Below are 54,430 nucleotides of genomic sequence, written 5' to 3'. Positions count from 1 at the left end.
GTACGCTCTTCCAACACTCCGCTCGCTCTCCAAGGCATGCCTGACTTCTACACGCCTCCGCTCGACCTCGCGAAAGTGTTACCTATCTCCCCGGTCTAATCTGTTACCCATCTGCCCGGTCTGTACCCTTGCTTAAGGGCATGGCTTCAGCCATGCCGTACTAAAGCCTAAAAGAGGCGCGGCTTTAGCCGCTGAGGTCAAGATTAGAGCATATCAACCATAAGTCTCTTGGTACGTTGAACGACGAATGGCTGAAGGCTCGCACGATAGCTCAGCAGCAAAGGCAGATCTGTCAACACACGCGAATCTTGCCCTCAGCGGCTAAAGCCGGCCTGCTTTCGGATGCCGATACGGGACGGCTGAAGCCGTCCCCTTAAGCAATACATTCGCGCTATGCGCGAACGGGGAGCGTCTGCCTGGCTTCACAGGCTGCGGAAATACTCAGTTCCTTCAGCGGATGCCGAAATTCCCTACACCAGACTCTTGATTAGCGACCGTGCAATACTAGCGCTCTTATGAATCGTTCCTTATTTGTTGCCATACTATTCGTACTTACCTGTGCTACATCGGTACAGACCGCGTCCGCACAGGTCACCACCTCGCGGGAGCGCATTCTCTTCTACACCCATGACTGGCATGGCGAGCGCTTCTCCGATGGCCGGCCGAAGCTGCCTGATGCACTGCTCTCCCGTGCGCTCGACGTGACCATCGAAGATGTGTGGGACTTCCTGCGGGAGCACGGCTACAAGAACCAGTTCGAAGGCGGCTGGCAGTCGCTTCACGCCGACAAGCCCTTTGCCGGACGTGCGCTCACCGCGCAGTACATGCCATCGCGGCCCGACATGGTTGCTGCCATCAAGGCTGAAGGCAAAGCTGAGGGGCGAGTCGGCGATACCAATAGCTGGCCCATCAAACAACTCGAACAGGGCGATGTGTATGTCGCCGATGGCTTTGGCAAGATCGTGGAAGGCACGCTGATCGGCTCCAACCTCGGCAGCGGCATCGCTGCCCACACCCACGGTGGATTCGTCTTCGATGCGGGCATCCGTGACCAGGAGGAGAATCGCGAGATTGCTGGACTCAATGGCGTCTACCGAGGCTACGATCCCTCCGCCTGGGCGCAGATGACGCTTACCGCGATCAATGCGCCCGTGCGCATCGGCAGAGCCGTGGTGCTTCCCGGAGACCTGGTGCTGGCGCGCGCCGACGGCGTTGTCTTTGTTCCCGCGCAGCTTGCAGAGGAGGCCATCAGTAGCGCCGAGTTCACCAAGCTCAAAGACGAGTTCAACTTCGAGCAGAATGCGAAAGGCTCCAACGGCGGCCAGTTTGAAGGTGGCTGGACTGCAGCGAAGTACCAGGCCTTCCGCACCTGGGTGAAGGATCATCCCGAAAAGTTGAAGATGTCACAGGAGGAGTTCCAGAAGCTCCTCGCGGCGGCGGGACACGATTAAGGTTTGGTCAAGCAATAAAAGCGCTGAAGGCGCGTTCCATACCAGCCTGGGCGTAGCCCCAGGTAGACGGCACCAAGAAGAGGAGAGGGCTGAAGGCCCGTTCTATAGTCCTGCGATGAAGAGCATTCGCAGGTCCTTCACTAATCACCCCAGCGAACAAGTTCGCCGGGGACCCCGAACGTTCAGGACGACAAGGTCTTTGGGTGGTCCGACAATTCCACTCTCACTAAACGTTAGGAATATGGAGCGGCCTTCAGCCCTTAGTGCCTCAATGTTTCCCGAAACCTGGCCTTGCCCCAGGCTGGTATGGAACGCGCCTTCAGCGCTTATTCCGCCAGGCTGTCCACTTCGCCCCAAAACGTGTCTCTTCAATCTACCTACCGCTGCGGCTCTGTTTGCGGAGCCGCATCTTTATTCTCATGCTTCTTCGAATGATGGAACGGCTTCGCTACGGCTCTTCCTGTACCTTTCGTGATCTTGCCTGTTCCCTTCACCGTGCCTACGCCAACATCCTTACCAGCTTCGCCGGCCCCCTTGCCTACATTCTCGGCTGCACCGATCGGATGCAGCGTCACCAGATCTCCGGCGCCTTTGCCAACGCCCTCGGCGGCATGGCCCGCGCCTTTGCCTGCACCTTTGCCGATATTGCCGCTGCCACTGCCAACATCACCACCGGCGCTTCGTGGATGGGGCTGAGGAGTCTGTGACTGTGATGGCGGAGCCTGCGGAGTCTGCGACGAAGAAGAGTTCTGCGCCATGACAGCAAGCCCGAAAACCAGCGGCGCCACAGACAGGAATATGACAGGGATTCTCATAGCAAACCTCCTCCCGGCATTGGATGCAGAGTCGTGTGAACCCGGCTATGCCTCAGGCCAAAAGCATCGAACGCCGGCGGCAAGCATCAGATTTCATGGGAGATCAACTACTCTGCATGAAAAAGCTCGGCTTCCTCTCTTTCGGCCACTGGACACCATCCCCGCAGTCAGGAACGCAGTCAGCTGCCGATGCGCTGCTGCAATCCATTGACTTGGCCATCGAGGCCGAGCGCCTGGGAATAGACGGAGCCTACTTCCGCGTGCATCACTTCGCGCGGCAGCTGGCATCGCCGTTCCCGCTGCTTGCGGCGATCGGCGCGAAGACGAGCAAGATTGAGATCGGCACGGCCGTGATCGACATGCGGTATGAGAACCCTCACTACATGGCAGAAGATGCCTGTGCTGCCGATCTGATCTCCGGCGGACGCCTGCAGTTGGGCCTTAGCCGTGGATCGCCCGAACAGGCCATCGACGGCTGGCGCTACTTTGGTTATCAACCAGCCGAGGGCGAGAGCGACAAAGATATGGGTCGGCGGCACACCAAAGCCTTTCTCGAGGTGCTCAGCGGCAAGGGCTTCGCGCAGCCTAACCCGCGTCCCATGTTTTCCAATCCACCGGGACTGCTGCGCCTTGAGCCATTTTCCAAGGGCCTGCGCGACCGCATCTGGTGGGGATCCGCCTCGAACACAACGGCCGTCTGGGCCGCGAAGCTTGGCATGAATTTGCAGACCTCCACCCTCAAGTTCGATGAGACCGGTGAGCCGCTCCACATCCAACAGGCCGCGCAGATTCGCGCCTTCCGCGAGGCATGGAAAGAAGCAGGCCACACCCGTATACCGCGCGTCTCTGTCAGCCGCAGCATCTTCGCGCTGGTCAGTGACCGTGACCGCGCCTTCTTCGGGTACGGTCGCGAGGAAGAAGACACGGTCGGCTTTATTGATGCAAGTACACGAGCCATCTTCGGCCGCAGCTACGCCGCCGAGCCCGATGTCCTGGTCGAACAACTCAGGAAGGATGAGGCAATCGCAGAGGCCGATACATTGCTACTCACCGTCCCCAACCAACTGGGCGTTGCCTATAACGCACATGTATTGGAAACGATTTTGAAGACCGTCGCACCGGCACTCGGTTGGCGGTAGGATGTTTCATCACATTTGAGATACCCATGGACCGGGTGCCACGGACTGGGTGCCCCATATCTGGCGGCTTTACCGCAAGATGTGGGATGGGGGCGTCGCATACTTCCTGCAAACCCACATCTCGGCTACGCCGAGATATGGGGCACCCTCTTCCACCCCTCTAGACAACCGGAGATAACTCATCCCGCAGGATCTGCCTCTTCCAGAAGCGAGGCAAGAGTTCCAGCGCACGAACGCGCTGCTGCGTCTCCAGGTCCGCCTCTTCAACCAGACTGTATCGCCAGATATCGGCAACACTGATCCGTTCCGGCGCCCTGCTCACAACCGTGATCTCATCCCCTGCCGTCAGCGTTCCTTCCTGCACAACCGAGGCATACCATCCGGGGCGATTCTGATGAACAAACAACGCGACCATATCCGGCCGCTGAAACTTGATCTGCAGCTTGTAACAGGGACTTCTCGGCTGTAGCACCTGCAGCAATGCACTTCCAATTTGAATCACGTCACCGACACAAAGCTCGGCTTCTGAAAAGCCTTCGGAAGTAATGTTCTCTCCAAAAGCTCCAGGAGTAAGCGGCCCTGTCCTCAGCAGTTCTTCCCAATCGGCATAGTGCTCTCGGGGATAGAAGTAGACAGCTTTCTGAGGACCACCATGAACCGTCAGGTCCGCCTGCTTATCGCCATCCAGTCCCAGGCGGCGGGCAGTCACAACTCCGGATACCGGCTCCTTAAAGATGCCGGTAGTCACAACTTTCCCGAAGAATTCAACGTCACGTACCTTGCCGACATTGACCGAGTACACCTTGCCCACACCTGGCACCTGAACACATCCTTTCGATCTAGCCCATAGATGCAGAAGCCCTACCCCACACCTATAGAAAAAATGCTCTATCGAAAGGATTAGATGTTCCAGCGCGTCACCAGCATCGGGAAAATCCGCTTTTCATCTCTCAGTACTAACAATCCAGGTAGAATCGGGTGCCCCACATCTGGCGATGATACCGCCAGATATGGGGCACCCATTCGTCAACCTACTTAACGTGTGCGGTCAACGGACGAATCTTGATGTTACGGAAGTAAACGACGTCGCCATGATCCTGCAGCAGGATGTGTCCGTCGGAAGCATCGCCGAATCCTTTGAAGTCTTTGAACTTGCTCTGCGCCAGCGCTTCGCGGAACGTCGCTGAGGTACGGTCATACTCCAACACCTTCACACCGTTGAGCCAGTGTTCGCCGTGATTGCCGCGCACTACGATGCGAGCCGTATTCCACTCACCGATGGGGCGTGTCGGCTTGTTCTCTGCCGCGGGAAGAATGTCATAGAGCGATGCCGTCTTGCGGTCGCCGTTGCGGCCCAGCTTGGCATCGGGATGTACATCGTCATCCAGAAGCTGATACTCGAAGCCGATGACGGAGTGTGCCGCTTCATTCACCTTGTCGTTGACGAAGTACTTCACGCCGCTGTTGGCGCCACGCGTCAGCTTGAAGTCGACGGTCAGCTCGAAGTCGCCGAAGATATCGTCCGAGACAACATCGCCCTGGTGAGACTCCGAGGAGCGCAGTTGCAGCACACCGTCCTTGATCTCTGCACCCTCTACCGGCACATTTGCGCCCTTAGCGCTGTGCCATCCATGCATCGAGGTACCGTCCCACAACAGGCGCCAGCCGGCGGCCTTTTCCTTGGGAGACAAGGTGTTGTTCTGCGCGTAGACGGCAGGTACGAGAAGAAGCAACAGGACACGGGCGGCAAATGACAGTTTCATAGGAAATCAATGGTACACGCACGCTACGATCCCTATGCAAGTGCTCGACGGTCGGGTGGCCGGGGAAACATCTGCCATCTTATGTAGTCACAGAACATCAGGCTCCCAGCAAACAGATAAAGATGCCGTACGTTCAGGCAAAGAATGGGATTTTTACTGGGTGGGAATAAAGCCGTGCTACAGTGCACTACAAAAGCTAAAAAATTGTCTTCACTTTTCCAGCAAGGGCTGGGGGGTTCTGCATAGCTGACATGTCGCTCTTTCCGTATCGCTGTCCCCAATGCTTGTCATCCCACGCAGTGCGTGAATCACACCCGCGACTCTTTGACCTGCTTCCGCGTTTTCTGCTGCTGCGTCCCTATCGTTGCGAAAGCTGCCAAAGACGTTTTTACGCGTGGAAAAAGTAGTCGCTAGCGATATTCGCAACAAGCAAGAATCTGGGTGCAATGATCTGAGTGCCCCATATCTCGGCGTAGCCGAGATGTGGGTTTGCAGGATGCTGAATGACCTGTAGTGTCGTGGTACCCACTCCCATATCTGGCGATAACATCGTCAGATATGGGGCACCCGCTTAGTTCCTCAGCTCCGCCATGTTGGGCACATCTTCATCCGCAAAAACGATTCTGTTCCTCCCTTCATCTTTCGCACGATAAAGCGCGTCGTCGGCACGATCGATCAGCCGCTGCGCGGTGCTGCGTCCCAGCTCATACCAGCTCACTCCGATGGAGCAGGTGATATTGAGGTAGTGTCCGTCGCAGCCGATCGGCTCAGCACAAAGGGCCGCGTGCAGTTCGGGCAGGCGTGTGCTTGCGGTCGAGCGTGTCAGCCCGGGAAGCAGCATCATCATCTCTTCGCCGCCATAGCGGCCCACAACGTCATACAGCCGTGCAAGCGCACTCAGGCGCCGCGCGTATTCGCGTAGCACACAGTCGCCTGCCGAGTGCCCCCAGGTATCGTTCACTCGCTTGAAGTGATCGATATCCAACAGGACCAGAGCAAAAGTAGTGCCTTCGCGCCGTGCCCGTTCGACCTCCTGCTCCAGGTGCTCCATAATTGCTCCGCGATTGAGGAGACCGGTCAGCGAATCGTGTGTCGCCTGAATCTGCAGCTCCTGCCGTGCCTTGAGCAACTCGCGTTTCTCCTGCTCCAGCTCGCGCGTACGTTCCTGCACAATCGCTTCCAGATGGCGCTGCCGGCGGACGAAGAAACGCACACTCCAACGCCAGACCAGCAGGCATAGCAACAACGGCGACAGGATATAGACCGCCCACATCGTCCGCGTCTGCCACCATGGCGGAAGAATGCGGAACTCAACCGATGCCGTGTCAGACTTGCGTCCGGTTCCTTCGTCGACCGCAACCACCTCAAGGCGATACTCACCCGCAGGCAGTGCCGGATAACGCAGGTCATGCAGCGGCGTATCCTGCCACTCCTCTTCCAGCCCCACCATGCGATAGCGGAAAGTGATGGAGCTCTCGCGCTGAAAGTCGGTGGAGACAAGATGCGCGGTCAAGGAATCGCGGCGCCACGGAACTTCTCCATCAGCGAACAGAGTCAGCAGCTTCTCACCAATCTTCACCTCAGTGATTTGCGCCGTAAGCTGCTCCTGCGTGAACAGACGTTCCGGATGCACAAAGTGCGTCATGCCTCCACTGGTGCCGATCCAGATGGTGCCGTCCTTATCTTCATAAAAGCTATTGCTGTTGATGTCGTTCCAAACCAGCCCGTCTTCTACACCGCAGTGGCTCCATCGGCTGCCATTGAAGAGGTAGAGGCCTTCTCCCGTCCCCGCCCAGACCCAGCCGCGGCTGTCTGTCTTTACCAGGAAGACTTTGGCGTCGCCGCTGGCCCACGGTATCGCCTCCAACAACTCTGCCTTATTGCCCCGCACGCGAAGATGCACCAGGTTCGGCTCGTTACCGGAGATCCAGAAGGTGCCGTCCTGGCCGATGCTGAGCTGTGCGGAGAGCGTGGGATGGTATGCGGCCGGAAGCTCGATCTTTTTCCACGTCTCGCCGGTAAAACGAAACAAACCGCTGCCGGCAATGAACCAGAGGGCATTGCGCTTGTCTTCCACACCGACATAGACCTGACCTGACGGAGCGTCTTTGCCGGTGATCATCTGGACACTACGCGAAGGATCATCGGGCTCCACAACGTAAAGCCCGTTCAGCGTGGAGATCCACATACGTCCCGAAGTGTCGCTAAGAATCTGAAAGACGCCGGTTAACTGAGCCACCTTGTGGCCCTCGCCAGTCGCCGGATCGTAGTCAAAGACACTGCCATCATCGCTTCCTGTCCAGAAGTGTCCGTCGGCGGCCATCGCGATCGATTGCACACGGTGAAGCGGAATTCTGCTGGAGGCCGCTCGCTGTCTGATCGAACGGCTGCCCGCCTCGATCATCTCCAGACCGCTCTCGGTCGCAACCCACATGCGGTCGCTGCGATCGCGCGCAAAGTTCCACACGATGTCCGATCGCAGGCCGTTCATCGTTGTCCAGTTCACGGTGTTGTCATAGCCAAGCCACCGCCCCAGGCCTTTGCCGTTCCAGCCCACCCACACGGAACCCTGCCGATCAACGAACAGCGTATCGATCATGCGCACGGGAAGATCCGCACCGCCCTGAAACACATTCCAGTTGCCGCCTTCCAGACGCGCCAGGCCTTCGCCAAGGTTGATGAGAATGCGTCCCTGCTTATCCTCGACGATCGCGGTTCCACGCGCGGCAAGCGCTCCGCTCGGCAGACTCAGGCCGGCAGGCACAAATGCTTTCGCATCGCGATCGAGCCGGTAAAGCGATGTCTCGCTTCTTACCCATAGCCGGTGCTTGCTGTCGGCAAATGCCACACGCCACCGTTCGGATGGCAGGTTCTCCTCGGGTCCATAGATGTGTAGTCCCGCCGCAGGAGTGTAAGAACAGATCTCCAGCCCGCACCCCACCCAGAGGTGATCGTCCTGGCCGGCAACAAATGTAATGTCCTTCAACTGTGGGTGTTCGCGGACGAGCTCATGGGAAAATCCCGGCGCAATGATCCACCCGGTCGAGCCTTGCTCCGCAACATAAAGCCTTTGCCGGCTGACGAAGTAAAGCCGTCCATGCTCGCTCGCCAGCGCAGCCAACGTCGCGTGCAGATCGAAGTCAAAGCCGCCCGGCGGTTCGGGAATCGCATGCACGCCGGTATGGTCCATCACGTAGAGCCCACGCAGTGTCGAGAACCAGACGCGGCCCTCATGATCACGAGCTGCACCGGTAACGTACTGCTCGTCCGATGCGTTGAATGCAATGCGTTTGAAATCGGCGCCGTCATACCGGTAGACGCCGCCCTCAGTGCAGACGATGAGAGTCCCCTCGGCATCCTGCACGATATAGCGAACGCTTAAACTCTTCAGCCCCTCAGAGAGTCCGTAGGTGCGAAACGCAAAATGCTGCGCCGCCGCCAGCGTGGCCAACACACCAAAGAGGCATACGCACAGCACAGCGAGGATAGGTTTTCGCGTCATCCCGGAGCTCTTAAACGGCATATCGGCAGCAACCGGGAAAGATTGAAATGAGGCGTAGAAGTTGACTAAGACTAAATCGGTCCTATATTAATTAGACTGCATTAGTCCTATATCGGTTTTCGTGTGTGGGCCGGTCTGGATCTGAATAGAACTAGAAAGGTAAGTCCATGCATCTACACCGGTTTCTGACCAGGGCGTACCCCTGCGTCCTGTTGCTTCTTTGCTCCGCCGCGATCGCGGAAGACAAGACAAACCGTACAGTGGCCGACATTGTGGGGGATGAGTATCCACCGGTCGCCTGCACGCAGACGCCTGATAGCCCGGTCCGCATTCTTTCGGGTATCGTTACCGATCCCTCCGGAGCCGGCGTTGCCCGTGCACAACTCATCCTGACCTGCGATGGTTTCCGGGTCACTGCCACGACGGACTCCACCGGCGCCTACTCCCTCACCGCACCTGCCGGCAGCTATCGGTTGCTGATTGAGGCCGCCACCTTCGGTGCTGCCATGCAGGACGTCACCCTGACCGATGCAGCCATGGTCCTGAATCCTGTGCTGCACCTCAGCCAGGTGAATAGTGTCGTCACGGTCACGGGAGACAACGAGTATTCGGTCTCCGTCGCCAGCGGCGGCACCAAATCCGAGCTTCCGCTCAGCGAAGTGCCACAGGCCATCACTGTCATCAATCGCGATCTGATGAATGCGCAGAATGTCGTCAAGCTGGATGACGCGCTCAGGAACGTCGCTGGTGTCATGGCCGGCGGCTACTACGACGGCTGGGACTACTACCGTATCCGCGGCTTCGATGCCTCATTCAACACCTACATCGATGGGCTGCGCGGCGGGAACGGCATGTCGGAAGAGACCTGGGGGCTGGAGTCCGTCGAAGTACTGAAGGGACCTTCCTCCGCACTCTATGGGCAGAGCGTGCTCGGCGGTCTGGTCAACATCGTTACGCGCAAGCCAATCCCCGATCGCTTTGCGCACGTGCAGCTCACCGCCGGCTCCTTCAACTTCCTCGATCCTGCCATCGATGTAGGTGGATCGCTGAACTCATCACGCACCGTCTATGGACGGCTGGCGGCGCTGTATCACTCTGCCAATACCTTCGTCGACTACACCTATCGCCATCGCTACTACCTTGCTCCATCGCTAACGTGGCGTCCTACGGCAGCGACCTCGCTCACGCTGATTGGCCGCGTACAGCGTGATAACGGCCGCCAGGGCATGCCGCTGCCGGCGGTCGGAACCGTGCTTCCCAATCCCAACGGTCTGCTTCCCATCAACGTCTATAACGGTGAGCTGGATGCACACGCCAACCAGTTGGCACAGGCCAATCAGCAGATCGGCTATCAGTTCCGCCACACCTTCAGCGATCACCTGCTGCTGCGGCAGAACTCCCGCTTCGCCTGGTATCAGCAGCACTGGAACCGTATTTACTATCCATCGTTCCTCGGCGCCGATCAGCGGACGCTCTATCGCTATCCGCTGGACTGGGACGGTCCCTGGCAGACACACGATGTCGATACCAACATGGAAGTCAAAGGCAGCTTCTGGGGCATGGAGCACAGCGCTCTGCTCGGTGTGGACTTCTACCGCAACCCGGCGAACTCACGTGGCTGGTCGATCAACTTCAGCGACCTGTCACAGTACGAACCGCTGGATCTCTACGCTCCCAGGTATGGTGCGAATCCCTATCGTGCACTGCAGCTTTACACCAGCAGCAACACGGTCACGCAGTACACCGGTATCTATCTGCAAGACCACATCCGTCTGCCGCGGCATGTCACTATCACCGGCGGCGGACGCGTGGACTTCGCGAAGAACGAGTCCAAGGGATCGCCGAACCAGAACTCCACCGGCCTGACGCCACGACTCGGCGTTACGTGGCAATTCATTCCGTCGACCTCCATCTACGGCAGCTTCAGCAAGAGCTTCATGCCGCAGTCGGGTATGGTCTATGACGGCAGCACCAGTGGCCGCTTCATCGCTCCGGAGCGAGGACAACAATGGGAGGGCGGAGCGAAGTCTACCTTTTTCGGTGGCCGTCTGCTCACCACGCTGGCCATCTTCCAGCTCAACCGCAATAACGTTGCTACGAGTGATCCCGCGCACGCGAATTTCTATCTCGTCACCGGCCAGCAGCGCAGCCGCGGTGTCGAGCTGGAGGCAACCGTGCATCCGCTTGCCGGATGGAATGTCACCTCTGCCTACTCCTATATCAACGCCGAGGTCACGCATGACACGACCTTGCCTGCAGGCACTCCAACGCTGAACGCTCCGAAGCACCTGTTCAACATCTGGACGACCTACGAGATTTCACGTGGCAAGATTCGCGGATTGACCTTCGGCGCAGGCGGCCGCCACTTCACCAACCAGTCTGGTGATCTGGCCAACACCTTCCAACTACCCGGCTATGGTCTGGTCGACGCTTCCGTGAGCTATCGCCGCGGCCCCGCGATGTGGCAGATCAACGCCAACAATATCGGCAACAAACATTACTACAGCGGTTCGTACAACGATCTCTATGTGAAACCGGGCGAACCCCGCGTAATTCGCGGAACGGTGTCATGGAACTTCTAAGAAAGGCCGGTGTCTCCCATCCATCGCGTATCGGGGGGACCAGCGATGGGTGGGACATTCGAGCGGAGCTCGATCTGGGTGGTGGGAGCCGTGGGCTTCAGCCCATGGTCTATCGGCTCTAAAGCCCGAGGTCTTATGTCGCACTAATCAGCGGGCTGAAGCCCGCTGCTCCCACCCATATCGTTAGCCCTCACAGGGCTAACGATATGAACACCTGAGCGAAGTACGAACCGTCTCACAAAAACTCCTCAGCAATGATCGCTACGCTTCTTCACCATCCACGAAAGCTCTGGCTGCGCCGGGCACTCTTTCAGGTCCATCTCTGGCTGGGAGTCCTGCTCTCGCTTTACGTCATCGTCATCGGTCTAAGCGGAGCCACGCTGGTTTTTCAGGATGAGATTCGCCAGGCCAGTATGCGTCGCGTCTCCTTCGATAAGGACCACATCGCGCCTGTCAGCACTGTCATCAGGGCCGCGCAGCGATCTTTCCCCGCATGGCGGCTGACCTTTATCTCACCACCGCAGCCGCAGAATCCGCGCTGGACGCTCTACTTTGAAGACGCCCAAAAGAAAGACCACACCATCTTCGCGGATGCAGCCACGGGAGCACCCTATCAAAATCAGCGCAAGCTCTTCATCGACTATGTACTGGACCTGCACGTCAACCTGTTGATGGGCGAGACCGGATTCATCGTGAACTGCTCGGCCGGCATTGGCCTGTTGATCCTTGCCATCACCGGAGCCGTTCTGTGGTGGCCTGGCATCAAGTTGTGGACACGCGGTCTCTTCGTCTCGCTGCGCCGCGGATGGAAACGCATTAACTACGACACCCACAATGCCATCGGTATCTGGACTCTATTGATTGTGAGCTGGTGGGGCATTACCGCCGTCTATTTTCTTTTCCCTCTGCAGGTCGCCGCTGTGGTCAACGCAGTCTCTCCGCTGATCGGAATGAAGCAGCCGCAGGCTCCCGAACCTTCAACGGGCACATCGATTGCGGAGATAGAAGAGATCATCGCCCACCAACGGGAGGTCTCTCCTGGATACCTGACCGGCATCAGCCTGCCGGAGAAACCCGGCGGCAACATCACGCTCTATATCGATCGCCGCAGCCCCGGCGACTTCAGTCTGCGCGACGTCGATACGTTCGACGGCCATACTGGCCAGGTCCTTACCGTGTGGCATTATGGCGAGAACAAATCCCTTGGCGACTGGTTCCTGTGGCTGATGTATCCACTGCACTTCGGCACGCTGTGGGGTCTGCCGGTAAAGATTCTGTGGTGCCTGCTTGGGCTGTGCTTGCCGGTACTGAGCGTGACTGGCCTGTTAATGTACTGGAACCGTTATCTGCGGACACGCTGGCGGGCGTGATTTATTTCCTAGCAGAGGAATCTAGGCAATGGCCTTCTCGTACCGCCTGACAGGCAGGATTTGCTTCACAGCTTCGAGCAGGCACTCTGGTTCGGGTAAAGAATCAAACTGATTCGATCCCGATGCCCTCGGCGGCTGCAGGTGCGAGTAAATGAGCAGAAATTTTAGTTTGCGATTCAGACGACCACACTGCTCGATCACCCGATCAATCTCGTACTGGCTGACTGTGTGACAAAAGATGATGAGTTCCAATGACAGAATGAACTGATCATTGAAAGGCTCAATCCCGCAACCGGTCACCGCGCGATACCCTGCTCGTCGAAGCACAGCAGTCCTGCTGCTCAAAAGAAGTTCATCATATCCAAGGGACAGAATGGTTACAGGTAATCCGGGCTGCATGGTTACACCATCGAAGCGAAAATACTCTCCTATCCAATGCGGGTAACCGGCGAGAGAACCATTGACAGTAAAGACAGCAAGGACGTTCAAAGCTTCCGAAAGTCGAATGGTAGGTTCCCCTCTCCGGTGCAAGCAACTGGGAGAATCCCTAGCCTCCGGAAAAATTTCCTCTTTCCAAATTGTTCGTCAAATAGCCATTGGCACAGGCTACGCAGTATGATCATGATGTTAAGAACGCGCTGCGTGAAACACCCGCGCGCTGGTTATCGAGAGCCACCTTCGCCAGTCGCCGGCGCTCGCGGAGTTCTCCTGTTGCGATCCGATGACAGCGCAGACAAAGTGTGCGGATATTGTCCAGGTCGCATTCGCCACCACCCTCACTGACCGGCAGGATATGGTCGGCATCCCAAAGGCTCTTACGAGAGCGGGTACGCAACCCCCAGTGCTGCAAGAGTTCCTGGCGGCGGCCTCCGCGCGAATACCGAAGAGTCCGGGCGGCAGCAACAGTATCGACAGAGCACTCGGCACAGATCCCTTCGTCTCTCAGGAAGACCTGCTCCCGCAGATAACCAGGCTGCGATCGCAACTTCCACTCGTGTACACAGAATTCAGAACAGAACGTGAAGCGGCCGCGAGGAACCTCTAAGCTGCACCAGCGGCATAGCCCGCGACCGTTCGCTCCCTTGGGCACCGATTTTCGGTCTACCCAACCTCCAGTCATGATGCGTGCGGTACTCATCTCCAATTTCATTCTCGCGCAACAGGGCTGGAACCTCATACGAGAGAAACACGGCGGAATTATGAATGACATCGGTGTCAGAATCTGTCTGCTCCAACAATGCCTTGACTGCAGATCATCACGACGAGGCCACAGAACTGGGTGCCCCATTCATCGCCAATCACCCCAACAAACGAAGTTCGTCGGGGACCACAATACGCGAGGAGTGGGAGATTCGGCGTCCCGGCGACCTTCGTTCGTTGAGGTGAACCATTCGAGCTATGCTCGAACCAAGCTAGCTTCGATTTTCTCCAGCACTGTGGATCTCGGCGCTCAGGCGTCACTATTCACATTCCGTGTGGCTACTAAGCTCAATCGCCCTAGCCCTTCCCAAAGTTCTTCCATAGAATCGCCGCCAGAATTACCAGCACCGAAAGCAGACGAAGCAGAAAGAGGCCCGCACTTCCTTCGTTGGGGTGCGCATAGCCGAGAACAAGAGACTGTGTAAGCGCCTGGATCAAGAAAAATACCGTGAATGCCAGGAAGAGCAGGTCCCGCGTGTTCTTCCAGAAACGAAGAAAGAAGAGCGCCGCCACTAGCGAGGCGGCGACAACGAAGCCGAGCAGGAAGGTATCGAGCGTGGGATGTAGCAGCGGACTTAAAGGTGTCATTTGCTCTCCCAGATCAGTCCGTAAAGAAGCAGCATCATTGATAGCGCCGATGATCCAAGCCGCCATGTATAGAGATCCACTTCCCTCAGGACAATGAGATCCAGAGCGACCAGCAGGTTTGACAGCGTCAGGCCGAAGAAGCAGAGTGCGCTCCACAGCAAAAGGCGCCGCTGTACCGCGAAGTAGGCGCGCAGCAACAGCACCGCGCATAGCAGCATGGTCAGGCAGGTGAGGATATACAGAGCCGCGTTCACGTCTCGAGGTCCTTTCTAAATCGGAATGCGCGCGCGAATTCGCGGACAGGAGACGACTCTTTCGAATGGATCATGTTTGAGACCCTCACCAGATCCTTGCGATAGATCGAATCGACATCCTGCATGAGGGCATCCTGCTCGCTGTTGCGAGCGAAGTAGCAGAACCTGGGCTGAGGCCCTTCCACCTCTCGTATAACCTGCAGTCGCATCAGGTTGTTCAGGATCTCATGCGCCCGCTCAGGAGTTACATAAAGGCGGCAGGCTAGTTCCGCGAGACTCCAGGACACGGGTCGGCTGTTCCACAGGAGAATCAAAGCCTCCAGGTGGGGCACGCTGTCAATATTTTCGGCGATGAACTGCAGCGCTTCCATTCAACTCATACGGCGGTCAATGTGCACCTTATCATTTTTCAGGAGCCGTGTGCAGAAGCGGTCCCAGCACGTTGGAGTACTTATAGTTCTCGCGCCGGTCCGCATCGATCGTCCAATACATCGCGCCCAGCAGATCCGGATAACCTGCCGGATGTACGAGCTTGTAGGTCGCATCCGCCGGCTTCTTTCCAGTGAGCAGATACGTGACTCCTGCGCTCATCGTGGTGGGCTCTTCATATCCGGTCAGGAAGCCCACGGCTACTTTGTCTGCCGGAATCGGAGGAAACATGAGATTCGGGTTCCCGGCGACCGCAAAGCCATGCAGCACCAGCTCCGTCATCATGGCGTGATAGTCCGTCGTTGCGGCCTGGTAGATCTCACCATCAAGGCCCTGCAGAGGAGGCGTGTTGTAGTCCTGCACATCGACGAACGACAGGATGTCGCGTAGCCCATAAGCCAGCGGCAGATAGCTGCCGAACTGTCCGCCATAGACAACGGCTGCGGCGGGAATCTGTGTGCCCTCAGGCACCAGGCTGATCATGAACCCCGAGCCAAACTTATCGTGCAGCTGCCGCAGACCTTCAATCAGATGCACGATGGAAGGCGTAGTGGGATGGCGGAAGTCGCGGTCGTTGGCATCGATATCCAGCGATGGGGTCTCGAAGTCGATGTCCACACCATCAAAGCCATACTGGGAGACGACCTTCGAAACCGAATCCACAAAGGTGGTTACGCTCTCGGGCTTGTCCATCGAGAAGAACTGGCCGCCGCCACCCAGCGAGATCATCACCTTCTTGCCCTTTGACTTCATCTGGGCGATATCGGCCTGTAACTGTTCCGGCGTGTAGCCGTTCGGGGGCGTGAACCGCAGCGTGCCCTCCGGGGCGGAGTGGTCCGGCACGGCGAATGCCTCAATGATGATGTCCCACTGTGGTGCGACATCAGTCAGCTTGAAATCGCGCGAGCCATTCCAGTAGCCGATCAGCCGGTGTGCGCCGGGATGATCGTTGGAGATTGCGGCAGTGGTCGGTACGCTGCCGCTGGTGGAGTTATCCGGGCGCCGCGCACCGCATGGCTTCGCCGGAGCCGACAGTGCATTCTTGTCAGGGAAGCTGTAAGTTCCACTCCCGCCCGTGTACCAGGGAAAAAGCGCCACATTGCTCAGATGGTATTGCCTCGCGGCGAAGGGTTCAGCATACGGAAAGTTGTTCTTGTGGTTGGTATCCGTAGGCTGCAGCAGGAAGTAAGCTGAGCCGATACCGCGTCCTCCGCAGGAGCCGGTCGCCATAGCCCAGCCGGTCTGCAGAACATTGCCGGTCGGTTTGTTGCCCTGTGTCAGGGGATCATGCAGCGGGTCGTTGAAGAACTCCGCAAGCTGCTGCGTCAGCGGCTGGATATCGCGCTCGCGCACAATGGCAGGCGTCCTGGCAAAATACGATCCCAGCACGAAGGAGGTTCCGGTTATCTTATCGATCCCATGTGTTCCGGTCGCGCAGCAGATGGTGTCGTCCGCCTCTGCAAAGAAGGTCACGTTGTGCGTCACGGCCAGCACCAGGCCATCCTGTTTTGGAAGCTGCTTGAAGAGCTCGTGCTGTACATATTGCATGTCGACGACGGCGACCTTCCCACCATCTTTCTTGGAAGAAAGTAGATAGCCATGCCCAGCGGGAATCTCGATCGAGATGGCCTTTACAACCGGCTTCTCCAGCAACGTATGTCCGGCAGCCGTGCTTCCGATGGTGCTCCGTAGCAGGGCATCGGTGTATTGGGTGTTACCGCCCACGGGAAAGGCAAAGCTCTGAAAGATGGGTGATGCTGTGATCGCGGGGACATCCGCGGTGGCGTCCAGCATACGCGGCGGTAGACCGGGCCGGCTGTTGGGGAAGCTCAGCTTCAGTGGTACCAGTGTGACAGGAATGCGTGTGGTTGTTGCCTTCGCCGGATCGCTGCCGGCAAGGGTAAAGGTCTGGCTACCTGTGGTGTACTGAAATACCGGAACCGTTCCCTGCGCTTGCGCAATCGCAGAAAAAACACCAAGCAACGACAGACACATCCACTTCGCTCGCATACGGGGCAACCTCATCAGGTCGAAATCGCAACCCTGCAAGTATGCAACATCGGGGAAAAGGGCTTCATAGGACAATTTGCGTAGTTTTGGTCAGAAGCCACTTATAGAATTACCCAGCCGGTTCGGGAGAGATAGTCGAGCCGCTTTCCAGGAGAGCTCTTGTATCGGATATCCGCGATCGGTGGAAATTGGTAGGGAGAATCAAGCGCTGAAGGCGCGTTCTATACCAGCCTGGGGCAACGCCCCAGGTATCGGTCCCCACAAGAAGTTAAAGGGCTGAAGGCCCGCCCTATATAAAGGTCTTCAATCCGACCGTATCGTTTCGATAGAGCATTTGCCCTGTAGGTGCAGCGCGGGATTCCGCATCTATGGGCGTTTTCCGCAATGAAAACGCCGCTGCACTCCTCTTCCGGGATACCCAGCAACAGGGAAAATACTCTAGGCATACAACGCTTTCGCGAACCATTTTTGTTTGTGACGATTGGGGATTATAGATCGGGCCTTCAGCCCTCTTACCATTTCCCCATCTCCGTACCTGGGGCGTTGCCCCAGGCTGGTATAGGTCGCGCCTTTCCACCCCAATGAACAAGTTCATTGGGGACCCCGGCCTTCAGCGCTCAACACATCTTTCTGGCTCAATAAGGAATGGGTTTAAGCCCGGGCCTTTTCCCGATGGATAGGATAAGGCCCAGGGCTAAAGCCCATTTCTATATTGAGCCAATAGACCGTGGCCTGAAGGCCACGGCTCCCACCAGATTCGAGCTACGCTCGAATAGTTCGCCGTAGACCCGAATATCCCGCTTACGCTTCGCTCAAATGAGATTCCCTGTAATTAGTCCGCACGAAGAACCGTGGAAGGATCAACGCTGCCCGCACGTCCCGCGGGCAGGCCACTGGCCACCAGTGCAACGATGGTCACCCCAGCGATCGCGAGCAGATAGCTGGCGATGTCCAGGGCTTTGACTCCATACAGCGAGCTCTCGATTCCCTTGGAGGCAGCAATCGCAGCCGGAATCCCCAGAGCAACGCCGGCCACCGTAAGCAGCAGGCTTCCGCGCAGGACCATCCACACGATCTGTCTGCGTTGTGCGCCGAGGGCCATCCGCACTCCGATCTCCGCATTGCGTCTGCTTACGCGATACGAGAGTGTCCCGTAAAGACCGGTCGCAATCAACACGACGGCAAGCACACCGAAGCATCCCGCGAGCCGGGCGAACATGATCTGTTGCGAGATGGATTGCCGGAAAACTTCGCTCTCCACCATGGGTTCGAGCAGCGGCATATCCGGATCAATCTGCTGTACGAACCTGCGTACCGTGGGAAGCATCGCCATCGGGTCACCCTGTACGCGCATCTCGACATTGAGCTCGTTCTCACGGTCGCCCTGCATGAACACGGTCCAATTCATGGGCCTGGCCTCTTCGGTGATGCCGGTATATTTGTGGTCTTTCACCACGCCGACGATCAGTCTTGGATGAAATCCCTTTGAGTTCGACAAGACATGGCCGACCGCATTCACGGTGCCGAGATACTTCTTCGCAAAGGTCTCGTTCACGATGACGACTTGGGGAGCAGTGGCAGAATCGGCATCGGAGAAGTCTCTGCCCTGCAGTACAGGTACTCCCATGGCGCGGAAGTAATCACTCCCAACGGTGTTATGTCTGTAGTTCGCCTTTTCCGGCTCAACCCCATTCGGTGTATGGCCGTCAACGCGGACGCCGCCGTCGTTGTTGGACCAACCCGACCCTGGACGATTGCCAGCAAAGGAGATGGCTTCGACTCCAGGTATCGTCCGCAGTCTCTGCTGCAGGTTGACGAAGAAGGCGATGCTCTCCTCTTTCGATTGAATGTGCTGCGGATGAATCCCGAAGACGAGCACCCCTTCCGGCTTCTGACCAAGGGGAATATTCATCAGGTTGCGGAGTGTTCCCAGCAACAGCGCTGCTCCTACCAGCAGCACGACACACATCGCGACCTGCATGATGATCACGATATTGCCCGTGCGCACGTTGCGAGTGGTGATCTGCGAGGCTGTCGCGGAGCTGCGCAGTGCTGTCTCCGGTCCGGAGGAGACGGCGGCGCGCAGAGGCGCAATGCCGAAGACCAGCGCCAGGACGAGCAGGACAGCAAACGTAAACCAGAGCACGACCGCGTCCGGTTGAAGGTTGGAGTCGATGCGTGCCCAGGCGCCGAGCGCGTGTGTTGCTCCCAGAGCGAAGACCCAGGCTGCGATTCCGCCCAGCACGACGAGCAGGAAGCTTTCGGTCAGCAGTTGCCGCGCAATCTCTTTGCGGCCCGCACCGATGGCCAGGCGAATACTGAACTCCCGTTGGCGATTGGCATTGCGCGCCATCAACAGCATCACGATGTTGCACATGGCAATTAGCAGGACAAGGCCGACCATCGCCATCAATGTCTTGAGAGAGCGCGCAAAGGAATCGTCTTGTCCATCGAACTGCTTCGCCGGAAGGAACGAGAGCTGCGGAATTCTTTCTCCAGCGCGTTTCTCCGCGATGCCAAGGTAAGCCGCCTGTTGGAAGATACCCTGCGCCTTCGCCAGCGCCTGCTCCTGCGTGACCGACTCCGGGATTCGCGCCATCAGGCGCATGCACCAGAAGATAGGGATTGTGAGATAGGTGCCTTCATTCGCCGGACTACCCCATGCGTTAAACTCCGGATCGCTCTGCAGGGGAATCCAGAAGTCCAGAGGAATACGGCCTTCTGTCCCTTCAAAGCCTTTCGCCGCAACGCCCACAATGGTGAAGGGTTTTGATTTGATGAAGAGCGTTTTTCCAAGCACGTCCCGGCTGTGCGCATAGTGTGACGCCCAGAATTTCTCGCTGATGACAGTGACCGGCGCATGGCCGTCTTCATCCTTCTGGAGGAATCCGCGGCCCAGTTCGACACCGACACCTAAGCCGCTGAAGTAGTTCCCACTCACCATGTCGCCGGCCGCTTCCTCGGGAACGGTCCCAACGCGCACCGGCGCCTTGCCGCTCGAGGACATGGGGATATAGCCGATGACCTCCTGCAGGCCGCTGTGCTCGCGGAGTTCGCGATAGGTGGCATAAGAGAAGGAGGTAGCCTCGTCGCCGGTGTTATGCGCTCCTGTCGGGAAGCTGGTGGTGTGCACGTAAACAACCCGGGAGGCATCGTGCACCGGCAACATCTTCATCAGGACGGCATGCATCACGCTGAAGACGGCCGTATTCGCTCCTACACCCAGCGCCAGAGTCAAGACGCAGACGAGCGTAAACACGGGCGTCTTGATAAGCTGACGCACGCCATATCGAAGATCACGCGCAACGTTGGAAAAGAACATGGTTGTTCTCGCTTCCTTTCTCTTCTGTGTCAACAGGGTCACGTTCCCGAACTGCCTCCGCGCTGCCTGCTTTGCCTCAGCCGCACTCATGCCCTGGTTCTCATAGCGCTCAGATAACATCTCAAGATGTGCTTCAACTTCGTTCTTGAAGGCAGCATCATCGGACGAGCGCAGGAAGAGCGCTTTGAGCTTTGCGAGGAAGACGAGCACGCGGTCCATCATGGCTCGACCTTCGCCTCAAGCGCGAGCACGCGGCCGATAACGCCGGAGATCCTCTCCCAGTTCTCCGTCTCGATGGCGAGTTGCTTGAGTCCTCGCTTGGTGATCCGATAGAAGCGGGCGCGCCGGTTGTTTTCCGAGACGCCCCATTCGCTTGCGATCCAGCTCTTCTGCTGCAGACGGAGCAAAGAGGTGTAGACCGTTCCTTCGTTGAGCGTGAGGACGTCTTCGCTGAGTTGCTCGATACGCCGCGCAATGCCGAAGCCATGCAGCGGACCCAGGGCGTGCAGCGTCTTGAGGATCATGAGATCCAGGGTTCCCTGAAGAACTTCTGATTTGTCGGCGGCCATCTTCCAGTGCTCCTTTGGATACGCCAAAGGAATACCACGACTCCTGTGCAATGTCCACAGGAGAAACGGAAATTCCGGATTATCGTGTTATCAAACCTGCTTTGCCAGGGGTTCTGCTAACATGCCTGCCATGAACAAAGTAGCGCCTTTCCTGTGGTTCAATGACAACGCCGAAGAAGCAGCAGCGTTTTACCTGGGTGTCTTCCCCCACGCACGCAAAATCGATGAGCTGCGCTCGAAAGGGACGGGCCCCTGGCCTGAGGGGAAGACGGCCACCATTACGATCGAGCTCGAAGGGCAGGAGATGGTCTTTCTGAACGGCGGCCCCTCACAGCAGCTCACACCGGCGATCTCGTTCTTCGTCCGCTGTGAGACCCAGGCGGAGATCGACACCTACTGGGATAAGTTGCTGGAAGGCGGAGGGAAGACCATGGCCTGCGGCTGGCTGACAGACCGCTTCGGTCTATGCTGGCAGATTGTTCCGAGCCATATAGGCGAGTTGATCAACCATCCCAAGGGCATGGAGGCAATGATGGGGATGATCAAGCTGGATATCTCTGCGTTGGAAGCCGCTGCACGGGGCAACTGACTGGCATGAAGGCTCTGAAGATTGTGCTGGTCGTGGTCGGAGTAATTTTCGTAGCGCTGGTTTATCCCATGGTGATCTTTGTACGGGAGGAACCGGCGCTCTCCATGATGCTGTCTCTCTACGTCACTCTTGGGATCTTCCTTCTGATCGCGGCTCGTAATCCTTCCGCACATCGCAGTTTGATCGCGTTCACGGCCTGGTCAAGTCTGGCCCATGCCGCGCTGATGGGGACGCAGGCCATGCGCCACATGGTGGCGCGTGGTGAACTGATCGGCGTCGCTGTTCTTATCCTGATAGGTGTGGCGCTTCTCGCGCTTGCTCCCCGCGAACAAGCTGCTGGCTCGTAAACAACTGCGCGACCGTTTTTGTCATATCCTCCCCCACTGGGTGGGGCACCCGGTCAGGGAGGATGTAGGCAGGTGTTCACTATCGGACACTGATTTCGATACTGGACACGCCGGGAATTGATTCGTACTCACAGGTATCGGCAAACAGGCTCCTTTCCGGATTGAATGGATGGCCTCTTCCTTGCTTGTCGCTTTCTGGAAAGTCTGATTCGGTTTCAAATGGAGAGCGTGATGATCAACCTGGTTGCGGATGTCCGTCATGGAATGCGGAGACTCAGGAGTTCGCCCGGATTTACGACGACAGCCCTGCTGACTCTGGCGCTGGGCATCGGTGCCACAACGGCGATCTTCACGCTGGCCTATCAGGTCATTCTTAAAGCAATGCCCGTGCAGCATCCGGAGCAGCTGTATAAGGTCGGGAAGGAGATCGAATGCTGCATCGGCGGGGGAGATCAAAAACACTGGAGCATCTTCTCCTACGACATCTATCGGACGATGCGCGAGCGAGTCGGCAGCATGGCCGAAATGACAGCCATGCAGGCGGGGTCCGCCAAAGTGAGTGCGCATCGCCAGCGCGACACGGACGCCCAACCGCTCGACATCCGGCATGTGGCAGGCAACTACTTCGAGGTGCTTGGAGTAACTCCCTATGCCGGAAGGTTGCTGACCGCGGACGATGACCGCGAGGACGCTCCCATTGCCGCCGTCATCAGCTATGCGATCTGGAAGTCGAAGTTCCATGGCGATCCGGGCATCGTCGGAGACACGGTGATCATGACCGGACATCCGGTCACCATCGTCGGCATTGCGCAGAAGGACTTTCTCGGCGAGCGGAATATGAGCGACCCGCCGGGAGTCTGGATTCCGATGGCGCAGGAACCCATCTTCAATCCCACCCGGAAGCTCTACAAAGCACCGAAGGGCCAATGGCTGCATATCATGCTGCGCATTCCCGAGAAGAGGAACGTAGCCATCGTCGAGAGCGCCGTTCGCGCCGGGTTGACCGCATGGCTGATGTCCAATCCGGATGTCCGGTCGGGTCACACGGTCGCGGAGATTGCGCGAGAGACGACAGAACTCGCTCCAGCCTCCGACGGCATCAACGAACTGCGCGACAGCTATGAGAGCAGCCTGCTGATGCTGCAGTTGACCGCGGCCTTCGTGCTGCTGATCGCCTGTGCGAATCTTGCCAATCTGATACTGGTTCGCGGCGTGGCCCGCAGGCAGGAGCTGAGCGTCCGCGCCGCCCTGGGCGCCTCGCGGGTGCGCCTGGTGCGGGAGATGCTGATCGAGGCCATGCTGCTTGCGCTGATGGGCGGAGTGATGGGAATCGGCGTGGCCTATCTGGGCGTGAAGGGAATGCTGGCGCTGGCAATGCGCGGTGTGTCCATCGTGCCGCTCTCTCCGCTGCCTTCGTGGCCGGTGCTCGCATTCTCCATCATTGCTTCGGCGATGACCGGCATCCTGTTTGGCGTCGCTCCTGCCTTCATCGCCTCCAACGCGGATCCTGCGGATGCACTTCGCGCGGCCAATCGTGCCACTGGCAACTCTGGCGGGTTGCAGCGCGCGCTCGTCATCCTGCAAACGGCGCTTTCGGTGGCGCTGCTCAGTATCGCGGGCCTGTTCCTCCGCAGTCTGCAGCGCCTTGAACATCAGGATCTTCGTTTCGAGACGACAGGCCGCCTGATTGCTTTCATCGATCTCCCGGCCGCCGGATACACCTATCCGCAGCTCGAAGGACTCTATCGCCACCTCGAACAAAGCTTCGCGGCGGTTCCAACGCTGCATGATATGGCCTATGCGACCTATGGTCCGATGACATTCATGGGATGGGCGACGGGGGTAAATGTCGCCGGGCCGCATCCTGAGCGAGAGGTGACCGCCCGCTATACCCTGGTGAGTCCTCGTTTCTTCACGGCGATAGGCACCCCGCTGTTGCAGGGCAGAGCATTCACGGAACATGACAACGCCGGCAGCCGACATGTGGCGATCGTGAACCGCGAGTTCGTTCACCGGGTGCTGCAGGATGCTCCGGCGCTCGGCATGCACTTCGGTCCCGGCGTGGATATGACCCAGGAATACGAGATCGTGGGTGTGGTCGACGACGCCAAGTATGGAGATCCGTCGAAGAGCCCCGACCCCATGTATTTCATCCCGATGTCGCAGACTACGACCTTCAATAACGAACCGTACTCCGCCGTCATCATTGACCAATCGAATAAAGCGGCAGAGTTCAAACATTTCGCAGGCAACATCATCGTCCGCTACAACGGCGATCCTGCGGCTGCCGCGGCGGCCATGCGTCATGCCATCGAAGAGGTCGATCCCGGGATTCCGATCCCCCGCATTACGACCTATCAGGATCAGCTCAGCAACTCCTTTACGCAGAGGCAACTGGTCGTCCGGCTGACGGCCATCTTCGGCGGACTGGCGCTGCTGCTTGCGTCTATTGGTCTCTACGGAGTCACCGCCTATGCCGTCGCGCGCAGAGTCCCGGAGATCGGTCTCCGCATCGCTCTCGGCGCGGACCGGGGCCAGGTGATGGGGATGATCCTGCGCGGAGCTCTGCTGCAAACCGCAGCCGGTCTCCTGCTGGGAGCTCCGCTTGCATTGCTGAGTGGATATTATCTGCAATCCCAGCTCTATCAGGTAAGTGGGTACGACCCGGCGATCTTCCTGCTCGCATCCGCGGCTCTGATCCTGAGTGCGCTTGTCGCCAGTGTGATTCCGGCAAGGATGGCATCGAAGGTCGATCCGATACGAGCGCTTCGTACAGAGTGATTCCAGCTGTTACTTCTTCGTGTCGCCGCCAATCGCGATGACTACATACTTGGCAGGTACATCGCCAACATTCTTAATTCTGTGAATGGTCCCCAGGGCGACGTACACCAAACCGCCTGGGCCTACCCGCTCCTCTTTGCCATCATGTTCGAATGCCACGGTGCCTTCCTGCACGACGATAAGCTCGGAATGTCCGATTCTGTGAAGCTCCACTGGCGGTGTCCCCACCGGCTGCATGGACTCATGCACAGCGATCGTTTCTCCTGTAGCCAGGGTTCCCGTGAAGGCGTCTCGGCTTTCAGTGCCATTGGCAGTCTTCCTTACCGTCATCTGGTCGTACGGAAAGATACCGGAGCTCGCCAGCGGGTTCTGTGCCGCCGCAGGAGGTGATGCTGCAGAAGCTGCCATTTGCGCATTCACGATCCCACATCCAAACAACAGTACTGCTACGCCACAGATAATCTTCGCCATAGGTCACCGCTTCCAGAGCGGGGACTCAGAATACTTTTACTGTTGGGTGAGCCGCAAGTCTGCAGGCGGTTAGTGTGTATCGACAAATTCCATTGACAGAGCATGGCTGAAGCTGATGGGAGAAGCGGGCTTCAGCCCGCTGATAAAAGTGTAAAAGTAAATGGGCTTTTAGCCGTGGCCTTAAAGCCACGGCTCCCACCCGATTCAAGCTTCGCTCGAATACCTTTGTCTCGGCGATACGTCATTACCTTCACTCACGACAGTGATCCGGCTTTGTACCGAATCACTGCCGTGGCGCGGAATTTATGCGTTTTGGAGTTCTGGCTGGAGCGCGGAGCGCTCGTCGGCGCTTGGGCCCCAGCTCGAAGGGACGGGAACGTCGAGCAGGCGCAGGTAGACGCAGAACTGGCCGCGGTGCTGGTACCAGTGGTTGAGCATGATATTGCGCAGGAAGGCGACGCGGGGCATGGCGGCGATCTCTTTGTCGCCGTCAACGATGCGCCAGGTCGCATTCATCGTCGCATCATCGAAGCTCGGCAGGACCTCGCGCACAGTAGCGATGCTCTGATCGAAGGTGTCGAGGATCTCCTGCCGGCTTGCGGGTTGATGGAACTGGAAGCCCGGCGGCGGGATCTGGTCCTTTGCTGCGCCCTGGACAACTCCTCCGGGCACGAAGGCAAGGTGATAGGCCAGTTGGCCCGCGGTCATCGATTTGTCGTGGGGCTTCCAGGTGAGCTTGTCTTCTGGGAGGCGCTCGAGAAACTTCCGCGTGACTGGAGCCTGCGATTCAAACTCTGCGAGTAGGGATTCTGCCATCAACATGGTGTTTTCCTTTCCGGTCTGCATCGATACGGTAATTGAGATCGAGATGAGCGCTGCTGCTATTTGCGTGCGGCAGCCTCGGCCAGTTTGCGAATACCTTCATGCATGCCGGCCCAGCCCTTATCCATCCCTGCCTTCACTTCATCGGGAATGAAGCCCAGTGCGCTGTGCCGAAAGGCGATCAGGGTTCCTCCGTTGACCTCGCTCAAACGATACTGCACGTTTGAGACCATGGGGAACGATGCGAACAAGGGGCCGGAAAACTCAAGCAGGGAAGGCCGCTTGATCGCCTGCACGTTGGCCCAGAAGTGTCCGTTGTTGTTGCCCAGATCACGGTACCAGCGTCCGCCCGGCCACGGTTCGATCTTCATGTTGAGAGACTTGCCGTCGGGGGTTTCGTTGCCGGGGCCTAATTGCTCCAGCAGCGCTGCAAAAGTGACATCGATGGGAGCCTCGACGTGAATCTCCTGATTGATGGTGACGGTCAGGCTTTCGAGAGACTGTTCAGTGGGCATCATAATCTCTATTTCTCCTTAGATTTCGACAAATCCAATTGCGGTGAGCCCTGGCGAGCCATAGCTTCGGCGCGTGCCTTCACGCGTGTCAACTGGTGCTGCCAGTAGCGCTCGAAGGTTGCGGCCCACGCGTGCAGCGGCCGTATTGCTTCGGCGTTGGTGCGGTACAGCTTTTGGCGGCCCTGGCAACGCATCCGGACCAGTCCGACATCTTTCAGCACGCGCAGATGCTTTGAGACCGACGGCTGTTCCAGACCGAGCGCCTCCGCAATCTCGCCCACCGGCCGTTCGATTCCAGCGAGATAACTCAAAATCTCGCGCCGGCGAGGTTCAGCGACTGCGTTGAATGCGTCTGAAGTGGTGCTCGCTCTTGCCATGAGGAGAACGGTATATTCCCATATAGGAATATGTCAAATGGGGTGAGAATGTTTGGGTATGCCTAGCCCACCCTCGGGGTGAATCGACATATCGGAGATAGTCCATGCACCAGGTGCCCCATTCACGCGAAGCGTGAGTGGGTAATTCGAGCGAAGCTCGAACTGGTGGGAGCCGTGGGCTTTCAGCCCACGGTTTAATGGCTCAATATGGAAATGGGCTTTAGCCCTGGGCCTTTTCCTGATGGCCAAAGAAGGCCCAGGGCCAAAGCCCATTTACTTTCACGTCTTTATCAGCGGGCTGAAGCCCGCTGAACACCCCATCCAGCAAAGCTGGTTGGGGACCCCGCTGCTCCCACCAGTTTCAGCCGCAGTCTGGACTATCCCAGAAATCAAAATCTATCGATTCTCCCCGGTGTCGCAATGGGGCACCCGGGTAAAGAAAGCAATACGCATACGACCAATCTCCGACGAATCACGTCAGACTTGTCACTCTCAGCCTGGGCAAGCTTTCCATCAAGATCATTTCAAGGATCGCAACGGAAGTAACAAAGGGAGACACACAGATGAGCACAGCAGGGAAAACGCAGACAACCGGCAGCGGGGAAACAGAGCTGCGCGGGATGAAGACACCTCCAACCGTGTCGCAGCAGGAATGGGAGGCTGCCTGGCGGCAGCTTCTGGTGAAGGAAAAAGAATTTACCCGCTCGCGGGATGCGCTGGCCGCTGAGCGCCGGCGGATGCCGTGGATGCCTGTCGAGAAGACATACACCTTTGAAGGCCCGCAAGGTAAGGTGAGCCTGCTCGATCTCTTCGAGGGCCGCAGACAGTTGATCGTCTATCGCGCCTTCTACGAAGCAGGAGTCTTCGGCTGGCCCGAGCATGCCTGCCGCGGCTGCTCGCTGGGCGCCGATCAGGTTGGTCATCTGGCACATCTCAATGCACGCGATACGACGCTCGTCTACGCTTCGCGGGCGCCGCAGGAAGATATTGCCCGCCTGAAGAAGCGCATGGAATGGGAGATGCCCTGGTACACCATCACCGACAGCTTCGATAAGGACTTCGGTGTAGATGAATGGCACGGCCACAACGTCTTCATCCGCGACGGCGAGAAGATCTTCCGCACCTACTACATCAACAATCGTGGCGATGAGGCCATGGGAACGGTATGGAGCTACCTCGACATCACACCTCTTGGCCGGCAGGAGGTGTGGGAGGATTCACCCGAAGGCTATCCGCAGACTCCGCCGTATAAGTGGTGGAACTGGCATGACACCTACGCTGCCGAAGCCGCGCCGAACGAGAAGTGGGTTCAGGTATCGGAAGCAGGCGAAGCAGCCTTCCGTAGGCGAGCGCGGAGATGAAGCAGGAACAGGGTGAGTAGATAGTTTCGAGCGTAGCTCGAACCGGGTGGGAGCCCCGGGCTTTTAGCCCGCGGTTTATCAACGTGAAAAAGAAGCGGGCTTTAAGCCCTGGGCTTTTCCTGATTCAGAGAGCAGACCAGGGCGAAAGCCCATTTTCTTTAACGCTTTATCAGCGGGCTGAAGCCAGGCTGAAGCCCGCTGCTCTCACCCAAACAGGCAAGGCTCGCCAGTCTTTATCCCTAACTCCGTCAGGGGCAGCCAGGCAGCCGATCATAAATAGCCGTATCTTTAGATTGATCATGTCCGGACTGTGGAATCAGACCCGTGTCTCCAGCTTGCTGGGAATTGAGTATCCAATCATCCAGGGACCACTTGGCGGCTTCTCGTCGCAACGGCTCGCCGCCGGTGTCTCGAACTTCGGCGGGCTTGGTTCTTTCGGCGCGCATGCCATGGAGCCTGAGGCGATCACCGATGTCATTGCGGAGATCCGCTCTCTGACCTCGAAGCCCTTTGCGATGAACCTCTGGGTTTCGCGGGAGGACGAAGGCGCATGGACCTCCGGTGAAGCCGAGTTCCAGCGGGCGGCTTCGGCGATTGTGCCTCATATCGAACGGCTTGGCGGAGATGCGCCTGTCTTTACTCTGTACAAGCCGATACGGTTTGAAGACCAGATGCGCGCCGTGCTGGATGCGAAGGTTCCAGCCTTCTCGTTTATCTTTGGCATTCCGCCCAGGGAGATGCTCGACGAAGCACGGCGCCAGAAGATCGTGATCATGGGCACGGCGACCACGGTGGATGAGGCCATCGCCCAGGAACAGGCAGGCGTGGACGTGGTGATTGCCTCCGGTTTTGAAGCAGGAGGACATCGTGGCTCGTTCCTGCGTTCCTCAGAGGATTCGCTAACCGGCACTATCTCGCTGGTGCCGCAGACGGTCGATGCGATAAGCATCCCCGTCGTCGCCGCCGGAGGCATCGCCGATGCACGCGGCATTGCGGCCGCCTTCGCTCTTGGTGCGGAGGGCGTGCAGATGGGAACAGTGTTTCTGACCTGTGAGGAGTCCGGTGCGCATCCGGTGCATCGCGAAGCGATCCGCAGTGGAAGAGCCGCGCGTACGGGATTGACCAGGGGATTTACCGGAAGGCTCGCACGCGGCATCCAGAACGACCTGATGCAGCAGATGAATCGTCCCGGAACGGAGATACTGCCGTACCCGCTGCAACGAAGCCTGATGCGCAACCTCGCAATCCCTGCACAGAAGGCCGGCAACGCGGAGCTGCTGGCTCTATGGGCGGGCCAGAGTGCGAATCTCGCACGGTGTTCCGATGTGCACGAACTGTTACAGGCGCTAGTGGATGGGGCTGCGGTGAGATTGAATCGGTAAACGAAGTTTTCGTACAGAGTCGAAGATGTGTTGAGCGCTGAAGGCGCGACCTATACCAGCCTAGGGCAACGCCCTAGGTTTCAGGCGCCCACAACATGTTAAAGGGCTGAAGGCCCGCTCTATATTAAGAGCCTTCAAGCCGACCGTATCGTTTCGATAGGCACATTTTCCATGTAGGTGTCGTGTAGGTTTCCGCATCTATGGGCGTTTTCCGCAATGAAAGTGCTGCTGCACTCCTCTTCCGGGATACCCAGTAAAGGGGAAATGCTCTAGGCGAACAACGGTTTCACGAACCGTTTCGTGTGTGACGATTGGGGATTATAGATCGGGCCTTCAGCCCTCTTACCGTTTCCCTATCTCTGCACCTGGGGCGTTGCCCCAGGCTGGTATACAACGCGCCTTCAGCGCTCAATACATCTTCTTGCTGAAAGCCTATTTCTATGCTGAGCCGATAGACCGTGGCTGAAAGCCCACACCTTTACCCATCCGGCAAAGCTGGCCGGGACCCCGCTGCTCCCACCCGGTTCAGCCATACCAAGTTCGCCTGGGACCCGAATATCCCACCTGGACTGGCTTATGATGTTGTCCGGTTTGAATGCGTGGTGAAACGAACGGCTGAGCTTGAAGTTCGTTAGAAGGACAATGCCATGAATAACAATACTGTCGTTCCAATAGTGGTTTTCGGATTCCTGTTCCTGGTCTGGATCGTCAAATCGATCAACATTCTGCCAGAGTATGAACGTGGGGTCGTGTTTCGGCTTGGCCGTGTGAGGAAAAATGCGAGGGGTCCAGGTATCGTTCTTATTCTTTGGCCGATCGACAGGATCGTCAGGGTATCGCTCCGTGTTGTGACATGGGTGGTTCCGCCCCAGGATGTGATCACAAAAGATAATGTCTCTTTGAAGGTAAATGCAGTCGTCTACTTCAGAGTGGTCGCAGCGGTTCAGGCCATCATAGAAGTCGAGAACTTCCGGTTTGCCGTGGAGCAGGCCGCGCAGACGGGCCTGCGGTCGGTGCTTGGCGAAGTAGAGTTGGACGATCTGCTATCGCAACGCGAGACGCTTAACACAAAGCTCCAAACCATCCTGGACGAACATACCGAGCCGTGGGGCGTGAAGGTAACGCGCGTCAATGTAAAGCAGGTAGATCTTCCGCAGGAGATGCAGCGAGCCATCGCCGCTCAGGCAGAGGCAGAGCGTGAGAGAAGAGCAAAGATCATTGCGGCCGAAGGTGAGTTTCAAGCATCCACCAAACTGGCTGAAGCAGCCGCCATTTTGAGCCGTGAGCCCAGCGCCATCACGCTCCGTTATTTGCGGACGCTGGTCGAGATCGGAGTTGAAAAGAACACCACCGTCGTCTTTCCGCTTCCACTTGACCTTCTGGGTGGTCTGATCGCAAAAGCGGGTATCGTCGATCCGCTGCAAGGGCAGCCCACTGCCTCGAGTCCGGGGGCTCGGTGATGAGCTTGAGAAAACACGAGCGGTCGCTATTCAATTCGCAATGCTCTGATCGGATCAAGCCGTGAAGCCCTCCATGCGGGAACAGTGCAGGCGGCCACCGCGACCAGTAAAAGTACGATCGCAACCAGACCAAAAACAACTGGATCGAGGGGATGGGTTCCGTAAAGCTGCGACTGGATTTTGCGTGTCACAGCGGCGCTGATGCAGAGTCCAAGCGCCAGGCCGACCAGTGCCGGTCGCAAACCGTCGGTCAGGATCAGCCGAAGCACCTGTTCCCGCCGCGCACCCAAGGCAATGCGGATGCCGATCTCGCTTGTCCGCTGGGCGACGAGGTAAGAGAGCACTCCAAATAATCCAATCGAGGCAAGCAGAAGTGAGAGCGCGGCGAATGCTCCCAGCAGGCTGGTCTCAAAGCTGGAATTGGCGATGGATCGGCCGAGTACCTCCTGCATGGTCAGGACATTCGATACGGGAAGGTCTGGATCAACAGAGGCGATGGCCTTCTGGATGGGAATGGAAAGCGGCGCCGGATCGGTGGTGGATCGTACGACAAGCGCTGTCTCCGCAGTGATGCCGGGTGCTCCGGAAAGGATGGGGAACCACATCATGCTCTGGACGGACTCATTCAGCCGATGGCGGGTATCGCCGACGATGCCGACGATCTCCAGCTTTTCAGCCGAGGGGCTGCGCCAGCTTACAGCCAGATGTTTTCCCAGAGGGTCTTCATTGGGGAAGAACTCATGCGCGAGTTTCTGGTTGATGATGACGAAACTGCTGTTGTTGAGCCGTTCGGCCGAAGTGAAGAAGCGGCCTGCGAGCAGCGGAATCTGCAGCGCCTGAAAATAGCCCGGATCGGCTGTGCGGAAGAGGGCAGAATCATGCTTCTCGGGGGGCTGCGGCGGATGCTCGGGAATGGTGAAGGTCATCTCGCCGTACGGCCCCTCACCTGGGACTGCATTCGTCATTCCGGCCGCGGCCACACCGGGCAGGTTGCGGACACGGTCGAGAAGCTGTTGCTGGAATGAAACCACCTGATCCGGCTTGGAATAAGTTTGCCCTCGTAGAAAGTAACGCATAGTGAGGACGTTGCGGGTGGTGCAGCCGAGATCGACGGCGCCAAGCTGAAGGAAGCTTTTGAACAGCAGTCCGGCGCAGATCAGCAGAACGACGGTGATTCCGAACTCAACCGTCATGAGTCCTTTGCGCAACGAAGCTTTGGATGCGGAGCTGCCGGCTGTTCTGGCGCTGTCCTGCAGTGCGGTGGAGACATTGGCATCCGTGAACAGCAGGGCCGGCAGAATTCCTGACACCGCTCCTGCGAAAGCAGTCACTCCAAGGGCGAAGGCGAGGACGATCGCATCGATATGAATCGCTTCCGCACGTGGCAGATTGAGCCAGTAGGTCGTCAGCCAGCGGACAGCTTCATGCGCGAGCACGATGCCGAGGATGCCGCCTGCGGTGCAGATCAGGATGCACTCCGTAATCTGCTGGCAGATCAGGCGGATGCGGCTTCCACCCAGTGCCGATCGCACCGCCATCTCTCTACGGCGCGCGACTGCCCGCGCAACCAGCAGGTTCGACAGATTCAAGCAGGCGATGAGCAGAAGACAGCTTACGGCGGCCATCAGGAGATAGAGCGGAGCCTTGGTGTCCCCGACAACGTCGTCGATCAGTGGCTGTGAGACGACCTCGGAGCTGACCGGACCCGTGCCCGAGAAACGTGTGAAGATGCCCTTTTGGATTGCCTGCACTTCCTGAACCGCCTGCGATGAGGAATAGCCAGGCTTGAGCCGTGCAAGAACGTGAGCGCTATGGCTGTAGTGGCTATGCTGGATGACGCTTGGAGTTCCCTTGTGATAGGGAATCCACAACTGGACCTTCGGATCGGGAAAGCTGAAGCTCTGCGGAAGTACACCGATGACGGTATAGGAGAACGTATTAAGCCGGATGGTCTTTCCAAGGATCGAGGGGTCCGCATTGAAGCGGCGTTTGAAGAGATTCCACGAAAGGACAACAGTAAGGCCTCCCTGGTCGGTATCGTCCGCGGCGACGAACAGCCGTCCTACCGCTGGTTGCACACCAAGAGTGGTGAACAGGTTCCAGGAGCATGTCATTGCGGGAAGGAACTCCGGAAGCTCGTTGCGATCCCCCGAAATGTTGTAGCCACTCCATCGCCAGATCGCCATCTGCTGAAAGCCATGGGATGCGCTCTGCCAGTCGTAGAAATCTCCGGCGGCCACACTGTCTGTCTTGCCCGAGTGAGAGCGCTCATCCAGGGCAACCAGTTGGTTCGGATTGGAAAACGGCAGAGGATTGAGCAGAACGTGGCGCACCACGGTAAACAGCGCCACATTGGCCCCGATACCCAGAGCCATGACGAGGACAGCAATCGTTGTAAATCCAGGAGTCCGTTTTAGCGTTCTGGCTGCATATGTCAGATCGCGCCAGAGATGGTCGATTGCAGCCACAGTGTTCTGCTGCCAAAGCTTTTCGCGAATGCGCTGGGAATTGCCGAATTTGATATGAGCCCGGCGCCGTGCCTCGTCCGGAGGCATTCCCTGGGCGACGTTCTCTTCCGTTTCGGCTTCGACATAGGCGCGAATCTCCTGCTGCAACTCGGAGTCGGAACGTTTGCGACGGAAAAAGCGACGCCAGCTCATCCGGACACCTCCATGAATTATGGACCAGTGGTCTCCACTCGGACTTCTATGGGAGAAAATAGTACACCACTCGAACTTCTATGGGAAGAGTGGAACCTCGAGCGTTGCCTGGCTTCCTATAGACGGCACCCTTTTGTCGTTTAGTCGTTACGTCCCCGGCCAGCGTGCTGGCTAGGGTGAAGAGTAGCGGAGAAATCTTCCTTGCTTCTTCATCATTTTCTTTACCCGGGTGCCCCACCCTCGGGGTCCCCAACGAACTTTCGTTGGGGTGAACGTTCGCAACGCTAGGGTGGGCAAGGAAGCCACAAAAAGCAAAAACGGTCTCGCTCTGCGGCAAATCCAGCGACAAGTTCGCCGGAGACCCCAGCCTTCAGCGCTTGAACCGTGACTACGGCGCCGAACCGGTGGTCCATTCGCATAGCAATTTGTTTCAACACGGGGTGGTGGGCCGCGTTGAAGAGATTGTATCGTTCGAGGTGAAGAGAAAAAGGGAAATGATGATGAGCGAAGCGATACGAAATCCGAAGGAAAACTCTGCGACCTATCGCGTGCTGGGAGGGGCGAGTCTTTGCCACCTGCTCAACGACATGTTGCAGTCACTCTTTGTCGCGGCGTATCCGATCTTCAAGGGGAACTTCCATCTGTCGTTCGGGCAGATCGGCGCGCTGACACTGGTCTTCCAGATCACGGCGTCGCTGTTGCAGCCGCTAGTGGGACTTTACACGGATCGCAGGCCGCAGCCATATTCGCTGCCCGTTGGCATGACCATCTCCATGAGCGGTCTGCTGGTTCTTGCCTTCGCACAGAACTATGGAATGCTGCTGGTTGGCGGCGCGCTGCTGGGCGTTGGCTCGTCGATCTTTCATCCGGAGTCGTCTCGTCTTGCGCGCCTTGCATCAGGCGGAGCGCATGGCATGGCGCAATCTGTCTTTCAGGTAGGAGGGAACTTCGGTTCCTCGCTTGGACCGCTGCTGATTGCCTTCGTCGTCCTTCCTCGAGGTCAGAAGAGCCTGGCGTGGTTTACGCTGGCAGCCGTCTTTGGCATTGTGCTGCTGACAGGGCTTGGACACTGGTACAAGCAGCATGGCCATGCGATTCAAAAGAAACAGGCGGTGAAACACACGTTGCATCTGAGCAGGAAGCGGATCGGCGGAGCGCTGGCGGTGCTGATTCTGCTGACGCTGTCGAAATACTTTTATCTTGCCAGCATCACCAGTTACTACGTCTTCTACCTGATGCAGCACTTCCACACCGGCGAACGCGATGCTCAGCTCTACCTGTTCCTGTTTCTCGCTGCGGTGGCGGCGGGCACGGTGATCGGCGGTCCGGTAGGTGACCGCATCGGGCGTAAAAAGGTGATCTGGATCTCGATCCTGGGAGTGCTGCCGCTCACGCTGTTATTACCCTATGTCGCTCTACCGATCACGGTTGCTCTGAGTGTCGTGATTGGACTGGTGATCGCCTCAGCGTTCTCAGCGATTCTTGTCTATGCGCAGGAGCTTCTGCCCGGCCGTGTCGGGATGGTGTCGGGCTTGTTCTTCGGGCTTGCGTTCGGACTGGGTGGATTAGGGGCGGCTGTTCTTGGAGCTCTTGCGGACCACACCAGCATCGAGTTCGTGTACAAGGTCTGTTCAGTGTTGCCGGCCCTTGGCTTGCTTACCGGATTTCTGCCGGATATCCATAAGCCGGACGCGGGAGAGGAAGCAGAGACGATGCCGACAGTGGAAGTGTTGGCGCCGCTGGGGTCGGAGGAATAGTTGGGTGGGAGCGACTGAGCGCTGAAGGCGCGTTCTATACCAGCCTGGGGCAACGCCCCAGGTTTCGGGCCATTGAACGAGGAAGGGCTGAAGGCCCGCTCCATAATTCTTCAGTGTTTGTTGCCCTGAACGTCATAGGGAGAGAAGCAGATTTCTCCGCTTCCTACGGTCGATCCACCCCATCGAGCAAGCTGGTCGGGGACCCGGTCGCTGCGAAATGACAAAAAAGCGATTCGAGCTTTGCTCGAACCTCCCATGTCCCTTTGGGGACATGGTGCACCCCGGTGCATGGGCTACTGCAACTGAAACTCGAAAACTGTAATGGTGCTCATGCCGGCTTGCTCGCCTCCGGTGAAGTGAGGACGGTAACGCCAGCGCTGCGCCGCACCGAGTGCAGCATCCCGCAGGAGCGGTGGTCCGCTGACAACACGTACGGAAGCGACATTGCCATTACGGTCGACATTGGTTTCTACCTTCACGTCGCCCTGCACATGCGCATCGGAAGCAGCCTGAGGGTAAGCCGGTGTGGGGCTGTAGAGAACATTGGACGCATTCACCCCCAGCGAGATGGCCCGAACGCTGCCGTGAGGTGCTGGTGGAGCAGCGACGGGAGCAGGCTTCGACGCAGTGGTCGTGGGCGTGCTGGGCGCCGGCATGTTTGCGGGAGGCGATGCTTCAGCCAGCTCTGCTTTCTCTTCCGGTGTGCGGCGCAAAAGCTGAGGAACCGCCCGGCCTCGGTCGGTGTTACTGAGATCCGGCTCAGAAGGTGAGGCAACCCGCGCTGTTGGGGGAGCCTTGGGAACCGAGGTCGTCGCGGGAGCCGGAGTTGGCGCGGTCTGAGGGGCAGATGCAGGAGGAATTTTCGGTGCCGGACCTGACGGAGGTGCTGTGACACGGTCCGGCGTCGGAGACGCTGAAGGATTGCCGGAGCTCGGAGACCTGCGGGCGCCTCGCATCTGGGACGTGCCGCGGGAAGTGCGAGGGTTTTGTTCCGCCGTTGCAGGTGGAGCAGGTGTGGTGACCTCGGGTTCGGGCGCTGGTTCGACGCGCGCCGGAGGCGGGGTGTCGTGGTTCGTAACCGGGGTAGGGCTTTCTGCCGGAGCGGTAACCGCCGGTGTATCCGGCGAGGCGGTATCATTCAGAGCTTTGAAGTTGAGATTGTGGAACGCAATCCTCGCGGCCAAAGCTGCGGCCAGAAAAAATACGGTGAGCCAGATCAGGCGTTTCCGCGTGCCCGAACCTTCCTCTTCTTCGTCTTTCAGGGGAGAGAACTCTTCATGAAAAAGACGTGCGTGCGGATAATGCGGCCCATCATCGTCGTAGACCGGCCGTGGCTTAACAGGCTGGGATTCAATGGGCCCCGACTCCTCGACAGCCTGCGGCTCGACAGTCTGTGACTCGACAGCCTGCGGCTCGGCCGGCGGTGACTGTACCTGCCGTGGCTCAACCTGCTGCGATCGTACGGACCGTGACCGGGCAGGGCGAGGCTGAGGCCCGGCCGGCTGTGACTGTGCCGGTTGTGGCTGAACCGGTCGTTGCCGGCTTGGTCGTTGCCGGCTTGACCGTTCCTGGACGAGTCGTTCCTCCGTTGGGACCAGTCGTACATTGACCGGCCGTGATTCGACAGCCTGCTGCGGGGCCGGTTCTGGCTCGGCAGGTTGGGGATGGGCCGATTGTGTCTGAACCTGAGGTGGCGGGGCGACGGGCGGAGCCGGAGGGTTGGCGGGTGGGTTCTTTTGCCGGGCTGTTCCATCGAGCGATTCGCGCGCTTCCATCACGAAGCGAAGCAGAGCGTGAGCATCGTCTCCCTCTGCTTCGGCCGCATACCGGCCTCCAGCGGCTGCAACGGCCAGTACGCCAAGCAGGTCAGCATAGCTGATGTTTCGATTCCCGCTGCGAATGACAACCCAGATGTACGAGGTCAGATCACGATGAAACGCACGGTCTCGCTGCAACCGTTTCACGATGGCATGCAAAGATTCGGGCGCTCCGGGGAGACAACCAGCTTTCTGGAGGAAGTCTTGCAACTCGGCGATCTCATTCGCATAACGAGTCTTCACCTCTTCGAGCTGTAGCGGCTGCAACACGCTTAAAACACACTCCCATCTACCTGCGCATAGACCTGGGGAAGATCTGGCACCGATTCATGTTTAGAGACACATAAAACCCGCTCGTGTTGTTTGGTGGCTGGTGAAACTTGAGAAGATTCGTTTGTGCTTCCATATCAATAAGTTGGCACTTTCTATGCGGTCGATTCGGAGACGTGACTGTGTTCGCAATGAGACGAATGACAGCGTGCCCCGGTATCGTATGCCCCTACGCAAATAGACCGGGCGCCTGCTGTTTTCGGGCGCTGGACTGTGAAGGGGAGGCTGGAAGGCTGTGCTCGGCAACGCCGCGTTTTTCACGGTCTATCACCCATTCATGGCCTGGCCGATGGTCTTCAGTCTGTAACGCCTTTCCGGGATACTCAGCAACAATGAAATGCTCTAGCAGTGAATCTGTAGTTCTGAGGCCGTATCGGCAAACTTGGGAGCCCATATTCGCGTCGCAATGGATTGGATGTCTAGATTCTCCGAGGAACTTGGTTCGCTGGAGTGAACTATTCGAGCGAAGCTCGAACCGGCGGGCGCGGTGGTTCAGCCCACCGTTATTAGCTCTAGAAAGCAGCCGGCTGAAGCCCGCTGATCCCACCGGTTCTTTCCCATTGATGTCCGAATTCCGCGAGTATTTCGGCCAACGACAAGCGACACTCAAAGCATGATTGTCCCCGATAAAGCGGTCGCTTACAGGGCACTGCAGAGTCATGACGCGCGGTTCGACGGTCAGATCTTTGTGGGCGTCAAATCCACTGGAATTTACTGCCGGCCCGTCTGCCCGGCGCGTACTCCAAAATTCGAGAACTGCACGTTCTATGGCTCAGCCGCGGCGGCGCAGGAGGCAGGCTACCGTCCCTGTCTGCGTTGCCGTCCTGAGACAGCGCCTCAGCTTGCATCCTGGAAAGGAACCAGCAGCACCGTTTCGCGCGCCTTAGCCCTGATTGAAGAGGGGGCGTTGGATGGTGAAACCCAGACGGTTGCCACTCTGGCCGAGAGGCTTGGTGTAGGAGAGCGGCAGTTGCGCCGGCTGTTTCTGCAACATCTCGGAGCGTCGCCCATTGCCGTCGCGCAGACCCGCCGTGTGTTGTTTGCGAAGCAGCTGATTCACGATACGGACCTACCGATGACGGAGGTGGCATTGGCTTCCGGCTTCAACAGTCTGCGGCGGTTCAACGAGGTCTTCCAGAATCTCTTTCACCGTCCCCCCAGCGCGCTGCGCCGCAGATCGAGTGTCATCGCAACAGACGCCGGTACGATGCTTCGGCTGCGCTACCGGCCTCCTTACGATTGGGAAGCGATGCTGCATTTTCTCGAAGCACGCGCGATCGCTGGTGTAGAAGTGGTCGCCAATCGCGTCTATCACCGTGTTATCGAACTTGATGGTGAGTTGGGTGCGATTGCGGTAAGGCATCTGCCGAAGCGCGAGAGCCTGTGCGTCACGATTCAATTTCCCAACGTAAAAGCACTGCCCGCGATTGTGCATCGGGTGCGCAGGCAGTTCGATCTGAATGTCGATATCGCCACCATCAATGAGCATCTTTCTCGCGATGTGCAGCTTGCGCCGTTTGTTGCCCGCCGGCCGGGTCTTCGAGCGCCGGGAGGATGGGATGGATTTGAGCTTGCGATCAGGGCAGTCCTTGGGCAGCAGGTGAGTGTCGCCGCAGCAAGGCGTCTCGCCGGGAAACTGGTCGAGCTGCACGGCAGGGCTCTGCCATCCGGCGCCGGTATGCATCCGGCGCTTACCCATGCCTTTCCTTCCGCAAAGCACCTCGCTAAGGCGCCATCGCTTGGTCTCGGCATGCCGGCAGCCCGGCTTGAGACATTGCGATCGGTCACGCGCGCTGCTGCGAAATCGCCTGAGATCTTTCAATCCGCACGTTCGATAGACCAGGCCATCGCATCGCTGAAGACTATTCCGGGAATTGGTGAGTGGACGGCCCAGTACATCGCTCTCCGGGCTCTGCGGGAAGTAGATGCTTTTCCATCGTCGGACGTCGGTCTGCTGCGTGGAGCGGAAGAGGTGACGGGCGATGTGCTGACGGCGAAACAACTCCATACCAGGGCCGAGACGTGGAGACCCTGGAGGGCCTATGCCGCACAACATCTCTGGGCAGCGGATGGAGATTCGAAATGAAAGGAACGGTAATGAACCTCGCTTATAAATTTGTTACGAGCCCCGTCGGGGCGCTGAAGCTGGTTGCGAGTGATAAGGGACTGGCAGCGATTCTGTGGGAGAACGATAGCCCGCGACGTGTTCCTCTCTCAGGACTAGTTGAGAACGACAGCCATCCCGTTCTGTTGAAGGCCGAGCGCCAGCTTGACGAGTACTTCGCCGGCTCACGCCGCGCCTTCGATCTGCCGTTGGATATGCGAGGAACCACATTTCAGAAAGATGTGTGGGAGGCGTTGCTCGCGATCCCCTATGGAGAGACACGAAGCTACGGACAACTGGCGAAGCAGCTCGGGCGGCCTTCCGCAAGCCGCGCCGTTGGGGCAGCGAATGGGCGTAATCCAATCTCCATCGTTGTGCCCTGCCATCGTGTGATCGGCTCCTCCGGCAAGTTGACAGGTTTTGCCGGAGGCCTCGATGTAAAGGCCCGGCTTCTCGAAATGGAGAAGCAGGGCTGAGAATAAAACAAGAGTGATGAGAGCGAAACGTCCGATACAGCTTGGAAGCAGTTTTTATGAGCGTACTCCCGATGTCGTAGCCAAGGCGCTGCTGGGCAAGGTGCTGGTTCGCCGTCTTGGCGATGAAGAGCTAAGCGGCAGGATCACGGAGGTGGAAGCTTACTTCGGCCTCGAGGATCCGGCATCGCACGCTTATGTCGGACGCACGTCGCGCAATGCTGTGCTCTTCGGTCCGCCAGGAGTGGCGTATGTGTACTTCATCTATGGCATGTACTACTGTCTGAACGTATCGTGTATGCCCGATGGACAAGCAGGCGGCGTACTGTTTCGCGCGCTCTACCCGTTGAAAGGTTTGGAAACGATGGCGAAGCTTCGCAAACTGACACAGAAGGCATCTGCAAAGCAACTCACCGGAGGGCCTGGACGTCTGTGCCAGGCCCTCGGCATCGCGCGAAAGACGGAAGACGGCATTGATATGACAGAGCCCGATGCCGCGCTCCGCATCTTTGATGATGGTTACAAGGCTGGCGAGATCATCACAACGCGCCGCATCGGTCTTACCAAAGCCGCGGATCGTATGGCACGTTATCTCATCGCCGATCCGGATTGAACCACAACCCTGATCCTTTTGTTTGGGGTTCATGATGAAGGGAACGGGAGCTCCCTTCTGTTCACCCCAGCACCGGCTGTGCCTCGGGCGCGTGCAGCAACTCCTGAAACTGTTCAACAAACTGCGCAACGTGCAGCCCATCGGCGAGAGCGTGATGTGCGTGGATGGAGACGGGCATGGTGCAGCGGCCGTCCGCGTCGGTGATCTTGCCGAAGGTAATTCTGGGGGCAGAGTCGACCCGTGCGAACTCACGTGCATGGGAGATGGAGGTGAAGTCGAACCAGGGAAGCACCGAGAAACGGATCAGGTTGTCTTCCGGGAAGCGCTCAATGTCATCGCGCTGTTTTACTTCATCGACCTTAAGAGAGGCCTCGCGTACGAACTGCTGGATACCTTCGTGGAACTGATAGTGACCGAAGCCAATGGTGCCGTTCAGTCTCCCGATCGCGCTGCCGCCATGGATCTGGTCGTAGCGCCACACCTCTCCGTCAACGATGCGGGTCTTGAAGTTCTCCACCAGGTGAGAGGCGACGAGTGAGCGATGCACCAGGGAGAGGAAGACCGAGAGGCGATGTTCTTTGGCGTAGCGGAAGGTCTCGGTGCAGTCGAGGCGCAGGCATACACCGTGATATGGCTCGCTGAAGTTTTTGAAGAAGTTGAAGATGGAGCGGCGCTCCCAGGTTTCGAGGTCTACCTTCTGCTTGTTGCCAATCACGAACTCCTGCATGGTTTTTATGTTAATGGGTCGGCATTGGTGAATCCATCAGGTGGTATCAGGATGTGCCTGATCAGGTGGTATCGGGATGTGCCTGAATTAATAATGACGTTTCATGTTGGGCCTCTCACGAAAATCAGGTGGTCTGGAATATTCGAGCGCAGCTCGAATTGGGTGGGAGCCGTGGGCTTCAGCCCACGGTTTACTGGCCCTTTAAATGTCGGGCTTTAGCCCTGGGCCTTCGCGTTACCCGTAGAGAAGGCCCAGGGCTAAAGCCCGACGTTTTTGTGACACAAATCAGCGGGCTGAAGCCCGCTGCTCCCACCCATTGTTGCCATGGCAAAGACCGCGCCTTACTTTTGAGAGCAGGCAGGGGAGGATGCGCGTTGCCGGAGGACTGGGGCCATATTTTGCGAGTAAACCTTGGCTTTCTCTTCGCTAGAATCACTCCATGCATGTGGCGCCTCAAGAGGTCCGTACTTTCCATGTCACATTTGTAACTGCAGAGCGTCGTCGCATCTTCCAGGCTGAATCGAATATCCATCTCTTCCTGGACGTGCTTCAGGAGCAACGGGATCTTCGTCGGTTGAACCTACATGCGTTTGTCATCATGCCGAACCATGTTCATCTGCTCATCACTCCCGCGAAAGACATCGCACTTGAGAAAGCCATTCAGTACATCAAAGGAAACGTTTCTCATCGCTTGCCAGATCGCGGTGCGGTATGGCAACGGGGTTATAACGAAACACGTATTCGCGATGCAGAGCAATTCGCAATGGTGAAACGTTACATTGAGCTCAATCCTGTCCGTGCCCGTTTCGTAGAGGATGCAGCTGGCTTTCTTTGGTCTTCAGCAAATAGCAGTTATCCAATCGATCCTATGCCGACTCATTTCATGAACTAGGAATTGCCATCTTCTGGGCGGCACAAATCGGGAGAAGTGTTGGGTGGGAGCAGCGGGCTTCAGCCCGCTGACTTGCGGCCCTTTAAATGTCGGGCTTTAGCCCTGGGCCCTCGCTTCTCATAAAGAAAGCCAAGGCTAAAAGCCCGTTCCTTTTAGAGCTGGTAATCCGTGGGCTTCAGTCCACGGCTCCCATCCAAGGATGGGCTCCTTACTTAACCGGCGTATCCACAAGCCGAAAACCACTGATCGCTGCCTGGCAGGCTGAGAGTTTGGAGGGATGCCAGACGGTTCCGTCGTTATAGCGCATCTCGGTTATCTCGGCAGATCGCAGTGTGGTGATCCCCGCGACCGAGACCTGATCCTGTGCTAGTCCATCGGATCCCGCGCTGGGATGCAGATAGAAGGTGCGGGAGGTATTCGCTACGGTTGCACCACGGGTCTTGAGATAGAGGTTTGTCTGGCGGATGCCGTGGATCGTCACCGTTGCACTTTCAACACGGCGGGTATCGCTGCTCTTGAATTGCAGTGCAACGGAGTGGGCGGGCTCTTTGCCTCGTCCATCCTTTGTCTGCACCATCACCGGTGTTCCGCTGGCGCGTGCGGTAAAGCCAATGGGGCAGGCCGCAGGAGAAGCCTGGAGCTCGGGAAGCCGATACTGGACGACCGGTGACGGCTGTTGCGGGTAGGCTGTAGTCGACAGCAGCAGTGCGGCAAATGTGAGAAGGTAATCGCGGCGCATGGAACTCCTCCCAGACCAGAAATGTCGTCTCCATATTAGACCGGCTGGCCGGTGACCAGGTTAGAGCATTTCACTGTAGGTGTAGAGTAGGCCTTCCATATCTATGGGCGTTTTCCCCAATGAAAACGCCGCTGCACGCCTTTCCGGGATACCAGCAACAGTGAAAATGCTCTAGTATCCCGGTCAGCGGCCAGATCGGTTGGTAATACTTGCAGATACAGCAATATCCGCAGGCAGTTGCGGATCGGCGATGGGCGCCTGCGGTATGACCGGAAGAGGCAGAATGCCTGCCCATACCGGCAGTGCATAGTCTTCTTCGTCATCCACGGGAAAGCCGCTCCTCGTCTTGGCGGAGGCCTCTTCGATGGTGAACTCCAGCACCGCCGTCGCTTTCAGCTCCTGCGCGGTAGGCGGCCGCACCTCATCCCAGCGTCCGGCAAGCAGATGGTCAGAGATCAGGCGGAGAGCTTCGTTCTTCTCCTCCACATCATCGATCAGGCGCGCGTTACCGAAGGCTACCACCGAGCGGTAGTTCATCGAGTGATGAAAGGCAGAGCGCGCCAGCACCAGGGCATCGACGAGCGTGACCGTGATACAGAGCGGAATACCTTTGCCTGACTCGCGGACCATGCGGCTGACGGAGGAGCCGTGGAGATATAGCTTGTCGCCCTTGCGGCCGAAGAGCGTAGGGATGACAAACGGCTGGCCCTCGACGACGAAGCCGACGTGCGCCAGGAATGCGGCATCCAGGATGGCGTGAATGGTGGCGGCATCGTAGGCGGCGCGCTTCGGAACACGTCTTACCTGCGAACGCTCGGTCGTGGGCCTTTGTAGCTGATCTGTCATGAATCTCATCGTGCCAGAGAGTGTGGTAATGTCAAAGGTCCACTTTCTATGAATCTGGTGATACCAATTTCTCCGCCTGGCGAACCGCTCTTCCGGCAGATCTACCATGGCCTGCGCGATGCGGTGCTGGCGGGCAAGCTGCGTTCCGGCGAACGGCTGCCGTCAACGCGTGAGCTGGCGGAGCAGCTGCAAGTCTCGCGCACGGTCGTGCTGCTTGCCTACGACCAGTTGCTGGCGGAGGGATACATCGCTGGCCGCCGCGGCGCCGGAACCTACGTGACCGATGCGCTGAATCTGCGCGCCGTGCAGGAACGGACACACAGCACAAGGTTCCGCATGTCGCGGTACGGGAAGCTTGTAGAGCAGACAGCCGCGGAACTGGGTGCGACCGATCGTCGGCCGCGGCCTCTGCGGTATGACTTTATCTATGGTCGCAGCAATATCGACCTGTTTCCCTTTGAAGCATGGAGGCGCATGTTGTTGCGCAGTGCCCGCAAGGCTCCGGTACATGAACTGGACTACGGCGCCGCGGCCGGATCGCCGGAGCTGCAGGAGGCGATCGCGGCACATCTGAAACGCTCGCGTGGTGTGGTGTGCGATGCCTCGCAGGTGCTGATCGTGAACGGATCGGCACAGGCGCTGGACCTGATCATCCGTGTGCTGGTAGAAGCTGAGGATTCGGTCGCGATCGAGGATCCCGGATATCGCGGTATCCGCGAGGGGCTGCGCGCCGCACGAGCGCGCGTGCGGTCGGTTCCAGTGGATCACGAAGGCATTGTGCCCTCGAAGATTCCGGCAGAGGCGCGGATGGTCTTCGTAACACCGTCGCACCAGTTTCCTACGGGAGCAGTGTTACCGCTCTCGCGCCGATTGGAGCTTCTGGATTGGGCCAAGCGCAACCGCGCTGTAATTGTGGAAGACGATTACGATGGCGAGTTTCGCTATGGAGGCCAGGCGCTGGAGTCGCTGCAGGGATTGGATCGCGAGGGGCGTGTGCTCTACCTGGGGACGTTCTCGCGGACTGTCTTTCCGGCGCTGCGTATCGGCTATCTGATCGCTCCGCGTTCATTGATGCCGGCGCTGATGGCGGCGAAATGGCTGTGTGACCGTCACACCTCAACCCTGGAACAGCAGACACTGGCCGAGTTCCTCACCAGCGGGATGTATGAACGCCATCTGCGGCGTCTACGGCGAAGCAATGTGGCACGCCGTGATGCTTTGCTGGATTCAGTGGAGGATATCTTCGGCGATGAGGTCACGGTAACAGGACAGGGCGCGGGGGCTCATATCGTCCTCTGGCCGATGCGCCGTATTGACGAAGCAGCGGTAATTGCGCGAGCTGCCGCGCGAGGTGTTGGGATCTATGGAGTCTCCGGGCATTATGTCAGCAAGCCATTGAGACCGGGTCTGATCTTAGGATTCTCCCGGCTGCGCGAGGCAGAGATTCGGGAAGGTGTGCGGCGGTTAAAGGGAGTGCTGGAGGTCTAATGCAGCACAGTTATCCCTAGCTGTGTGGGCACCCGGGGGAGATAGAACCCGACAACCGGTGTCTTTCTTCGCGATAAAACCGCGAAGCATGGAGCAACAATGCAGGTTGCTCCATTAGTGGAGGATGCAGCTCAAAAAAATGCGTCTTTCTCTTTCCTGGCCTCGTCTCATTGTGGAGATCAGAAGAATTTCTCCGCGAAGAGACAAGTTCCTTGGTTAGCCTCCAGGGTCCCGGCGGTGGGCGAGCCTCGCTTCCGCCGGGTTTTATTGGGCCTGCCCACGCACGACGGCGATCTCCTGGCTTGCAGCCCATTGGTGAATATCGTGGCGCATCAGTGCTGCCGCCATCAGGTCGGGAAACTTGTCCGGAGTACAGGCAAAGACGGGGCAGCCCATAGCAGCGATCTGTTCCGCGTGCCGGGCATCGTAACCAGGATGACCTTCGTCAGAGAGTGCAAGCAGCACGATGACGTTGACGCCGCTTTGTTTCAGTGCGGCGACGCGAGCAATCATGGCCTTGGCGTTCCCGCCTTCGAAGAGATCGGTGATCAGCACGAGATGGGTTTTGGCGGGATGCTCGATCTTTTGTTCGCAGTATGCGAGCGCGGCATTGATGTCAGTGCCGCCCCCCAGTTGCACGCCGAAGAGAACTTCCACGGGGTCGCGCAGCTCTTCCGTCAAATCGACCACCGAAGTGTCAAAGCAGATGAGCTTTGTCGACATGCCGGGAACCGAAGCCATGACGGCGGCGAAGATCGATGAGTAGACCACGGATGAGGCCATCGATCCGGACTGGTCGACACACAGGACGACATGCTCCAGCATGGCCTGCGTCCTGGTGCTGCGGGAGTAGCCGATGAGCGTCTCAGGAACAACCGTCTGTTGTTCCTGCTGATAGTGACGCAGATTGGCGCCGATGGTCTTCCCCCAGTCGATATCGCGATGGCGAGGCCGCCGTGTCCGCCGGGCACGATTCAACGCACCGCGTAAGGTCTCCTGCGTGCGATGTTGCAGCCGGCGTAGCAGATCGTCGACGACCTTCTGCACAACCATGCGTGCGGTCTCACGTGTCTTCTCCGGAATGGCGGAGCGGAGTGAGATAAGATCGGCGACCAGGTGAACGTCGGCTTCGAGAGTTGCAAGGAACTCCGGCTCCAACATCAATGCCTTAAGGTTGAGCCGCTCAAAGGCGTCTTTCTGGATGATCTGTACCAGGCTGGTGGGGAAGAACTCGCGGATGTCTCCGAGCCAACGCGCTACGCGGGGCGATGATGCGCTCAGGCTGCCGGCTCGTTTTCCTGATTGAGTCGGGTTGTACAACGCCGACAGGGCGGCACTAAGCCGGCGATCGCGTTCGTCGAGATCGCTCTCATCGTCTCCGAGTGCAAGATGCCAGCGGCGTAGTCGCTGTTGCTCGTTCATGACTCCATCCCCAATATCTGCAGCAGCAAGGGCAGTGCCTGCTGAAAGGCAGGATTGTCATTGTCCGGAAGCTGTTCGGTTTCGACGGTCTCGCGCTTACCTTCCTTGACCTTCTCCAGCAGGCGACGGCGTGACACGGAGTCAAAGGCAGACAGGCTTCGGCGAAGCAAAGGAAGCGATTCAACGAAGTCCTCTTCGTGCAGCGCACACAGCCAGTCGTCGATGAGGTGCAGCAGCGGCTGATCCTGCAACATCACCTCGGGGCCGCTGCTGAGAAAGCCTTCGAGGAAGTTGCCGGAGCGTTTCGGATCGCCACCGCTCATCTGTTGCGAGAAGGCATCGGAGACTGGAGCGAGATCCCACGACCGCGTGTCGTGAAGCAGCCGCAGGCTCACGCCCGCAACCGCGGGTGCGACCTGTTCGTCCTTCACCATGCGGCCCAGTTCGATTCTCCACGCGTCGATCAGGCTGCGGTCGCCAAAGAGCGTGAGCGCATGATCATAGGCAAGCATCGCCTGGACGCGGGCCCTGGAGGTCTCTTCATCCAGCGCTTGTGAACCGGTACGCGAACCTGCATTCACCTCGACGCAGAGGGAGTGAATCAGGGAACGTAGTGCCTCTTCGGGAAGCTTGCGGGCGCTACCGTATCGCAGTACCTGCACCAGAGGCACGACCGCACGCAACAGATCGGTGATGTCGCTGGTCTGAATCGCGGCTGCCTGCAGCAGGCCAATGCATTCGGTGGCCGCATCGGAGAGATCGGCAACCAGGGCTGCGCGAATCAGTTCCGTCAGGGCTGCTACCGAGGTTGTCTCTTTCGCACGGGCAACCGTGGAGGCAGCGGCTGCCTGTTCAATGGTGACGCCATAGATCAGTGCTTCCGCCAACGCAACGGAGAGCTCCGGCACCCAGCGCAGCATCCACACCTCGCGAAAGGTGCCGCGGCCCTCGCCTGCTTCAATCAACTTGCCCCAGGGTACGTTGATCAGCGCCAGCCGGTGTAACAGTGTTGACTTCAGCAGACCTGCCTCGGAACGAAGATCAAGCCGGGCTTCGGTTTCGGTATCCTCCGGTTTTAGTCGGGTCCGCTTTTGCCAGAGTGCGAGATCGCGCGCCAGCGGCATCTGCGGAACGTCGTCTCCAATCTCTCCGACATGTTCGCCGACGTAGACCTTCTGATGGATCAAGGCCATGGCGGTTGTATCGCCGTGGCAGAGTGTCGCGATAGACGCATCGCGCATCTCAGCAAGGGCAGGCAGGCTAAGGCCACGCAGTGCGGCAAGGCTCAGGGCAAGCCGGGCAGCTTCGATGGCGGATGCCGTGGGCGCGGGATAACCCTCCTGGCGCAGAGCAAGCGCGGTCTTTGCCTGCCACGATGCGGCGAATTCCGCGACCTGAGGGAGTTGGGGCGCGGCATACAGCGACCACAGATGCCGGTACCAGCCGGGAGAGAGGACACCTGCGCCGTATCCCGAGCGTGTGCTCAAGCGGCTGTCGGTCCATGGAACCCACGTGGCCTGCACCTTGACGCGGGGAAGGTCCTTGACGGCGGCCTTGTCGTCCGCGAGCTTGACCGGAGTGCGCAGGGCGCTTACGTGCCAGGCGCCGCATACGACCGCAATGTTTCCTTCGCAGGTCTTCAGCGCGTCACGAATGTTCAGGCGCATGAAGGCTTCACGCCGAACTTCGCGCAGCCGTTCTTCTTCCGGTACTCCCTCTTGCCCTTCACGCATCATCGCCATCGCGTTGGCAATGGCGGCGAAGGTGGAGATGGCTGCCTCCTGCAAGCCGCCCGCTTGTTCAATCAACGAGTCCCAGAAGGCTTCGCCATCGTCGTATCCGGCAGCCTCGGCGAGCTGATCGAGAGGATCGGCGCGGTATTCGATTTTGCGGGCGTCTTCCCTTGGCTCTGCCAGCGACACCCCCGCGGGCCAATCGATGAAGCGGACCGGGCGTTCGCGATCGAGCGCCCAGCGCATGGCCTGCCACTCGGGAGAGAACTCCGCGAACGGAATGAATATGGCGCGGTTGGGATCATCCTTGGCATGCAGCAGCAACGCGACCGGAGGCTTCATTGCGGAACCGGCGGCGTACCGGACAAGGTCGTCTGCTTCGGGAGGGCCTTCGATCAGGACACACGCCGGGTCAATCGCATTGAGCGCCCGCCGCAGCAAAACCGCGGAACCAGGGCCGTGATGCCGGATACCCAGCAGATGAACGCGATCTTCCATAGCTGCTACAGCACTTCCCGCATTGCGCTGTACAGGTCGCTCCATCCGTCACGCGTACGCACCACGCTTTCGAGATACTCCTCGAGCGCGACGGTGTCCTGTACCGGATCTTTGATGACGGCGCCGACAAGGTTCGGCGCCAGGCTCTGCGCATCCATGGAACCGTCACCGAAGTGTGCCGCTGATGCCCAGGCGCTCACGCCAACCGAGATGGCCTCAGCAGTGGAGAGCGATCCGCTGGAGGTCTTCAGCTTGGTCTTACCATTCAACGTCTTGCCCTCACGCAGTTCGCGGAAGAGCGTGACGATGCGGACGATCTCCTCATCCGCGGGTTTAATGGGCGGAAGGCTCAGGGAGGTTCCGATCTCCTGCACGCGCTTCAGCACGATACCGGTCTCCTCTTCCAGCGTTGCGGGTGAGGGAAGCACAACAACATTGAAGCGGCGCTTCAGCGCGGAGGAGAGATCGTTGACGCCCTTGTCGCGGTTGTTGGCGGTTGCAATGACGTTGAAGCCGCGACGTGCGTCGATGGCTGTATCCAACTCGGGGATAGGCAGTGTCTTTTCGGAGAGTACGGTGATGAGGGTGTCCTGCACGTCCGAGCCCATACGCGTCAGCTCTTCCAGGCGGACGATGGTGCCTTCTTCCATGGCACGGGTCAGCGGCGTTTTGACCAGAGCGTCGATGGATGGTCCCTTGGCAAGCAGGAGAGCGTAATTCCAGCCATAGCGGATCTGGTTTTCATCGGTGCCGGCAGTGCATTGAATCAATCGTTGCGACGAGCCGGAGATGGCGGCGGCGAGATGTTCCGAAACCCAGGACTTTGCCGTTCCCGGAAGTCCGAGCAACAGCAGCGCCCGATCGGTCGCCAGAGTCGCCACCGCTGTTTCGATAAGACGGCGGTTGCCGACATACTTGGCAGAGATCGGGGTACCGTCAGCAGCCTTGCCACCGAGCAGGTACGTCACCACGGCCTGCGGTGAGAGCCGCCAGTTCTCCGGGCGTGAGCGGGTGTCGGCTTCTGCCAATGCTTCGAGTTCGTCCGCATAGATCTCTTCGGCGCCGCGCCGCAGTCTCTCGTCAGTCATTGTTCCAACCTCTCCATCATGTCCAGAATATCCAGCAAAGAGAACGCATTGACGGTCAGTGACAGGTCAAGCATTCCCAGTTGTTCGCGTAGTTTCGTTCGCAAGGGTGCAGGGCAGCAGGCGGCAAGCATCTCCGGCAGGTCGGGTCTGGCCTTTGCAGCCTCAGTCAGATCCTCGGTCCAGCGAGAGCGCAGCATACCCTCCATTAGCTTTGTCGGGACAGCGCCCTTCACCGCATTGTGCAGCCAGTTCCACAGCATGATCTCCTTCGGCGGCTTCGATGACTGCGGGCTGGTGATCGCAGTCGCCCAGTCGACGCGTTCGTCCGGCGAAAGATGTTCAAGATCAGCTGCGCCGCTCAAGCTCATCTGCTCCCATAACTCTGGATGCTCGGCGGCGATGGCAGGCAATCGGTCGAGACGGTGGCTCTGTGTTGCCATCCAGGCAAGGCCGAGCAGCAGGTTGCGATCTTTGGCGCTTGCTGCAATCAGCTCTTCATTCGTCAGGCTGAGTGCGCGCGAAAACTCCTGCAGGCTGACGGATACAACGGCCTCTCGAATCCACGCGGGAGCCATGTGCTCCTTGACGGTTGCAGGAAGCTCCAGCGCGAGCACGGTCTTCTTGCGAAAGATGCCGCTCTCGCTACGTTGAATTCTCTCCATGAGCTGCCGTAGTGCCGGATTCTCATAGGTGGAGTTCGGCAACCGGCCGAGAAGCTGTGCCGCCATGGAGCGCACGCGAGGTGAGCGGTCCTTTGTCAGCGATGCGAGAAACGCTTCGTCCGCAGGACCGAGGCCGATCTGAAGCGCAATCAGCAGTCTTACGCGGGCTTCCGCATCCTGCTGTGGCCATGCTGCTTCCAGCAGAGCACGTGCCGCGTCGGGATCGAGCCTTCGGCGCTCTTCGACAAAACGCACTCTGCGACGGAGCTGTGCCGTGCTCCAATTAGTCTCATCCAACTCGTCTTCTGCAAAGAAATAAGCGGGCGCGGTTGAGGTATCTGCCTGTCGTGTCGCCCACTGCTCCGCGGCCGGTCCCAGATACTCGGAGTTTGCACGGATAAAGGCATCGAGCTTCGGCTGGTCGAACGGGTGCAGACGGAGCTGAGCTTTGTCCATGGCCCAGGCGATGGCTGCAGCGATCGGTGGTGTCGCCTTTGCGAATGTCAGCAAGCGGATCAGAGGCCGGCGCATCTCGTCAGGGATCATGCGGCGATCATCGCGGATCTCAGGCTCGACAAGATAATGTTCCGGTCCTGAGGGACGTTCGAATCGCAGTGCCTGGCCGGTAAGGCTCAGCGCCCGCAGGTGTGGCTGATCGGCATCAGCGCCGAAGAGCGTATCGAGCTCCATGGAACGCCGATTCGCACCGGCGAGCAATGCCGGAAGAACACGGGACTTCAAGAGAGCCGATGTCAGGCGTTTATCCATCGTCCCAGCTCCGTTTCCGCCCAACACAAGGTGAAGCGGCGTCCATCCCACAGACCAATGCCGTCCAGTTGTTCAATCCCGGTCAAAGGCGTGGCCGCATCCCACTGCGAGGAACGCAGTGGAAGCGCTGTTGCCGTAGCTCCATCCGGGTGCGTCACGAATAACGCATGGCCGGAACGGCGGACGCGGCCGTTGCGAAAGGCGATTGGCCACGATCCGATCCACGGCTGTGCGCCAAGGATGATCTCGTAGGCATCGAGGGCCGCTTCGATGGATGTGTCCGGGATGTCGAGCTTGCTGGAGCTCATCTGTGTCCCGCCCGATGTGTTTGCAATCAGTGCCCGCAACGGAGTTGCTGAAGGATAGAAGACAAGCTCAGCCTCGAACCGGTCGCCAACGCTGAAGCCTCCGACGGCGGCTCCTGTGGCGACAGGAACAAAGTCGAGCAACAGGGCGAAGCTCGGAGCTGCGTCTTTGTCTTCGCACCGTAGCCAGGTCTCGATCCTCCGCAGGCGATCGGGCTGTACTTCCGTGATCACCGCGATTACGCGGCACGGCGCACGCAGACGCGGGGCTGTGGTATCGGCGAGGAGCTCCTCGCGTGTGGTTGTCCAGCCGACGGCACGGCGTATATCCATCCGCAACTCCGGCGGCAGGGCCTTCTGACGGCGGTACGCTTCGGCGATCAGGTAAAGCTGGCCAAGCTCTTCCACGGCGGCAAGTTCACGCATGGTCTCAGGCAGAGCGAACAGGGTTGCGGGAAGGTTTTCGATGCGGGTTGCGAGTGCGGGGGCCTTGGCGTCAACCAGGCGCTGCGCGATCAACTTGCAGGCCTGGGTGCATTGACCTGTGAACGCGGCCATCCCACGGTCGACCTGATCAAGGAGCCAGGTGTCGAGCTCGCCCAGGCCTGCGAGAATACTGGCTTCGCGTGCTCTGCGGTTCTTCTCGCGGATCGCGGCGGCACGCGCCTCAGCAAAGGGATCGACCTCTGCTACGGCTGTCTCGGATGAGGCTGCGATGGAGGCCTTGGGTTTGTTCTCGTCTGCCGATGTCTTTGCGCCGCCGCCTCGCCTTCGCGAGACCCAGTCCTTGACCCAATCCGGTGCATCCGCCGGAGCGAAGGTGAGCTTGCCTTCGGCGCGGATCCAGATCAGGGCAAGCGCATGCTTGCAGGGAAACTTACGGCTTGGGCAACTGCACTTGTATCCGGCGTCCGACTCGGAGAGGACAACTCGATACGGAGTCGCCCCGGAGCCCCGGCACTCTCCCCAAAGGAGACCTTGTGCATCGGTAGCCAGCAGCGGCCACTGCACCGGATTCAGCAGCTTGCGTGCCGCATTCAGTGAAGCCTGGTCCGGCGCCAGTGCTTCTAACTTCTCGAGGCTCAACGCCATAGTGAAAGCATACTGCTAGAGCATTTTCCCTGTAGGTGTAGCGTCGGGCTTCCGCATCTATGGGCGTTTTCCGCAAAGAAAATGCCGCTTCACTGCTCTTCCGGGATACCCGGTAACAGGGAAAATGCTCTGGCCATCATGAGTGACGATTCACGTATTGAGTCGTCCAATGCGGAAGAGTCGACCGGAGCCCCATGAAAACTCTTTCTTGCCTGCTGCTGTGCCTCCTCGCGTGTCGTGGTGTTCTTCATGCCCAAAACAGTGTCCAGAACAGCGTGGCGAACGTTCCCGATTGGCAGAAGGCGGCGGGTGGAGCGATGAGCTTTGAGGTCGCCTCGATCCATGAGGACAAGGAGGCGTTCAAGCCGCCTTCCTTCGCACTGAGCACGGATGAGTGGTTCAACGATCCGAATGGCCGGTTCCACGCAGACTTCGCGCTGCCGACCTATATCCAGTTCGCATACAAGATCTGGCTGACCGGGGAAGAACGCCGTGAGGTCTTCGGAAAGTTTCCTGAATGGGTGCAATCGACGCGCTTCTCGATCGAAGCGACGGCTCCGCTGCATGCCACCAAAGACCAATATCGGCTGATGATGCAGTCGCTGCTGGCCGAGCGGTTTGGGCTGAAGCTGCACTTCGAGCAGAAGGAGATGCCCGTGCTCGCCATGGTATTGGTCAAGCCGGGGACGCCGGGACCGCGACTTACTCCGCACGAGCAGGGGCAGGCATGTGATGAGACGCCGAAGCCCGAGACCTTTCCGCAGCAGTGTTACGGCTACATGGCAAGGCCAAGTAAGGATGGGATGTGGCTGGCAGGCTCGCCGGCGACCTCGATGAATCTGCTGGCGAACTTCATAGGCAGCCTGGCGGAAGGGGCTGGCGAGATTGGACGGCCGGTTGTGGATCAGACCGGGCTGACAGGCCTGTGGGACTACACGCTGGAGGCGTTGAACCCGGCGAAGGTGAAGGCCCAGGATCCGGCAGCGAATGGCCCGACCATGCTGGAGGCCGTACGGGACCAACTCGGTATTAAGTTAAAGCCGACACGGGCAGTTGTTTCATTGCCGGTGATCGATACGTTGACGCGGCCCACGGAGAATTAGGCTCTTGCCCAGCCAGCAAAGCTGGCTCAAAGCGCCTGTGGCGCTCCGTCTTGCTTAAGGGCACGGCTTCAGCCGTGCCGGTACAGCGGTACAGACCGGGCAGATGGGTAACAGATTAGACCGGGGAGATAGGTAACACTTTCGCGAGGTCGAGCGGAGGCGTGTAGAAGTCAGGCATGCCTTGGAGAGCGAGCGGAGTGTTGGAAGAGCGTAC

The 54,430-nt window shown here is 58.5% G+C and carries 44 protein-coding genes; 18 read left to right on the top strand and 26 right to left on the bottom strand.

Annotated elements, in window-relative coordinates:
- Positions 1 to 515 precede the first annotated feature (515 nt).
- Positions 516 to 1,451: an RraA family protein gene (locus OHL21_RS06020; RefSeq protein WP_263416345.1), complete on the top strand. Its 936-nt coding sequence runs from the start codon at positions 516 to 518 to the stop codon at positions 1,449 to 1,451.
- A gap of 377 nt (positions 1,452 to 1,828) precedes the next feature.
- On the opposite strand, the gene OHL21_RS06015 is transcribed toward OHL21_RS06020, so the two are convergent.
- Positions 1,829 to 2,266: a hypothetical protein gene (locus OHL21_RS06015; RefSeq protein WP_263416344.1), complete on the bottom strand. Its 438-nt coding sequence runs from the start codon at positions 2,264 to 2,266 to the stop codon at positions 1,829 to 1,831.
- A 116-nt stretch (positions 2,267 to 2,382) separates the two neighbouring features.
- On the opposite strand from OHL21_RS06015, the gene OHL21_RS06010 reads away from it, so the two are divergent.
- Entirely contained in the window at positions 2,383 to 3,405 is a 1,023-nt protein-coding gene (locus tag OHL21_RS06010; protein WP_263416343.1) for an LLM class flavin-dependent oxidoreductase, read from the top strand.
- A gap of 160 nt (positions 3,406 to 3,565) precedes the next feature.
- Here OHL21_RS06010 and OHL21_RS06005 read toward each other — a convergent pair whose 3' ends face one another.
- The 3 genes from OHL21_RS06005 to OHL21_RS05995 all read right to left on the bottom strand — a co-directional run bounded on the left by OHL21_RS06005 (position 3,566) and on the right by OHL21_RS05995 (position 8,670).
- Positions 3,566 to 4,225 carry an MOSC domain-containing protein gene (locus OHL21_RS06005; protein ID WP_263416342.1) on the bottom strand — a complete coding sequence of 220 codons (660 nt, stop codon included), beginning with the start codon at positions 4,223 to 4,225 and terminating at the stop codon, positions 3,566 to 3,568.
- Between the two features lie 211 nt (positions 4,226 to 4,436).
- Positions 4,437 to 5,168, bottom strand: a complete 732-nt coding sequence (locus tag OHL21_RS06000) for a 3-keto-disaccharide hydrolase (RefSeq protein WP_263416341.1) — start codon at positions 5,166 to 5,168, stop codon at positions 4,437 to 4,439.
- 571 nt (positions 5,169 to 5,739) lie between these two features.
- Positions 5,740 to 8,670 carry a ligand-binding sensor domain-containing diguanylate cyclase gene (locus tag OHL21_RS05995; protein WP_263416340.1) on the bottom strand — a complete coding sequence of 977 codons (2,931 nt, stop codon included), beginning with the start codon at positions 8,668 to 8,670 and terminating at the stop codon, positions 5,740 to 5,742.
- Between the two features lie 167 nt (positions 8,671 to 8,837).
- Between OHL21_RS05995 and OHL21_RS05990 the strand changes: the two genes are divergently transcribed.
- The 3 genes from OHL21_RS05990 (at position 8,838) to OHL21_RS05980 (ending at position 12,622) form a co-directional block, all read left to right on the top strand.
- The gene (locus OHL21_RS05990) at positions 8,838 to 11,252 is read left to right on the top strand and encodes a TonB-dependent siderophore receptor (protein WP_263416339.1); all 2,415 of its coding nucleotides are present in this window, start codon (positions 8,838 to 8,840) and stop codon (positions 11,250 to 11,252) included.
- Entirely contained in the window at positions 11,240 to 11,374 is a 135-nt protein-coding gene (locus OHL21_RS05985; RefSeq protein ID WP_263416338.1) for a hypothetical protein, read from the top strand. The genes OHL21_RS05990 and OHL21_RS05985 overlap by 13 nt, the downstream gene beginning before the upstream one ends.
- A 132-nt stretch (positions 11,375 to 11,506) precedes the next feature.
- The gene (locus tag OHL21_RS05980) at positions 11,507 to 12,622 is read left to right on the top strand and encodes a PepSY-associated TM helix domain-containing protein (protein ID WP_263416337.1); all 1,116 of its coding nucleotides are present in this window, start codon (positions 11,507 to 11,509) and stop codon (positions 12,620 to 12,622) included.
- Positions 12,623 to 12,643: 21 nt separating this feature from the next.
- Here OHL21_RS05980 and OHL21_RS05975 read toward each other — a convergent pair whose 3' ends face one another.
- The 8 genes from OHL21_RS05975 to OHL21_RS05940 all read right to left on the bottom strand — a co-directional run bounded on the left by OHL21_RS05975 (position 12,644) and on the right by OHL21_RS05940 (position 20,994).
- Positions 12,644 to 13,111, bottom strand: coding sequence for a hypothetical protein (locus tag OHL21_RS05975; RefSeq protein WP_263416336.1), 468 nt, complete (start codon positions 13,109 to 13,111; stop codon positions 12,644 to 12,646).
- A gap of 130 nt (positions 13,112 to 13,241) precedes the next feature.
- A complete protein-coding gene (locus OHL21_RS05970) occupies positions 13,242 to 13,607 on the bottom strand; it encodes an HNH endonuclease (protein ID WP_263416335.1) in 366 nt (121 codons plus the stop codon).
- 512 nt (positions 13,608 to 14,119) lie between these two features.
- A complete protein-coding gene (locus OHL21_RS05965; RefSeq protein WP_263416334.1) occupies positions 14,120 to 14,410 on the bottom strand; it encodes a DUF5985 family protein in 291 nt (96 codons plus the stop codon).
- Positions 14,407 to 14,664: a DUF5985 family protein gene (locus OHL21_RS05960; RefSeq protein ID WP_263416333.1), complete on the bottom strand. Its 258-nt coding sequence runs from the start codon at positions 14,662 to 14,664 to the stop codon at positions 14,407 to 14,409. The genes OHL21_RS05965 and OHL21_RS05960 overlap by 4 nt, the downstream gene beginning before the upstream one ends.
- Positions 14,661 to 15,035 (bottom strand): hypothetical protein, encoded by a 375-nt coding sequence (locus OHL21_RS05955; protein WP_263416332.1) that lies wholly within the window; start codon positions 15,033 to 15,035, stop codon positions 14,661 to 14,663. The genes OHL21_RS05960 and OHL21_RS05955 overlap by 4 nt, the downstream gene beginning before the upstream one ends.
- Before the next feature lie 31 nt (positions 15,036 to 15,066).
- Positions 15,067 to 17,103, bottom strand: coding sequence for a glycosyl hydrolase family 18 protein (locus OHL21_RS05950; RefSeq protein ID WP_263416331.1), 2,037 nt, complete (start codon positions 17,101 to 17,103; stop codon positions 15,067 to 15,069).
- Positions 17,104 to 17,935: 832 nt separating this feature from the next.
- A complete protein-coding gene (locus tag OHL21_RS05945; RefSeq protein WP_263416330.1) occupies positions 17,936 to 20,647 on the bottom strand; it encodes an ABC transporter permease in 2,712 nt (903 codons plus the stop codon).
- Positions 20,644 to 20,994 carry a PadR family transcriptional regulator gene (locus tag OHL21_RS05940; protein ID WP_263416329.1) on the bottom strand — a complete coding sequence of 117 codons (351 nt, stop codon included), beginning with the start codon at positions 20,992 to 20,994 and terminating at the stop codon, positions 20,644 to 20,646. The genes OHL21_RS05945 and OHL21_RS05940 overlap by 4 nt, the downstream gene beginning before the upstream one ends.
- Positions 20,995 to 21,115: 121 nt before the next feature.
- Here OHL21_RS05940 and OHL21_RS05935 point away from each other — a divergent pair, with 121 nt between their 5' ends.
- The 3 genes from OHL21_RS05935 to OHL21_RS05925 all read left to right on the top strand — a co-directional run bounded on the left by OHL21_RS05935 (position 21,116) and on the right by OHL21_RS05925 (position 24,711).
- Positions 21,116 to 21,583 (top strand): VOC family protein, encoded by a 468-nt coding sequence (locus OHL21_RS05935; protein ID WP_317889963.1) that lies wholly within the window; start codon positions 21,116 to 21,118, stop codon positions 21,581 to 21,583.
- 5 nt (positions 21,584 to 21,588) lie between these two features.
- Positions 21,589 to 21,930 carry a DUF6632 domain-containing protein gene (locus OHL21_RS05930; protein ID WP_263416328.1) on the top strand — a complete coding sequence of 114 codons (342 nt, stop codon included), beginning with the start codon at positions 21,589 to 21,591 and terminating at the stop codon, positions 21,928 to 21,930.
- A 231-nt stretch (positions 21,931 to 22,161) separates the two neighbouring features.
- Complete coding sequence (locus tag OHL21_RS05925) at positions 22,162 to 24,711, top strand: ABC transporter permease (protein WP_263416327.1); 2,550 nt, start codon at positions 22,162 to 22,164, stop codon at positions 24,709 to 24,711.
- A 9-nt stretch (positions 24,712 to 24,720) separates the two neighbouring features.
- On the opposite strand, the gene OHL21_RS05920 is transcribed toward OHL21_RS05925, so the two are convergent.
- The 4 genes from OHL21_RS05920 to OHL21_RS05905 form a co-directional block, all read right to left on the bottom strand.
- Complete coding sequence (locus OHL21_RS05920) at positions 24,721 to 25,182, bottom strand: cupin domain-containing protein (RefSeq protein ID WP_263416326.1); 462 nt, start codon at positions 25,180 to 25,182, stop codon at positions 24,721 to 24,723.
- A 303-nt stretch (positions 25,183 to 25,485) separates the two neighbouring features.
- The gene (locus tag OHL21_RS05915) at positions 25,486 to 25,998 is read right to left on the bottom strand and encodes a DinB family protein (protein ID WP_263416325.1); all 513 of its coding nucleotides are present in this window, start codon (positions 25,996 to 25,998) and stop codon (positions 25,486 to 25,488) included.
- Positions 25,999 to 26,063: 65 nt separating this feature from the next.
- On the bottom strand, positions 26,064 to 26,522 hold the full coding sequence (locus OHL21_RS05910; RefSeq protein WP_263416324.1) for an SRPBCC family protein: 459 nt from the start codon (positions 26,520 to 26,522) through the stop codon (positions 26,064 to 26,066).
- A gap of 5 nt (positions 26,523 to 26,527) precedes the next feature.
- Entirely contained in the window at positions 26,528 to 26,896 is a 369-nt protein-coding gene (locus tag OHL21_RS05905) for an ArsR/SmtB family transcription factor (RefSeq protein ID WP_263416323.1), read from the bottom strand.
- A gap of 563 nt (positions 26,897 to 27,459) precedes the next feature.
- Here OHL21_RS05905 and OHL21_RS05900 point away from each other — a divergent pair.
- From OHL21_RS05900 to OHL21_RS05890, 3 genes are all read left to right on the top strand, one after another.
- Positions 27,460 to 28,257, top strand: coding sequence for a DUF899 domain-containing protein (locus tag OHL21_RS05900; RefSeq protein ID WP_263416322.1), 798 nt, complete (start codon positions 27,460 to 27,462; stop codon positions 28,255 to 28,257).
- A gap of 299 nt (positions 28,258 to 28,556) precedes the next feature.
- Positions 28,557 to 29,639, top strand: a complete 1,083-nt coding sequence (locus OHL21_RS05895; protein ID WP_263416321.1) for an NAD(P)H-dependent flavin oxidoreductase — start codon at positions 28,557 to 28,559, stop codon at positions 29,637 to 29,639.
- 647 nt (positions 29,640 to 30,286) lie between these two features.
- Positions 30,287 to 31,099 carry a slipin family protein gene (locus OHL21_RS05890; RefSeq protein ID WP_263416320.1) on the top strand — a complete coding sequence of 271 codons (813 nt, stop codon included), beginning with the start codon at positions 30,287 to 30,289 and terminating at the stop codon, positions 31,097 to 31,099.
- A gap of 26 nt (positions 31,100 to 31,125) precedes the next feature.
- Here OHL21_RS05890 and OHL21_RS05885 read toward each other — a convergent pair whose 3' ends face one another.
- Complete coding sequence (locus OHL21_RS05885; RefSeq protein WP_263416319.1) at positions 31,126 to 33,759, bottom strand: ABC transporter permease; 2,634 nt, start codon at positions 33,757 to 33,759, stop codon at positions 31,126 to 31,128.
- A gap of 494 nt (positions 33,760 to 34,253) precedes the next feature.
- On the opposite strand from OHL21_RS05885, the gene OHL21_RS05880 reads away from it, so the two are divergent.
- Positions 34,254 to 35,516: an MFS transporter gene (locus OHL21_RS05880; RefSeq protein ID WP_317889962.1), complete on the top strand. Its 1,263-nt coding sequence runs from the start codon at positions 34,254 to 34,256 to the stop codon at positions 35,514 to 35,516.
- 293 nt (positions 35,517 to 35,809) lie between these two features.
- Here OHL21_RS05880 and OHL21_RS05875 read toward each other — a convergent pair whose 3' ends face one another.
- The gene (locus tag OHL21_RS05875) at positions 35,810 to 37,603 is read right to left on the bottom strand and encodes an energy transducer TonB (protein ID WP_263416318.1); all 1,794 of its coding nucleotides are present in this window, start codon (positions 37,601 to 37,603) and stop codon (positions 35,810 to 35,812) included.
- Between the two features lie 673 nt (positions 37,604 to 38,276).
- Between OHL21_RS05875 and OHL21_RS05870 the strand changes: the two genes are divergently transcribed.
- The 3 genes from OHL21_RS05870 to OHL21_RS05860 are packed head-to-tail and all read left to right on the top strand — an operon-like array spanning position 38,277 to position 40,853.
- The gene (locus OHL21_RS05870) at positions 38,277 to 39,749 is read left to right on the top strand and encodes an AlkA N-terminal domain-containing protein (protein ID WP_263416317.1); all 1,473 of its coding nucleotides are present in this window, start codon (positions 38,277 to 38,279) and stop codon (positions 39,747 to 39,749) included.
- Positions 39,746 to 40,243, top strand: a complete 498-nt coding sequence (locus OHL21_RS05865; protein WP_263416316.1) for a methylated-DNA--[protein]-cysteine S-methyltransferase — start codon at positions 39,746 to 39,748, stop codon at positions 40,241 to 40,243. Before OHL21_RS05870 ends, OHL21_RS05865 begins: the two co-directional genes overlap by 4 nt.
- A gap of 16 nt (positions 40,244 to 40,259) precedes the next feature.
- The gene (locus OHL21_RS05860) at positions 40,260 to 40,853 is read left to right on the top strand and encodes a DNA-3-methyladenine glycosylase (RefSeq protein ID WP_263416315.1); all 594 of its coding nucleotides are present in this window, start codon (positions 40,260 to 40,262) and stop codon (positions 40,851 to 40,853) included.
- A gap of 61 nt (positions 40,854 to 40,914) precedes the next feature.
- On the opposite strand, the gene OHL21_RS05855 is transcribed toward OHL21_RS05860, so the two are convergent.
- Positions 40,915 to 41,568: a CatA-like O-acetyltransferase gene (locus tag OHL21_RS05855; protein ID WP_263416314.1), complete on the bottom strand. Its 654-nt coding sequence runs from the start codon at positions 41,566 to 41,568 to the stop codon at positions 40,915 to 40,917.
- A 451-nt stretch (positions 41,569 to 42,019) separates the two neighbouring features.
- Here OHL21_RS05855 and OHL21_RS05850 point away from each other — a divergent pair, with 451 nt between their 5' ends.
- Complete coding sequence (locus OHL21_RS05850; RefSeq protein WP_263416313.1) at positions 42,020 to 42,472, top strand: REP-associated tyrosine transposase; 453 nt, start codon at positions 42,020 to 42,022, stop codon at positions 42,470 to 42,472.
- A 208-nt stretch (positions 42,473 to 42,680) separates the two neighbouring features.
- On the opposite strand, the gene OHL21_RS05845 is transcribed toward OHL21_RS05850, so the two are convergent.
- Entirely contained in the window at positions 42,681 to 43,211 is a 531-nt protein-coding gene (locus OHL21_RS05845) for a hypothetical protein (RefSeq protein ID WP_263416312.1), read from the bottom strand.
- A 183-nt stretch (positions 43,212 to 43,394) separates the two neighbouring features.
- The gene (locus OHL21_RS05840) at positions 43,395 to 44,057 is read right to left on the bottom strand and encodes a pyridoxamine 5'-phosphate oxidase family protein (protein WP_263416311.1); all 663 of its coding nucleotides are present in this window, start codon (positions 44,055 to 44,057) and stop codon (positions 43,395 to 43,397) included.
- A gap of 48 nt (positions 44,058 to 44,105) precedes the next feature.
- On the opposite strand from OHL21_RS05840, the gene pdxR reads away from it, so the two are divergent.
- On the top strand, positions 44,106 to 45,545 hold the full coding sequence (gene pdxR, locus OHL21_RS05835; RefSeq protein WP_263416310.1) for a MocR-like pyridoxine biosynthesis transcription factor PdxR: 1,440 nt from the start codon (positions 44,106 to 44,108) through the stop codon (positions 45,543 to 45,545).
- 264 nt (positions 45,546 to 45,809) lie between these two features.
- Here the strand turns inward: pdxR and OHL21_RS05830 are convergent, their stop codons facing one another.
- Genes OHL21_RS05830 through OHL21_RS05810 form a run of 5 tightly spaced genes read right to left on the bottom strand, consistent with a single transcriptional unit; the run spans position 45,810 to position 53,113 of the window.
- Positions 45,810 to 46,967: a vWA domain-containing protein gene (locus OHL21_RS05830; protein ID WP_263416309.1), complete on the bottom strand. Its 1,158-nt coding sequence runs from the start codon at positions 46,965 to 46,967 to the stop codon at positions 45,810 to 45,812.
- Positions 46,964 to 49,198 (bottom strand): DUF5682 family protein, encoded by a 2,235-nt coding sequence (locus OHL21_RS05825; protein ID WP_263416308.1) that lies wholly within the window; start codon positions 49,196 to 49,198, stop codon positions 46,964 to 46,966. Before OHL21_RS05825 ends, OHL21_RS05830 begins: the two co-directional genes overlap by 4 nt.
- Before the next feature lie 5 nt (positions 49,199 to 49,203).
- The gene (locus OHL21_RS05820; RefSeq protein ID WP_263416307.1) at positions 49,204 to 50,286 is read right to left on the bottom strand and encodes an ATP-binding protein; all 1,083 of its coding nucleotides are present in this window, start codon (positions 50,284 to 50,286) and stop codon (positions 49,204 to 49,206) included.
- A complete protein-coding gene (locus tag OHL21_RS05815) occupies positions 50,283 to 51,716 on the bottom strand; it encodes a DUF5691 domain-containing protein (RefSeq protein ID WP_263416306.1) in 1,434 nt (477 codons plus the stop codon). Before OHL21_RS05815 ends, OHL21_RS05820 begins: the two co-directional genes overlap by 4 nt.
- On the bottom strand, positions 51,701 to 53,113 hold the full coding sequence (locus OHL21_RS05810) for an SWIM zinc finger family protein (RefSeq protein ID WP_263416305.1): 1,413 nt from the start codon (positions 53,111 to 53,113) through the stop codon (positions 51,701 to 51,703). The genes OHL21_RS05815 and OHL21_RS05810 overlap by 16 nt, the downstream gene beginning before the upstream one ends.
- Before the next feature lie 194 nt (positions 53,114 to 53,307).
- Here OHL21_RS05810 and OHL21_RS05805 point away from each other — a divergent pair, with 194 nt between their 5' ends.
- Positions 53,308 to 54,216: a TIGR03435 family protein gene (locus tag OHL21_RS05805; protein WP_263416304.1), complete on the top strand. Its 909-nt coding sequence runs from the start codon at positions 53,308 to 53,310 to the stop codon at positions 54,214 to 54,216.
- Positions 54,217 to 54,430: the final 214 nt, after the last annotated feature.

The organism is Terriglobus albidus, assembly GCF_025685425.1.
Taxonomy (GTDB): Bacteria; Acidobacteriota; Terriglobia; order Terriglobales; family Acidobacteriaceae; genus Terriglobus; species Terriglobus albidus.
The sequence above is the reverse complement of the archived record's forward strand: the minus strand, read 5'-3'. Positions and strand labels throughout refer to the sequence as shown.

Coding starts and splice junctions, on each gene's coding strand:
- OHL21_RS06020 (WP_263416345.1), top strand. CDS start 516: ATGAATCGTTCCTTATTTGTTGCCATACTATTCGTACTTACCTGTGCT.
- OHL21_RS06015 (WP_263416344.1), bottom strand. CDS start 2,266: ATGAGAATCCCTGTCATATTCCTGTCTGTGGCGCCGCTGGTTTTCGGG.
- OHL21_RS06010 (WP_263416343.1), top strand. CDS start 2,383: ATGAAAAAGCTCGGCTTCCTCTCTTTCGGCCACTGGACACCATCCCCG.
- OHL21_RS06000 (WP_263416341.1), bottom strand. CDS start 5,168: ATGAAACTGTCATTTGCCGCCCGTGTCCTGTTGCTTCTTCTCGTACCT.
- OHL21_RS05995 (WP_263416340.1), bottom strand. CDS start 8,670: ATGACGCGAAAACCTATCCTCGCTGTGCTGTGCGTATGCCTCTTTGGT.
- OHL21_RS05990 (WP_263416339.1), top strand. CDS start 8,838: ATGCATCTACACCGGTTTCTGACCAGGGCGTACCCCTGCGTCCTGTTG.
- OHL21_RS05985 (WP_263416338.1), top strand. CDS start 11,240: ATGGAACTTCTAAGAAAGGCCGGTGTCTCCCATCCATCGCGTATCGGG.
- OHL21_RS05980 (WP_263416337.1), top strand. CDS start 11,507: ATGATCGCTACGCTTCTTCACCATCCACGAAAGCTCTGGCTGCGCCGG.
- OHL21_RS05965 (WP_263416334.1), bottom strand. CDS start 14,410: ATGACACCTTTAAGTCCGCTGCTACATCCCACGCTCGATACCTTCCTG.
- OHL21_RS05955 (WP_263416332.1), bottom strand. CDS start 15,035: ATGGAAGCGCTGCAGTTCATCGCCGAAAATATTGACAGCGTGCCCCAC.
- OHL21_RS05950 (WP_263416331.1), bottom strand. CDS start 17,103: ATGCGAGCGAAGTGGATGTGTCTGTCGTTGCTTGGTGTTTTTTCTGCG.
- OHL21_RS05945 (WP_263416330.1), bottom strand. CDS start 20,647: ATGATGGACCGCGTGCTCGTCTTCCTCGCAAAGCTCAAAGCGCTCTTC.
- OHL21_RS05940 (WP_263416329.1), bottom strand. CDS start 20,994: ATGGCCGCCGACAAATCAGAAGTTCTTCAGGGAACCCTGGATCTCATG.
- OHL21_RS05935 (WP_317889963.1), top strand. CDS start 21,116: ATGCCTGCCATGAACAAAGTAGCGCCTTTCCTGTGGTTCAATGACAAC.
- OHL21_RS05930 (WP_263416328.1), top strand. CDS start 21,589: ATGAAGGCTCTGAAGATTGTGCTGGTCGTGGTCGGAGTAATTTTCGTA.
- OHL21_RS05925 (WP_263416327.1), top strand. CDS start 22,162: ATGATCAACCTGGTTGCGGATGTCCGTCATGGAATGCGGAGACTCAGG.
- OHL21_RS05920 (WP_263416326.1), bottom strand. CDS start 25,182: ATGGCGAAGATTATCTGTGGCGTAGCAGTACTGTTGTTTGGATGTGGG.
- OHL21_RS05915 (WP_263416325.1), bottom strand. CDS start 25,998: ATGGCAGAATCCCTACTCGCAGAGTTTGAATCGCAGGCTCCAGTCACG.
- OHL21_RS05910 (WP_263416324.1), bottom strand. CDS start 26,522: ATGATGCCCACTGAACAGTCTCTCGAAAGCCTGACCGTCACCATCAAT.
- OHL21_RS05905 (WP_263416323.1), bottom strand. CDS start 26,896: ATGGCAAGAGCGAGCACCACTTCAGACGCATTCAACGCAGTCGCTGAA.
- OHL21_RS05900 (WP_263416322.1), top strand. CDS start 27,460: ATGAGCACAGCAGGGAAAACGCAGACAACCGGCAGCGGGGAAACAGAG.
- OHL21_RS05895 (WP_263416321.1), top strand. CDS start 28,557: ATGTCCGGACTGTGGAATCAGACCCGTGTCTCCAGCTTGCTGGGAATT.
- OHL21_RS05890 (WP_263416320.1), top strand. CDS start 30,287: ATGAATAACAATACTGTCGTTCCAATAGTGGTTTTCGGATTCCTGTTC.
- OHL21_RS05885 (WP_263416319.1), bottom strand. CDS start 33,759: ATGAGCTGGCGTCGCTTTTTCCGTCGCAAACGTTCCGACTCCGAGTTG.
- OHL21_RS05880 (WP_317889962.1), top strand. CDS start 34,254: ATGATGATGAGCGAAGCGATACGAAATCCGAAGGAAAACTCTGCGACC.
- OHL21_RS05870 (WP_263416317.1), top strand. CDS start 38,277: ATGATTGTCCCCGATAAAGCGGTCGCTTACAGGGCACTGCAGAGTCAT.
- OHL21_RS05865 (WP_263416316.1), top strand. CDS start 39,746: ATGAAAGGAACGGTAATGAACCTCGCTTATAAATTTGTTACGAGCCCC.
- OHL21_RS05860 (WP_263416315.1), top strand. CDS start 40,260: ATGAGAGCGAAACGTCCGATACAGCTTGGAAGCAGTTTTTATGAGCGT.
- OHL21_RS05850 (WP_263416313.1), top strand. CDS start 42,020: ATGCATGTGGCGCCTCAAGAGGTCCGTACTTTCCATGTCACATTTGTA.
- OHL21_RS05845 (WP_263416312.1), bottom strand. CDS start 43,211: ATGCGCCGCGATTACCTTCTCACATTTGCCGCACTGCTGCTGTCGACT.
- OHL21_RS05840 (WP_263416311.1), bottom strand. CDS start 44,057: ATGACAGATCAGCTACAAAGGCCCACGACCGAGCGTTCGCAGGTAAGA.
- pdxR (WP_263416310.1), top strand. CDS start 44,106: ATGAATCTGGTGATACCAATTTCTCCGCCTGGCGAACCGCTCTTCCGG.
- OHL21_RS05830 (WP_263416309.1), bottom strand. CDS start 46,967: ATGAACGAGCAACAGCGACTACGCCGCTGGCATCTTGCACTCGGAGAC.
- OHL21_RS05825 (WP_263416308.1), bottom strand. CDS start 49,198: ATGGAAGATCGCGTTCATCTGCTGGGTATCCGGCATCACGGCCCTGGT.
- OHL21_RS05820 (WP_263416307.1), bottom strand. CDS start 50,286: ATGACTGACGAGAGACTGCGGCGCGGCGCCGAAGAGATCTATGCGGAC.
- OHL21_RS05815 (WP_263416306.1), bottom strand. CDS start 51,716: ATGGATAAACGCCTGACATCGGCTCTCTTGAAGTCCCGTGTTCTTCCG.
- OHL21_RS05810 (WP_263416305.1), bottom strand. CDS start 53,113: ATGGCGTTGAGCCTCGAGAAGTTAGAAGCACTGGCGCCGGACCAGGCT.
- OHL21_RS05805 (WP_263416304.1), top strand. CDS start 53,308: ATGAAAACTCTTTCTTGCCTGCTGCTGTGCCTCCTCGCGTGTCGTGGT.